Annotated in this window: 64 protein-coding genes and 1 pseudogene (1 of these 65 running past the window's edge); 47 read left to right on the top strand and 18 right to left on the bottom strand. The window is 34.5% G+C overall.

Annotation, left to right across the window (positions count from 1 at the left end; translation table 11 throughout):
* Together rsmA and LF845_RS01400 are read left to right on the top strand one after the other, a co-directional pair.
* Positions 1-451, top strand: partial view of a 16S rRNA (adenine(1518)-N(6)/adenine(1519)-N(6))-dimethyltransferase RsmA gene (gene rsmA, locus LF845_RS01405; RefSeq protein ID WP_242819200.1) — the 3' portion only. Its footprint begins 362 nt before the window's first position; 451 of the gene's 813 nt are visible here — the last part of the coding sequence; its start codon lies off the left edge, out of view; it ends in the stop codon at positions 449-451.
* Positions 429-1,028, top strand: a complete 600-nt coding sequence (locus LF845_RS01400; RefSeq protein WP_242819199.1) for a 3'-5' exonuclease — start codon at positions 429-431, stop codon at positions 1,026-1,028. The genes rsmA and LF845_RS01400 overlap by 23 nt, the downstream gene beginning before the upstream one ends.
* A gap of 44 nt (positions 1,029-1,072) precedes the next feature.
* Here the strand turns inward: LF845_RS01400 and LF845_RS01395 are convergent, their stop codons facing one another.
* Positions 1,073-2,629 carry a sodium:solute symporter family transporter gene (locus LF845_RS01395; RefSeq protein ID WP_242819198.1) on the bottom strand — a complete coding sequence of 519 codons (1,557 nt, stop codon included), beginning with the start codon at positions 2,627-2,629 and terminating at the stop codon, positions 1,073-1,075.
* 12 nt (positions 2,630-2,641) lie between these two features.
* Positions 2,642-2,938: a DUF485 domain-containing protein gene (locus LF845_RS01390; protein ID WP_242819197.1), complete on the bottom strand. Its 297-nt coding sequence runs from the start codon at positions 2,936-2,938 to the stop codon at positions 2,642-2,644.
* A gap of 617 nt (positions 2,939-3,555) precedes the next feature.
* Between LF845_RS01390 and LF845_RS01385 the strand changes: the two genes are divergently transcribed.
* Positions 3,556-4,104: a hydrolase gene (locus tag LF845_RS01385; RefSeq protein ID WP_242819196.1), complete on the top strand. Its 549-nt coding sequence runs from the start codon at positions 3,556-3,558 to the stop codon at positions 4,102-4,104.
* 25 nt (positions 4,105-4,129) lie between these two features.
* On the opposite strand, the gene LF845_RS01380 is transcribed toward LF845_RS01385, so the two are convergent.
* The 9 genes from LF845_RS01380 to LF845_RS01340 are packed head-to-tail and all read right to left on the bottom strand — an operon-like array spanning position 4,130 to position 12,751.
* Positions 4,130-4,381 carry a hypothetical protein gene (locus LF845_RS01380; RefSeq protein WP_242819195.1) on the bottom strand — a complete coding sequence of 84 codons (252 nt, stop codon included), beginning with the start codon at positions 4,379-4,381 and terminating at the stop codon, positions 4,130-4,132.
* A 53-nt stretch (positions 4,382-4,434) separates the two neighbouring features.
* Complete coding sequence (locus LF845_RS01375; RefSeq protein WP_242819194.1) at positions 4,435-5,127, bottom strand: rhodanese-like domain-containing protein; 693 nt, start codon at positions 5,125-5,127, stop codon at positions 4,435-4,437.
* The gene (locus tag LF845_RS01370) at positions 5,120-5,488 is read right to left on the bottom strand and encodes a DUF3783 domain-containing protein (protein ID WP_242819193.1); all 369 of its coding nucleotides are present in this window, start codon (positions 5,486-5,488) and stop codon (positions 5,120-5,122) included. Before LF845_RS01370 ends, LF845_RS01375 begins: the two co-directional genes overlap by 8 nt.
* Positions 5,489-5,497: 9 nt before the next feature.
* A complete protein-coding gene (locus tag LF845_RS01365; protein ID WP_242819192.1) occupies positions 5,498-6,235 on the bottom strand; it encodes a nitrilase-related carbon-nitrogen hydrolase in 738 nt (245 codons plus the stop codon).
* On the bottom strand, positions 6,235-6,714 hold the full coding sequence (locus LF845_RS01360) for a bifunctional nuclease family protein (RefSeq protein WP_242819356.1): 480 nt from the start codon (positions 6,712-6,714) through the stop codon (positions 6,235-6,237). The genes LF845_RS01365 and LF845_RS01360 overlap by 1 nt, the downstream gene beginning before the upstream one ends.
* A gap of 23 nt (positions 6,715-6,737) precedes the next feature.
* Entirely contained in the window at positions 6,738-8,033 is a 1,296-nt protein-coding gene (gene miaB, locus LF845_RS01355; protein WP_242819191.1) for a tRNA (N6-isopentenyl adenosine(37)-C2)-methylthiotransferase MiaB, read from the bottom strand.
* Position 8,034: 1 nt separating this feature from the next.
* Positions 8,035-8,757 carry a tetratricopeptide repeat protein gene (locus LF845_RS01350; RefSeq protein WP_242819190.1) on the bottom strand — a complete coding sequence of 241 codons (723 nt, stop codon included), beginning with the start codon at positions 8,755-8,757 and terminating at the stop codon, positions 8,035-8,037.
* A 2-nt stretch (positions 8,758-8,759) separates the two neighbouring features.
* On the bottom strand, positions 8,760-9,938 hold the full coding sequence (locus tag LF845_RS01345; RefSeq protein ID WP_242819189.1) for a tetratricopeptide repeat protein: 1,179 nt from the start codon (positions 9,936-9,938) through the stop codon (positions 8,760-8,762).
* Positions 9,923-12,751, bottom strand: a complete 2,829-nt coding sequence (locus LF845_RS01340) for an anaerobic glycerol-3-phosphate dehydrogenase subunit C (RefSeq protein ID WP_242819188.1) — start codon at positions 12,749-12,751, stop codon at positions 9,923-9,925. The genes LF845_RS01345 and LF845_RS01340 overlap by 16 nt, the downstream gene beginning before the upstream one ends.
* Before the next feature lie 146 nt (positions 12,752-12,897).
* On the opposite strand from LF845_RS01340, the gene LF845_RS01335 reads away from it, so the two are divergent.
* Positions 12,898-13,884, top strand: coding sequence for an ABC transporter substrate-binding protein (locus LF845_RS01335; RefSeq protein ID WP_242819187.1), 987 nt, complete (start codon positions 12,898-12,900; stop codon positions 13,882-13,884).
* Positions 13,885-17,160, top strand: a complete 3,276-nt coding sequence (locus tag LF845_RS11990; protein ID WP_242819186.1) for a hybrid sensor histidine kinase/response regulator — start codon at positions 13,885-13,887, stop codon at positions 17,158-17,160.
* On the opposite strand, the gene LF845_RS01325 is transcribed toward LF845_RS11990, so the two are convergent.
* On the bottom strand, positions 17,161-17,406 hold the full coding sequence (locus LF845_RS01325; protein ID WP_242819185.1) for a c-type cytochrome: 246 nt from the start codon (positions 17,404-17,406) through the stop codon (positions 17,161-17,163).
* 100 nt (positions 17,407-17,506) lie between these two features.
* On the opposite strand from LF845_RS01325, the gene LF845_RS01320 reads away from it, so the two are divergent.
* The 27 genes from LF845_RS01320 (at position 17,507) to LF845_RS01190 (ending at position 42,323) form a co-directional block, all read left to right on the top strand.
* Positions 17,507-18,175 carry an LOG family protein gene (locus LF845_RS01320; RefSeq protein WP_242819184.1) on the top strand — a complete coding sequence of 223 codons (669 nt, stop codon included), beginning with the start codon at positions 17,507-17,509 and terminating at the stop codon, positions 18,173-18,175.
* A gap of 1 nt (position 18,176) precedes the next feature.
* Positions 18,177-18,851: a histidinol phosphate phosphatase domain-containing protein gene (locus tag LF845_RS01315; protein ID WP_242819183.1), complete on the top strand. Its 675-nt coding sequence runs from the start codon at positions 18,177-18,179 to the stop codon at positions 18,849-18,851.
* On the top strand, positions 18,848-19,402 hold the full coding sequence (locus LF845_RS01310; RefSeq protein WP_242819182.1) for a YfgM family protein: 555 nt from the start codon (positions 18,848-18,850) through the stop codon (positions 19,400-19,402). Before LF845_RS01315 ends, LF845_RS01310 begins: the two co-directional genes overlap by 4 nt.
* A 3-nt stretch (positions 19,403-19,405) precedes the next feature.
* Positions 19,406-21,145: an indolepyruvate ferredoxin oxidoreductase subunit alpha gene (iorA, locus tag LF845_RS01305; protein WP_242819181.1), complete on the top strand. Its 1,740-nt coding sequence runs from the start codon at positions 19,406-19,408 to the stop codon at positions 21,143-21,145.
* Positions 21,142-21,711 carry an indolepyruvate oxidoreductase subunit beta gene (locus LF845_RS01300; protein WP_242819180.1) on the top strand — a complete coding sequence of 190 codons (570 nt, stop codon included), beginning with the start codon at positions 21,142-21,144 and terminating at the stop codon, positions 21,709-21,711. Before iorA ends, LF845_RS01300 begins: the two co-directional genes overlap by 4 nt.
* Before the next feature lie 116 nt (positions 21,712-21,827).
* Positions 21,828-22,301, top strand: coding sequence for a ribosome maturation factor RimP (locus LF845_RS01295; RefSeq protein ID WP_242819179.1), 474 nt, complete (start codon positions 21,828-21,830; stop codon positions 22,299-22,301).
* Positions 22,302-22,309: 8 nt separating this feature from the next.
* Positions 22,310-23,638: a transcription termination factor NusA gene (nusA, locus tag LF845_RS01290; RefSeq protein ID WP_242819178.1), complete on the top strand. Its 1,329-nt coding sequence runs from the start codon at positions 22,310-22,312 to the stop codon at positions 23,636-23,638.
* Positions 23,601-24,050: a YlxR family protein gene (locus LF845_RS01285; RefSeq protein ID WP_242819177.1), complete on the top strand. Its 450-nt coding sequence runs from the start codon at positions 23,601-23,603 to the stop codon at positions 24,048-24,050. Before nusA ends, LF845_RS01285 begins: the two co-directional genes overlap by 38 nt.
* A 14-nt stretch (positions 24,051-24,064) precedes the next feature.
* Positions 24,065-26,899 carry a translation initiation factor IF-2 gene (gene infB / locus LF845_RS01280; RefSeq protein WP_242819176.1) on the top strand — a complete coding sequence of 945 codons (2,835 nt, stop codon included), beginning with the start codon at positions 24,065-24,067 and terminating at the stop codon, positions 26,897-26,899.
* Positions 26,900-26,904: 5 nt separating this feature from the next.
* Positions 26,905-27,186, top strand: a complete 282-nt coding sequence (locus LF845_RS01275) for a DUF503 domain-containing protein (RefSeq protein WP_242819175.1) — start codon at positions 26,905-26,907, stop codon at positions 27,184-27,186.
* Complete coding sequence (gene rbfA, locus LF845_RS01270) at positions 27,187-27,540, top strand: 30S ribosome-binding factor RbfA (RefSeq protein ID WP_242819174.1); 354 nt, start codon at positions 27,187-27,189, stop codon at positions 27,538-27,540.
* Positions 27,537-28,430, top strand: coding sequence for a tRNA pseudouridine(55) synthase TruB (gene truB, locus LF845_RS01265; protein WP_242819173.1), 894 nt, complete (start codon positions 27,537-27,539; stop codon positions 28,428-28,430). The genes rbfA and truB overlap by 4 nt, the downstream gene beginning before the upstream one ends.
* A gap of 78 nt (positions 28,431-28,508) precedes the next feature.
* Entirely contained in the window at positions 28,509-28,778 is a 270-nt protein-coding gene (rpsO, locus tag LF845_RS01260) for a 30S ribosomal protein S15 (protein WP_242819172.1), read from the top strand.
* 8 nt (positions 28,779-28,786) lie between these two features.
* Positions 28,787-30,895, top strand: coding sequence for a polyribonucleotide nucleotidyltransferase (gene pnp / locus LF845_RS01255; protein WP_242819171.1), 2,109 nt, complete (start codon positions 28,787-28,789; stop codon positions 30,893-30,895).
* Positions 30,896-30,915: 20 nt separating this feature from the next.
* The gene (locus tag LF845_RS01250) at positions 30,916-32,118 is read left to right on the top strand and encodes a M16 family metallopeptidase (RefSeq protein ID WP_242819170.1); all 1,203 of its coding nucleotides are present in this window, start codon (positions 30,916-30,918) and stop codon (positions 32,116-32,118) included.
* Positions 32,103-32,537, top strand: a complete 435-nt coding sequence (gene dut, locus LF845_RS01245; RefSeq protein WP_242819169.1) for a dUTP diphosphatase — start codon at positions 32,103-32,105, stop codon at positions 32,535-32,537. Before LF845_RS01250 ends, dut begins: the two co-directional genes overlap by 16 nt.
* A gap of 3 nt (positions 32,538-32,540) precedes the next feature.
* Positions 32,541-33,125: a tRNA (adenosine(37)-N6)-threonylcarbamoyltransferase complex dimerization subunit type 1 TsaB gene (gene tsaB / locus LF845_RS01240; RefSeq protein ID WP_242819168.1), complete on the top strand. Its 585-nt coding sequence runs from the start codon at positions 32,541-32,543 to the stop codon at positions 33,123-33,125.
* Entirely contained in the window at positions 33,100-33,537 is a 438-nt protein-coding gene (gene rimI, locus LF845_RS01235; RefSeq protein WP_242819167.1) for a ribosomal protein S18-alanine N-acetyltransferase, read from the top strand. The genes tsaB and rimI overlap by 26 nt, the downstream gene beginning before the upstream one ends.
* The gene (locus LF845_RS01230; RefSeq protein ID WP_242819166.1) at positions 33,530-33,748 is read left to right on the top strand and encodes a DUF465 domain-containing protein; all 219 of its coding nucleotides are present in this window, start codon (positions 33,530-33,532) and stop codon (positions 33,746-33,748) included. The genes rimI and LF845_RS01230 overlap by 8 nt, the downstream gene beginning before the upstream one ends.
* 30 nt (positions 33,749-33,778) lie before the next feature.
* On the top strand, positions 33,779-34,933 hold the full coding sequence (gene metK / locus LF845_RS01225) for a methionine adenosyltransferase (RefSeq protein ID WP_242819165.1): 1,155 nt from the start codon (positions 33,779-33,781) through the stop codon (positions 34,931-34,933).
* Between the two features lie 6 nt (positions 34,934-34,939).
* A complete protein-coding gene (locus LF845_RS01220; protein ID WP_242819164.1) occupies positions 34,940-36,307 on the top strand; it encodes a dihydrolipoyl dehydrogenase family protein in 1,368 nt (455 codons plus the stop codon).
* Positions 36,308-36,309: 2 nt separating this feature from the next.
* Positions 36,310-36,810, top strand: coding sequence for a 2-amino-4-hydroxy-6-hydroxymethyldihydropteridine diphosphokinase (gene folK, locus LF845_RS01215; RefSeq protein ID WP_242819163.1), 501 nt, complete (start codon positions 36,310-36,312; stop codon positions 36,808-36,810).
* Entirely contained in the window at positions 36,801-37,496 is a 696-nt protein-coding gene (locus LF845_RS01210) for a cytidylate kinase-like family protein (protein WP_242819162.1), read from the top strand. The genes folK and LF845_RS01210 overlap by 10 nt, the downstream gene beginning before the upstream one ends.
* A gap of 87 nt (positions 37,497-37,583) precedes the next feature.
* Complete coding sequence (hisS, locus tag LF845_RS01205) at positions 37,584-38,840, top strand: histidine--tRNA ligase (RefSeq protein WP_242819161.1); 1,257 nt, start codon at positions 37,584-37,586, stop codon at positions 38,838-38,840.
* A gap of 12 nt (positions 38,841-38,852) precedes the next feature.
* On the top strand, positions 38,853-40,643 hold the full coding sequence (gene aspS, locus LF845_RS01200; protein ID WP_341352886.1) for an aspartate--tRNA ligase: 1,791 nt from the start codon (positions 38,853-38,855) through the stop codon (positions 40,641-40,643).
* A gap of 64 nt (positions 40,644-40,707) precedes the next feature.
* On the top strand, positions 40,708-41,529 hold the full coding sequence (locus tag LF845_RS01195) for a LysM peptidoglycan-binding domain-containing protein (RefSeq protein ID WP_242819160.1): 822 nt from the start codon (positions 40,708-40,710) through the stop codon (positions 41,527-41,529).
* Positions 41,530-41,585: 56 nt separating this feature from the next.
* Entirely contained in the window at positions 41,586-42,323 is a 738-nt protein-coding gene (locus LF845_RS01190) for an SDR family NAD(P)-dependent oxidoreductase (protein ID WP_242819159.1), read from the top strand.
* A gap of 40 nt (positions 42,324-42,363) precedes the next feature.
* Here the strand turns inward: LF845_RS01190 and LF845_RS01185 are convergent, their stop codons facing one another.
* Positions 42,364-44,325, bottom strand: a complete 1,962-nt coding sequence (locus tag LF845_RS01185) for a monovalent cation:proton antiporter family protein (RefSeq protein ID WP_242819158.1) — start codon at positions 44,323-44,325, stop codon at positions 42,364-42,366.
* A 109-nt stretch (positions 44,326-44,434) separates the two neighbouring features.
* On the opposite strand from LF845_RS01185, the gene LF845_RS01180 reads away from it, so the two are divergent.
* From LF845_RS01180 to LF845_RS01170, 3 genes are read left to right on the top strand one after another with little or no spacing between them, the layout of a single operon-like run.
* The gene (locus tag LF845_RS01180) at positions 44,435-45,028 is read left to right on the top strand and encodes a pyridoxal 5'-phosphate synthase (RefSeq protein WP_242819157.1); all 594 of its coding nucleotides are present in this window, start codon (positions 44,435-44,437) and stop codon (positions 45,026-45,028) included.
* Between the two features lie 12 nt (positions 45,029-45,040).
* Positions 45,041-46,858 (top strand): menaquinone biosynthesis decarboxylase, encoded by a 1,818-nt coding sequence (locus tag LF845_RS01175; protein ID WP_242819156.1) that lies wholly within the window; start codon positions 45,041-45,043, stop codon positions 46,856-46,858.
* 10 nt (positions 46,859-46,868) lie between these two features.
* A complete protein-coding gene (locus tag LF845_RS01170; protein ID WP_242819155.1) occupies positions 46,869-47,495 on the top strand; it encodes a LysE family translocator in 627 nt (208 codons plus the stop codon).
* Between the two features lie 2 nt (positions 47,496-47,497).
* Here LF845_RS01170 and LF845_RS01165 read toward each other — a convergent pair whose 3' ends face one another.
* Genes LF845_RS01165 through LF845_RS01150 form a run of 4 tightly spaced genes read right to left on the bottom strand, consistent with a single transcriptional unit; the run spans position 47,498 to position 50,585 of the window.
* Positions 47,498-47,926, bottom strand: a complete 429-nt coding sequence (locus LF845_RS01165; RefSeq protein WP_242819154.1) for a peroxiredoxin family protein — start codon at positions 47,924-47,926, stop codon at positions 47,498-47,500.
* A gap of 1 nt (position 47,927) precedes the next feature.
* Entirely contained in the window at positions 47,928-48,128 is a 201-nt protein-coding gene (gene thiS, locus LF845_RS01160; RefSeq protein WP_242819153.1) for a sulfur carrier protein ThiS, read from the bottom strand.
* Positions 48,125-48,925 (bottom strand): sulfur carrier protein ThiS adenylyltransferase ThiF, encoded by an 801-nt coding sequence (gene thiF, locus LF845_RS01155; protein WP_242819152.1) that lies wholly within the window; start codon positions 48,923-48,925, stop codon positions 48,125-48,127. The genes thiS and thiF overlap by 4 nt, the downstream gene beginning before the upstream one ends.
* Positions 48,894-50,585 (bottom strand): ComEC/Rec2 family competence protein, encoded by a 1,692-nt coding sequence (locus tag LF845_RS01150; protein WP_242819151.1) that lies wholly within the window; start codon positions 50,583-50,585, stop codon positions 48,894-48,896. Before LF845_RS01150 ends, thiF begins: the two co-directional genes overlap by 32 nt.
* Before the next feature lie 178 nt (positions 50,586-50,763).
* Here LF845_RS01150 and LF845_RS01145 point away from each other — a divergent pair, with 178 nt between their 5' ends.
* A complete protein-coding gene (locus LF845_RS01145; RefSeq protein WP_242819150.1) occupies positions 50,764-52,101 on the top strand; it encodes an FAD-dependent oxidoreductase in 1,338 nt (445 codons plus the stop codon).
* A gap of 30 nt (positions 52,102-52,131) precedes the next feature.
* Here the strand turns inward: LF845_RS01145 and LF845_RS11820 are convergent, their stop codons facing one another.
* Positions 52,132-52,260: a phage integrase N-terminal SAM-like domain-containing protein gene (locus LF845_RS11820; RefSeq protein WP_278252121.1), complete on the bottom strand. Its 129-nt coding sequence runs from the start codon at positions 52,258-52,260 to the stop codon at positions 52,132-52,134.
* Between the two features lie 183 nt (positions 52,261-52,443).
* Between LF845_RS11820 and LF845_RS01140 the strand changes: the two genes are divergently transcribed.
* From LF845_RS01140 to LF845_RS01090, 11 genes and pseudogenes are all read left to right on the top strand, one after another.
* Positions 52,444-52,896: a DUF2059 domain-containing protein gene (locus tag LF845_RS01140; RefSeq protein WP_242819149.1), complete on the top strand. Its 453-nt coding sequence runs from the start codon at positions 52,444-52,446 to the stop codon at positions 52,894-52,896.
* Positions 52,897-53,086: 190 nt separating this feature from the next.
* Positions 53,087-53,419, top strand: coding sequence for a Qac family quaternary ammonium compound efflux SMR transporter (locus LF845_RS01135; protein WP_084212198.1), 333 nt, complete (start codon positions 53,087-53,089; stop codon positions 53,417-53,419).
* Positions 53,420-53,555: 136 nt separating this feature from the next.
* The gene (locus LF845_RS01130; protein ID WP_242819148.1) at positions 53,556-53,825 is read left to right on the top strand and encodes a hypothetical protein; all 270 of its coding nucleotides are present in this window, start codon (positions 53,556-53,558) and stop codon (positions 53,823-53,825) included.
* 242 nt (positions 53,826-54,067) lie between these two features.
* Positions 54,068-54,229: a hypothetical protein gene (locus LF845_RS01125; protein ID WP_242819147.1), complete on the top strand. Its 162-nt coding sequence runs from the start codon at positions 54,068-54,070 to the stop codon at positions 54,227-54,229.
* A pseudogene (locus tag LF845_RS11985) lies at positions 54,214-54,552 on the top strand (type II toxin-antitoxin system PemK/MazF family toxin). The gene LF845_RS01125 and the pseudogene LF845_RS11985 overlap by 16 nt, the downstream one beginning before the upstream one ends.
* Before the next feature lie 257 nt (positions 54,553-54,809).
* A complete protein-coding gene (locus tag LF845_RS01115) occupies positions 54,810-55,004 on the top strand; it encodes a DUF5320 domain-containing protein (protein ID WP_242819145.1) in 195 nt (64 codons plus the stop codon).
* Positions 55,005-55,013: 9 nt separating this feature from the next.
* Positions 55,014-55,850: a nucleotide-binding protein gene (locus tag LF845_RS01110; protein ID WP_242819144.1), complete on the top strand. Its 837-nt coding sequence runs from the start codon at positions 55,014-55,016 to the stop codon at positions 55,848-55,850.
* Positions 55,847-56,719 carry an ATP-binding protein gene (locus LF845_RS01105; RefSeq protein ID WP_242819143.1) on the top strand — a complete coding sequence of 291 codons (873 nt, stop codon included), beginning with the start codon at positions 55,847-55,849 and terminating at the stop codon, positions 56,717-56,719. The genes LF845_RS01110 and LF845_RS01105 overlap by 4 nt, the downstream gene beginning before the upstream one ends.
* On the top strand, positions 56,716-57,057 hold the full coding sequence (locus tag LF845_RS01100; RefSeq protein WP_242819142.1) for a NifB/NifX family molybdenum-iron cluster-binding protein: 342 nt from the start codon (positions 56,716-56,718) through the stop codon (positions 57,055-57,057). Before LF845_RS01105 ends, LF845_RS01100 begins: the two co-directional genes overlap by 4 nt.
* Before the next feature lie 14 nt (positions 57,058-57,071).
* Positions 57,072-57,422 (top strand): NifB/NifX family molybdenum-iron cluster-binding protein, encoded by a 351-nt coding sequence (locus LF845_RS01095; RefSeq protein WP_242819141.1) that lies wholly within the window; start codon positions 57,072-57,074, stop codon positions 57,420-57,422.
* Between the two features lie 54 nt (positions 57,423-57,476).
* Positions 57,477-57,671: hypothetical protein (locus LF845_RS01090; RefSeq protein WP_242819140.1), on the top strand; the 195-nt coding region annotated here is incomplete at its 3' end.

Genomic DNA, 57,671 nt, shown 5'->3' with positions numbered 1-57,671 from the left:
CACAAAAATTGTAGAGCATACGGTTAATTTTCATAACAGTATCGACCTTATGGTTTTTATGTTTCAGAAAGAGGTAGCTGAAAGGATAATTTCTCTGCCGAAAAATAAGACATACTCTTCACTATCTGTTTTTTGCCAATACTATTTTGATATATTTAAGGTAAAGCACTTATCAGGGAAAAACTTTTGGCCTACCACGAAGGTAGAATCAACAGTATTAAAATTTTTACCTAAAAAAAGACATTTTAAAGATGAAGATGACGAAAAAGATTTTCTCAAATTTATAAAGAGTTGTTTTGTCCTAAAAAGAAAGACTCTTAAGAATAATCTCAAACATATAGAAAATATCGAGGATAAAATAAAAGAGTTTTTTGGCAGTGACAGTGTGAGAGCAGAAGAGTTAAAATTGGAAGATTTTATACGATTTTATGAGTATCTTAGGTCTAAATAAATCATTAAAAGAATATACGTTTACCGTTGTGGATACCGAAACTACGGGACTGAGCCCATACAAGGGGGCAGAGCTTCTTGAGATAAGTGCCGTCAAGATAAATAGTGATTTTAACCTCGATTTGAATAACCACTTTACAACACTGATAAAGCCAGAAAAGCCGATTCCAAGTAAGACAATAGAAATCAATGGCATTGATGAAAAAATGGTAGAGAATGCACCTTTAATTGATGAGGTATTGCCAAAATTTGCTGAGTTTGCTGAAAATACGGTTTTTATTGCACACAATGCAAAGTTTGATTTTACTTTTATCAATTATTATATGAAAAAGCATTGTGTTGACTGCAAACTTGTATGCATCCTTGATACGGTAAGCATTACAAAGAAATTTTATCCAAATATCGGCAGATATAACCTTGATTCTTTAATTAGGTATTTTGATATCAATGTGGAAATTGAAAATTCTTACAGACACAGAGCATTATTTGATGCCGTAAATACTTCGGTGGTTTTTTTAAAAGCTATTGAAAAAATGAAATTTTTAGGATTAGATTTGACATTATCTAATTTACTTTAAAAAAAGAAGCCGCCTAAAAGGCGGCCATATATTTACCTTATATTTTAATGGTCACTTGCGTCTGAAATACCTACACCTAAGTAAGTCCTAATTTTAACCTGTTCATATTTTTCCTGTGCTGCTTTATCTGGTGCGATAACAGAGCCAATCCAAGCACCGATAAAAGCAAGTGGTAAGGAGATTATTGTTGGGAATTTATAGGGGAATATTGCTTCAGGGTTCCCAAGGATTGTCACCCAAACAGTAGGGCTTAAGACTATCAATATAGCAGAAGACAAACCACCAAACAAAATAGACATAACTGCACCGGTAGTGCTTAACTTTTTCCATACGATAGAAAGAAAAAGTGATGGGAAGTTAGCACTTGCAGCAATTGAAAAAGCAAGAGCAACTAAAAATGCTACGTTTTGCTTTTGAAAAGCAATACCAAGTGCAACAGATGCCACACCATAAATGAGGGTAGACATCCTTGCAGCCTTTAATTTCTCTGACTCAGTTACATTACCTTTTTTAAATGTGCTTACATATAAGTCATTCCCAAGTGCCGCTGAAGCAGCCAAAGTAAGACCTGCAACAACTGCGAGAATTGTGGCAAATGCAACTGCTGCGATAAATCCTAAAAATGGAGTCCCGCCAAGCAACTGTGAAAGCATAGGTGCAGCCATATTACCACCACTACCAATTTTCATAATTGCGCTTTTACCAACCAATACTGCAGCACCAAAACCAACTATTGGAATGATAAGGTAGAAGTAACCGATAAATGTTGTGGCGTATACAACTGATTTTCTTGCTTCTTTAGCATTAGGAACTGTAAAGAATCTCATCAATATATGCGGAAGTCCAAGAAGTCCAAGCATAAGTGCAAGACCTAATGATAAGGCTTCAACTGGACCTTTTACCAAACCACCCGGGTTTAACATTTCAACACCGTAAGTTTCCTGAACTGCACCGTATAGGTTACCTGGGTTGAAATTAAACTTAGCTAAAACTAACAGTGTCAGAATTGTAACACCAAAAAGAAGAAGACAAGCTTTGATTATTTGTACCCATGTTGTAGCAAGCATACCACCATATAATACGTAAAGTAACATTACTGTTCCAACAATAATTTCTGCCCAAACATAAGGTATACCAAACATAAGCTCTATAAGCTTCCCTGAGCCAACCATCTGAGCGATAGTGTAGCAAAGAAGGACTAACAATCCTCCAATTGCCGAAGCTGTTCTGATAGGTCCTTGATTTAGTCGATATGCAACTACATCTGCAAAGCTATATTTTCCAAGGTTTCTAAGAGGCTCAGCTATTAAAAACATAAGCGCAGGCCAACCTACAAGCCAACCTACAGCATAAATCATCCCGTCATAACCCTTTAGGGCAACAAGACCGGAAACGCCAAGAAAAGATGCCGCTGACATGTAATCTCCTGCAAGAGCAAGACCGTTTTGGAACCCTGTAATGCCACCGCCGGCAGTATAATAATTGCTGGCAGATTGTTTTTGTTTTCTGGCAACTAAAAAAGTCACGAATAATGTAAGGATAACAACCGCGACAAAGGAGCCTATTGCCACTAAATTAGGTTCACCAAATTTATATTCCATTTCATCCCCCGATTAAAGTTCTTTCTTAATTTCTTCTACTTCTTTGTCGTAAACATTGTTTGCCCATAGTACATAGACATAAGTCAAAATCCATGCGGCAAATATTACACCAATCCCCATAATAATTCCGACGTTGGTATAAACGCCCACCTTTTTAGTAACAAAGTCTTTGTTTAGTGCAATCATGAATATGTAGCCGTAATAGACAACAAATAGTACTGCAAGCATAAAAAAACTAAATGTCCAACGTTTTTTAATAAGTTTTTTAAATCTTTCGGAATTTAAGACTTTTTGATAATTTTCACTCATAATATACTCCTTTGAAGTTTTAATAATTATTAAGTAAATGTTACCGACCATTTTAAAACACTTTTATTTTTTATGTAAAATAAAATCTCATATTATTTAAGAATAGTCAATATATTTTTGAAAATAATTGTTATCAGTATGTTATGCACAACTTAATTTCACTATTATTTAATCAAATATTAAAATATAAAGTTTAATAAATGGTAAAACAGTATCTTTTTGTATTTTATAACTGTTTAAAAAATATATGTATTATTTAAAATTGTATTTTATATAAAGAAAGGAATGTTATAAGAAAAAACAAATTTTTATGGATTTATGTTAAATTGTATCTTGGGTGAATAAATTGATTAAAAAGTGTTTAGGTTCTTGTCGAAATTAAAAATATGTTTTATTGAATTAATTGATTAAATAGTTAATTAATAATCTACACTATGTATAAACTTGCTTTTTGTATATCGTATTATAAATTTTACATTTTATTTTCACATAGCAGTAATATAATTTTTTATTAGTAAAAGGTTTTATTTTTTATGAGATGATTTCTAAAAAAAAAAATACTTTTTAAAATCAATAAAATTTGTTAAGATAAAATAATAGCCTATATGGAGGGTTTTATGTTTACTATAAATGTTAATAATACTGCATTTTTACTTATTGATGTTCAAGAAAAGTTAGTCAAAGCAATGGATGAAAAAGTTTACGGGAAAAAATTAAAAAATATGGAAATACTTCTCAAATCAGCGAAAATATTAAATATGCCGGTGTTGTTCACTGAGCAATATGTCAAAGGGTTAGGGCGCACCGTAAATGAGCTTAGTCATTATCTTGAAGGAGCATTATATTTTGAAAAAATTACCTTTTCATGCTGCGGAGAAGATACCTTTATGGATAAATTAAATAGTCTGAATGTGGAAAATGTGATTGTATTTGGCATGGAAACACATGTATGTGTGCTGCAGACAGTTTTAGACCTATTAAATTATTATAATGTGTTTGTTGTAAAAGATGCGGTACAGTCAAGAAGTAAGGAAAATTGGTTGGCCGGGCTTGATTATATGTCTGATGCAGGGGCAATTATTACCACTACTGAAATTGTATTATTCATGCTGCTTAAAAAAGCAAAAACAGACGAGTTTAAGGCTATATCGTCTATGTTAAAATAAAAAGGGGGCTATAAGCCCCCGATTATTACTCTTCGATTTCCATTAATCTGTCGCCGAATGTTTCTTGCAGCCATTTTTCAGCAGCTTCATAACTGTCAAACTCCAAAGCAAGCTCTTGCTCAACCTCATCTTTATCATCGAGAATAGTTAATGTCACTACTCCGTCCTCATTGAGGGAAATTTCTCCTACCTTGTTAGGGTCGATGAGAATTGCAGCCTCATCGTTACAGTCGCAACTGCCGTTTTTGTCATGATTGTGATTGCATCCGCAGCCCATATTTTCTCCTTTTAGGGTTGTATTTTTCAATAAATCTAATATAAAAAAGTGATTTATTGTATATTTTCATTAAAAATTACTTTGCCGTTTTCAAAAGTAACACCGGCCTTAAGATATAAAATTTTCCCCTTTTCAAATCCTTTTTTATCTCTAAGAAAAAGATAGGCTTCATAGGCTTTTGTGGAAGTGTGACAGTAAAATATTATATTTTTGTCTTTAGGAAGTTTTTCGTAGCTCGTCCCCAATTTCCCAAAAGGCAAAGATATGGCACCCTTTAAATGTCCTTCACTGTACTCTTCGTCACTATTAAGGTCTATAAGCATTATGGCATTTTTATTTAATTTATAAAAATTTTTAAAAGTTTCTACATCAAGTGCATTTTCACTTTCATTTATTTGTTGTTTGATATTGTGGTAGGCATTCCAGGCTTCAATGCCTCCTCTGAAAAGGTATACATTTTTGTATCCCAAATCTATAGCCTTTTTTGCAGAATTTATAGATATGCTGCATTCTGGGTTTTTACAGTAAAATACAACAGGGTAAAGCTTATCAAGAGGGAGTTTGTCGATATTATTTTCGAATTCCAAATCCGGTATATTAATGGCTTTATCAATATGGTTTTCGTTATAAAGGTTAGGATTTCTGGAGTCTATTACCAACATACTGCCAAGAGTGATGTTTGTTATAAGCTCTTCAATATATATTTCTTTCGGCTCGGTGTTTTTCTTTTTAAAAAAATTAAACATTTTCCTTCTTTTGGTGCATTTCTTGATGCTCTTTGATTAAATGAGACGCAAGCTCCTTAAAAGTCCATTGTTTATTATGTTCGGTAACGATAGCAAAAATCGATTGTGGCAGTTTGAGGGTTTTAAATTTATTTATAAAGTCTATGATTATTTTATTATCCATATTCTCAAAAAGAATTACTCTGACCTTAATAGTATTCCCTTTTGTTTGAGACTCCACTTTTAAGTCTTGTATCTTTATATCAAGATGATTTTCAAAAATCCTGATTAGCTGAGGATACTCATTCTCTTCAGCCATCTTTTTTATTATGTCAAATTCAATATCACCAAAACCGGCAACATAAATATATTTATTTTCCATAGATATTCCTTACAATAGCTTTAAACATTTTGCAATGGGCATTGCCTGCCTAAAATCATTTATAACATCTTTTTTTAAAATAGTAGAATAAATTTTATCTGCATTTTCTTTAGCAGATACAAGCAGCTCACCTGTTGGGGATATTACCATCGAATTACCGCCGAAATATGTTCCCCATATATTTCCAACTGCATTACACACCACAACATAGCATTGATTTTCAATTGCCCTTGCTGTGGCAAGAGGTATCATTTGCTTGATTCTTGAGTGAGGCCATTGCATCGGTATAAAAACAACTTCTACACTATTCAAAAAATATTGCCTAAACAGCTCAGGGAATCTAAGGTCAAAGCATATGGCACATCCACACTTAAAGTTGTCAATTTCAAATATCTTTGTGTTGTTTCCACTTTTAAAATGTATGTGCTCATCCATCAGAGGGAAAAGATGAATCTTTTCATATATAAATTCAAGATTGTCCCCCTTTTTTACAAAAAAGGAGTTGTATATACTGTTATCCACCTGTCTTGCAATGGAGCCTATGTAGGTATTTGAGACTGGGAGCTTCTTCAATAGCTCAGGCTGAGATTTCACATGCTTTCTTACATGGTCATAATTAAAACCTGTGGTAAAGAGCTCAGGTAATATAATAAGTTGGTTTTTAATCCCTTTTGTAAGATTAATTACCTTTTCAATATTTGCTTCAGGCGACTCTTCCACATGTATCTGAAGTAGATTAACCTGCATTATACATTCCAATAAGTTGTAGCTTGGTCGGTAATGATATGCTCAAGAATCATTTTATCTGAGCCTTTTATGCAATCTTTATTAATACATTTTTTATTTTTTAATACGATGTCTTCAATAAATATGGGGGATTTTACCCTCAAACCCAAAGCAATAGCATCAGACGGCCTGCAGTCAATTTCTTTATATGAGCCACTGTTATTAATGACTATTTTAGCTTTGAAAATATTATCAGAATTATCATAAATGACTATTTTATCAACTTTTACATTGTTGATATTTTCTAAAATCAGCGAAAAAAAGTCATAGGTAAGGGGCCTAGGGCACTTTATTCCGCTAATCTCAGTATAAATAGCTTCAGCTTCAAATACACCTATATTAATCGGTATATAATAAGAGCCGTCCAATGATTCTAGTATCAGAACATATCTGTTGGCAAGAGGCTCTCTTAAAACACACTTTACTTTTACCTCGTACATTGACAAAAAACCTCCGATAAAAATTAGTTACATTTCCCAAATAATGAATTTTTTTTCGCTTCGGTAATTTCAACATTAACAATGTCACCAATTTCTAATTTATTACTACTTTTAAAATTTACAATCCTATTTTGTGGATTTCTTCCAGAATATGTTGATTTATCTTTTTTACTCAACCCTTCTACAAGCACTTCAGAGCTTTTTCCAACATATTCTTGTAATAATTTATTTGAAATTTTTTCCTGCTCTTGCAAGAGTAAGGTTAGTCTTTGGGATTTGACATCATCTGGGACATTATCTTCAAAGGAAAACGCCTTTGTTTTAGGCCTTGGGGAATATTTAAACGCAAAAATCGTTTCATACTCTATCTCTTTTATCGCTTTTATGGTGTCTTCAAAGTCACTATCAGTTTCACCCGGAAAGCCTACTATGAAATCTGAGGATAGGGTGAGATTTGGAATAGTTTCTTTTGCTTTTAAAACTTTCTCACGATATTCTCCGTATGAATATTTTCTGTTCATTTTAGATAATATTCTGTCAGAGCCCGCTTGAAGGGGAAGATGAAGATAAGGCATTACTTTATTGTTATTTTTCATCGCATCAATTAGTTCATCGGAAAAATCTTTAGGATGAGAAGTTACAAATCTTATCCGTTTCAGTCCATCAATATTATTAACCATATACAAAAGTTTGGGAAAATTAATGTTTTCGTCAAGGTTTTTTCCGTAAGAATTAACATTTTGCCCTAAGAGTGTTACCTCTTTTACTCTACTGTTTACTAGATATTTTATTTCGTCCAATATTTCTTCTACCTTTCTGCTCTTTTCTCTCCCTCTCACATATGGCACAATGCAGTAGCTGCAGAAATTATCACACCCTTTCATAATAGTTACAAATGAGCTGACAGATGTTGCTCTTGAAAATGTAGGTATAGAGATTTCACTATCGTTTGTGGCTGTATCACAAACCCGTTCCCCTTTTTGGACAAGGTCAATTATTTCGTATAACCTACCGATGGCATCTGTACCGAATACAAAACTTACATCCTTAAAATTTTCCAAAAATTTCTCACCTTCTTGTTGGGCAACGCATCCGCAGACACCAATTTTTATACCTTTTACACTTTTAAGTCTTCCTATTTCACTTTGTACTTTTATTTGAGGTTTTTCTCTTACACTGCAGGTATTTATGATTGCAAATTCAGCTTCTTCCGGATTGTCACTTTGATCAAATCCCATATCTTTAAAAATTGAAGCTATCCTTTCTGAATCGTAAGTGTTCATTTGACAGCCAAAAGTTCTGATGTAGACTTTACTCATTTCATCTCCCTAAATAATTTTTCAATACTTGTATGTATTTTTCAGCAGTTTTGTAATTTGTATTTTTTTTGTCAACATTGTTTAGCCAGTAAATTGCATCCAAAATTTCTGTTTCGCTCGGATTTTGTTTTTTTAAAATAGAAGTGTATCTTGATGTCCCAATCTTGAAAGCGAAGTCACTTTTTAGACTTAACAGCTTTTCATCATTTGTATTAAGCTTGTTGAGCAGCTCAAAGGCAGCGATGTAATCATTTTTTTCAGCTAACTTTAGTGCCCTTTGATAATATACTGAAGGTTCTACACTCTGAATCCTTGTAATATCTTTTTCTATCTTCTTTTGAAGTGTAAGAGCTTCTTTTTTATTATGGGCACTTTCTGGAATGGATAACGTAAGCTCATAAGCTTTGGAAATAAGTATTTTAGCCTTTTCGTAATCTTCTACGAAAAATGCTTTTTTACTCTCAGTATAGTATTTCTCAGCCTTTTCAAGCTTTTCATTATTTGAAACAATCTTATATAGTTTGGCCTTTAAAATTAAGACCTTTTTATTAAAATGATTGACTTCTACAGCTTCCTTAATCTTTTCATAGGCCTGATTTATATTCCCTTCCTTGTAAAGCTTTTCAGCTTCGTAATAAAGCTTATAGCTTTCATCAAACTTCAGGTAAAGAAACAAAGCAGCAAAAATTCCAATGATTAGCGATATACCTATAATCTTTTTCATAATTAATTATTGAATTTAGACTTATTTTTAACTTTATCAAGGTATTCTTTGGATTTTTCTAAATTGCCTAATTTTTCGTAAGATGCTGCTATTAAAATATATTCATCATCCGTTTGTCCAGGCCTTAAAAGTTGTATCACATCATCATATTTCCCTTTTTTGAACAAAGCTTTTGCCGTATCTAACCTATTTTTACAAAGTTTAAGTTTGTTTATGACATCGTTGTCATAAAATCCGTTTATAATTGAGTAACTGATATCATTACATATTAAGCTAATCTCTTCTTCGTTAAGGGTGTATAAAAAGTCAGTATACTTTGAAATATTGCCATTTTTTATAAAACATGCAGTTTGAAGTTTGAGTAAATCATTTTTATTATCAACGCATTTTGTTAAAAGGTCGCAGTCGTAATTTTTATTTAATTTTTCGTAAGATTTTATAAGTCTACAATAGTTTGTCTTTGAAATATTATAACTTTTTGTGTTATAGTCAAAACTTGATATAAAGCCTTCATAATTTTCTATTTCATAAAGTCTACTCAATGCGAGATTGACGAGATCGTTATTTTTATAAGTTTTGTATATGCTCCAGAAATTATCATAATTGTTATGCTTAAAGAAATATTTTGCCAGATAATCCTTATCTTTATCTGAAATTTCATTTAATGGTAATTTATGGAATATGTTAGATGCAGTTTCTGGATTGTCTGCAGTTTTGTAGAATAGGGTTAGCATATCATTGGTGTTCAATTTTAATGTAATCACATTTTTAATAAAATCTTCGGTTGGGCTACATTTTGAATTTATTACTATGCTTGCAAGCTCTACATCATTTTGTGATTCGTTAACTGCTTTATTGCAATCTGAATAGGTAAGTAAAAAGACCTTGTCTTTTTTTATAAGATTTTTGTCAAATCTTTTATCATCTGTTTTTTCTACCTCTTCTATTAATTTTAGGGACTTTTCATAATTTTTTTCAAAAAGGTAACATCGATAAAGTATATATTTAGCGTAAGAATTTTTTTCTTTGTCTTGTGAAGATGCTAAAAAATCTTCAAGGGTTTCAGCGGCAACATCATAAAGCCCGTCTTCAAATGCGTTGAGTCCTACCAGATAATCTTCCGGTGCAGCATAGCCTATAGATACAAAAATCGTTAATATTACAATTAATCTGCCAAACACTCTGCCAATACCTCAATAGGATGTATGATTTTCTTCGTGCTCAAATGCTCCATCTGCATTCGGCAGGTTGGACAATCTGTGGCGCCGACCTTTTTTGCACTGGCGTTGAGTTTATTTATCATATTTGAGCCAATCTCAACGCTTAAATCGTAGTTTTTAGCTGAAATTCCCCAGCTTCCGGCCATACCGCAACAGTGACTCTTTAAATCTTCGACACCATCAGGATTTATCTTTTTAAGCATTGCAACGGATGAGCCTGAGTCATTTTGGACTTTAAGGTGGCACGGCATATGGTAAGATACAGAAATATCGTTTTTGACTATATTTAGTTTATCAAAATGCATATTGACGAGGCTACTGATATGAATGGTCTTTTCTGAAATCTTGTTTATTATGTCATTATTTAAAAGATATTTCCATTCCTGCTTTAGTGAAAGACCGCATGATGAGCAGGTTACAACTATGTAATCCACACTGTCAATTAATTTCTCCCAATTTTCAAGATTTTGCTCTATCTTGTTTTTTGCCTGTTTAGCCATCCCTTTGGAGAGCATAGGAAGTCCGCAACAATTTTGTTCAGGCAAAAACACTTTGTATCCAATTTTTTCCAACACCTTTATGGCAGCTTCCCCTATCTGTGGCTTAATATAGCCTGCATAGCAGCCGGAGAAAAACATGACACTTTTTTCAGAATTTCCAATGGTTTTATCAAACCTTTCAAAAAGTGATTTGGTTTCAAAAGCTATAAACTCTCTTTCGGCAGTTACACCAGTAAATATTTCCCCAACCTTTCTAAGCATCTTTAATTTCATTGGTTTGCCAAGAAGTTTGGAAAACTTTCTCGTTACTCTAGCGGCAAGCTCAGCGCTAACGATAAGTCTGTTTTCAAGAGTGGCTCCAAATTTTTCTACATATTTGCTTCTTGCTTCGATAGCCATTTTAGGAATATTGACGTTAGATGGGCACTCTTTGTAGCAACTGCCGCAATTTACACATCTGTCAATAACGTATTGAAAAGATTTTTCGTATAGACTTTTTTCAGCAATAGCACCGCTAATAAGCGCCCTTAGAATATTAGCCTTCGCTTTTGGGGCTGCAGCCTCATCCCTTGTAAATTTATAAATTGGGCACATTCTTGTGGCTGTAGTTACTGTAGTACATTTTGAACAACCATGACACTTTTCTACTTCATCCAAAAAGTTTTCAGGCCAGTCTAATAGCTTGTCGAATATTTCAACACTGCGATAATCACTGCCATATCTTAAAAACTTTTTTACTTGATTTGGGTCGTGATATGTTTTTATTTCTGGGTTAAGAATATTATATTCATCCATTAGGTGCTTGATTTCAGCAAATAGCGGGTAGATATCTTTATACTGCTTTTGTATATAACAGCTTCGTATCCTTCCATCCCCATGCTCTCCTGAAACTGTCCCCCCAAGGGAGAAAATTAGCTCGAAAAATTCATCGGCAACTTTTTTCAGCAAGTCGACATCATGAGGATCTTTTAAATCCATAAGTGGTCTTGTGTGCATTAATCCTTTTGCAATATGACCGTAAACTACGAAATTTAGCTTATTTTGAGCAAGTATTTTGTAAACCCCTTCAAAGTAGTCAACTAATTTATCTATTGGGACTGCTGCGTCTTCAATAAGGGCAAGAATCTTTTTTCTCCCTTTAAGCTTGTAAAGAATAGGTACAGCAGCCTTTCTGATTGCCCAAAATTTTTCTTTTTCTTCTTCACTAACAGCAATATGAGCATTCTCAGTAAGATTATTTTCAAACAATATTCCCCTTGCTTTTTTAGCCAGACTCTCTGTTTCTTCAAGACTAAAAGAATCAAATTCTATTAATAAAACATTGTCGATGCCGTCAGGTATTTTATCCCTTAATTTTTCGTCATTTTCTTTTGCCAATTGCAAAAGTGATTTGTCCATTATTTCAATTCCACTTACACCAAGTGGCAAGACTTTTTGAACGGCTTTTGCAGAAGATATTATATCATCAAAGTATGCTACTACCAAAGAATCGTATTTAGGTTTTTCTTTTAAGGAAAATTTTAATTTTGTTACTACTGCAAGTGTACCTTCTGAGCCCCCTAACAGCTTTCCTAAGAAAAGTTTTTCATTCTGTATCATTCCTCTTAGGTTATAACCTGCAACATTATATTTTACATGAGGGTAGGAGTTTTCTATTTTATTGGCAAAGTGGGTATATATTTCAAATATTGATTTAAAAGGTTCATCCAGATTTTCGTATGGTGTATTGTATATTTCTGATAGAGAATATTTTTTCCCATTACTTAATATAAAATCTGCATCGATTATATAGTCGGATACGTTACCATATTTCACAGAGTGAGCCCCGCTGGCATTTGTTCCAAACATGCCTCCAAATGTAGCGTATTCACCGCTTGACGGGTCAGGAGGGAAAAATAGACCCTTGCCTTTTAATAATTCTTCCAACTCTCCAAATCTATAACCTGGTTCACACTCAAAATATTTCTTTTCAAAGTCTATTTTTATTAATTTGTTCATATATTTGGAAAAGTCGAGCACTATACCTTTGCCTATAGCTGAGCCGCAAAGCCCACTTCCTGCACCTCTGCTGTGTACAGAGAGCCCATATTTTTTTGCAAAATTTATGACTTTGGTTACATCAGAATCATTCTTAGGATATGCCACACAGGCAGGTTCGACCTTGAAGATACTGCCGTCGGTGGCAAGCATATTCCTTCTTAATTTATCAGTATATATGTCACCTTCAAATATTTCTGATAATTCTTCGAAAATGTTATCTGTTAGCTGCGGCATAGTTTTCACCTTTTTTATTGAATTGTTTTAAGTTAGAACAAAAATAGTAATCTTTTGTTATAGGGTCAATACAAAAATATATTTATTTTTGTTTATGTGCATTTATATTTTGTTGAAAACAATAAAAATTACTGTAGAATAATAATATGAAAACCTTATATCAAGTTTTTTTTATAATTATATTAACTGCCAGTATGTTATTAGGTTATTCCTTTTCATCGACATTTAAAATCCCTCTAAAAGTCGGGGCAATTCTTTATTCAGAAGAGTTTCTCACCGGTGTTGAAGGTTTAGAATCTGGTCTTAAAGATTTGGGTTATGGAGATGAAAAAGAGGTTTATTTTGATGTTAAAGTTATAAATGGTGACCTTGGAAAGATACCGGCAATAATGGAAGAATTTAACAATGAAGGGGTAAAAGTTTTGTTTGTCACTACTACACCGATAGCTAAAAAAGTAATGGCGATTAACGACAAATACAAGTTTCAAGTTGTGTTTAATGAGGTTGCTGACCCCGTGTTGTCCGGTCTTGTTAATACATTGGATAAACCCGGGAGAAATTTTACCGGCGTATCACATGCTGCATTTCGTATGACGCCAAAGAGGATTCAGGTCGCCACTGAATTTTTCAATAAAACTAAAACCATTTATTATCTTTCAGGCAGTGTGGAGAAAGGGCTTGAGGGTTTTGATAAGCAGATGCATGAAACGGAGCGTTTGCTTAATATTAAGATTAAAGTTGTAGATTTTAACAGTAAAGCCTATAATGAGTTTGTTGAGTATATTTCCAATTCTGACAATTCTGAAAGTATTATAGTTTTTGGAATAAGTCCTGAGCTTGTAAGAAATTTCAATAGTTTGAGAGATATTTCTTATAGGGCTTCAATCCCTCTTATACCTATGGATGCAAGTCTTGTGGCAAGAGGTGCGGCCTTTACTTATGCTCCCGAGTTTTATTCTATCGGCAGGCAAAGTGCATATATTATGGATATGATTTTTAAAGGTGCAAATGCTTCGGATATCCCGGTAAAATTGCCGGATAAAATAGGAATTTATATAAATAAGACTGCACTGAAATATTTTCAAAATAAATATGACAGATACTATTTATACTATGCTGAAAGGTGTTTTTAAGTGAATAAAATATTTAAAGAACTTTTCTTTAGGTATATGTTTATTGCGACTATACTGATAGTGTGTGCATTTATAGGTGTCATAATTGTTTTAAAGTATAATTATGAAAAAGAGCTCGAGAAAAATTCTTATGAGCGGCTTAATAATTTAAACAATCAACTTACCCTTTTACCCGGCTCAGTTTATGAAATGCTTCGTCACTCTCTTGTTATAGATATAAACTCTGGTGATGATTTTAGAAATCTCAGAATGAATTTTTATGATGATGAGCTTTTAGCAAAAGTATATCTGATTAAAGGGGGAAAATTTATTTTTGGGCTTTCCAAATACGATATAATAAAGGAGCTTGAGGGTGATATAAATGATGACTTGCGCAATGTGGTGACGTTTGAGGATGGAGAGTTAACGTTAGTAAAAGAGTTTTTTGTAGATGACTACAATATAATCTACTATATGCCGATTTTAAAAATATTACAGACTTATGCTAGCTTTATCCCTTTTGAATATAGCCTTGGAGTTTTTGATAAAAACGGTAAAGTCCTTTTTTTCTCTGATTACTCTTCTATGTTTGGCATGAGTACGATAAAAGGGTTTAAAAAGAATGATTTGGCTTATACTTATACTTCTCTTAGAGTAAAATTAGAAAACAGCCTGACAAATTCGAGTGATATATACTTTGCCACTTATGGTAACAGTAAATTGTTTGAAAATTTGTATGTAGGAATATTTGTCCACAATAAGGTTATTGAAACATATTTGTTAAAGAGTATTTTTTATCTGAGCCTGTTAGGTATTTTTCTTTTTTTGATAGCTGTGGTATTTATTTATTTTTATTCAAGAAGATTTTCAAAACCATTAGAAAGGTTAGCCAATATTGTGGGTGGGTTTCCAGATTCATTTACTGATTATTCTTTGCATTTTTTCCCTGACAATGAGGTTAGATTGTTGGCCTCAAAGTTTAAAGATGTGGCTGCAAATGTAAAACGAAACATTTCTAAAAATGATGAGCTTTTAAAAAAACTTGAAACACAAAGCAATCTTCTGTTTAAAATGCTTGATTTTCTTCCAAGTGATATCGTCCTTATAGAAAGGGAATATTTTAAAATTAAATATATTAATAAGAATTTTCTGAAAAATACGGACAGCAGATTAACCAATGTTACAGGTGAGCAGTTTTTTAGCTTATTTTGTAATTCAGAGAAAAAAGATAAATTGGTTAAACTGTTTAGTGAGATAGAAGAGCCCCGATTTTTTTACAGTATAGATGTAAATGCCGAATTTGGCATCAAGCATGTGTCAAAATGTGTGAATTTGGATGTCGTCCCCGTTGGGTTGGAATTTATAATGTTAATCATACAAGATGTGCAGAGGGAGATGGAGGCTGTAGAAGTCATCAAAGCTCAAAAAATGTTAATTGAAAGTTATTTTGATGCTATACCGGAGATGGCATTTATTAAAGATAAAAATCTCAGATATGTGGATGTCAACAAATCTTTTGTTGAATTTACAGGATTTAAACGTGACTTTGTAAAAGGGTTAAGAGAAACTGATATTTATCCTCTTGAGTTTGCCGAATACATAATTCAAAAAGAAAGGTGGATATTAGAAAACAGAAAGCCTTTGAAGTATGAAATAGAGTTAAGTAAAGGTAATAAAAAGAGGATTGTAGAAGTTTATAAGACTCCGCTTATCAATGAGTATGGTGAAGTTGAATTTATAGTGGGGATAGCAAGGGATATAACCGAATATAAAAATTTTACAAATGAGATTGAAAAACAGAAAAATATTTTGAGCAATGTAATCGACAGCCTTAGAGAAGGGATAATAGTATTGGATGAAAATAAAAATATAATTTATGCTAATGAGTTTTTGAAAAGTTTAATATTTTGTGGGGACAGTTTTTTTAAACTTGAGTATTTGGAAGATTTGATGAGGTTTATGCCAGATGAGTCTATGACGGAGTTTACAGATAAACTGGATACTTTGATAAATGATGATAATATATCAAAGGTTTATGGCAGGATTAATATATTTAATATGAAACATGAGTATAAAGACCTCTTTTATGTAGGTCTTGCTGTTAAGTTTAATTTTACAAGTGAAAGGATGTTTGTGTTAACTTTCAGGGATGAAACAGAAATGAACCTGATTTTGAATAAACTTGCTGTCTCTGAGAGGTCAGAATCTATAACTAAGATTATTGGAGGGCTTACCCACGATTTTAAAAATATGTTAAGTGCTATTTATAATTATTTGATGATTTACACTTTAGAGTTTCAACTTGATGAAGTTCAGAAAGGTTATATTGAAAATGTATTTAGGGTGCTTAATAAGGCAAGGTATCTTTCAGAGGAGCTTCTTGGTATTACAAAAGGTGGAACTAAAAAGGAAGGTATATCTAATATAAAAGATGTCGCCGAAGAGGTTGGGCTTTTTGTTTTTTCAGGGACAGAAATTGTATTTGAAAACAATATTCATGACAATATTTGGAATGTTTTGATTGATGCAAATCAGTTATCTCAAATACTTCATAATATATTTTTAAATGCCGTCCAGGCAATAGATGGCGCAGGGAAGGTATCGGTTAATGCCCAAAATATGGATGTGGAGAATGATAATGAACTTCAACCCGGGAAATATGTAAAATTGATCATTGAAGATACAGGTAAAGGTATTGAAAAAGATATATTGGAAAAGATTTTTGAGCCGTATTTTACTACAAAGGAGAAAGGGTCGGGTTTGGGACTATTTATTATTAAGTCTTTGATTGAGAAAGCTTCAGGGAAGATAACTATTGAATCTGAAGTAGGTAAAGGGACAAAGGTAGAGATATATTTAAAATCTTCAGGGGTTTCAGATTCTGCAAAAAGAGGTCATGAGGTTGTTGTAAATAAAACATCCTCTAAAAAGCATAATGTTATAATTGTAGATGACCAGATTGATATTCTTGACTCTTTGAAAGGCCTTTTGGAAATATTTGGGTGCAATGTGAAAGCTGCAAAGGATTCGGATGAGGCGATTGTTTTTCTTGATAAATCTCGAGAAAATGGTGAAAAAGTGGATTTGATAATTACTGACTTGACCATTCCTGGAGGAAAAGGTGGGCTTGATTTATTGGACAGGGTGAAGAAAATCGACAAAAATATACCTATTGTCTTGATGAGTGGCCACGCCGATAGTAGCGAAATTAAAAAATATTTGTCTTACGGATTTAAATCTATACTTTCCAAGCCCTTTGATGTGGAAGAAATTAATAAAATTTTAGAGAGCATATAATCATTCTCCTGCATTTTTAACGAGATAATCCACTATCTTTTTAGATTCGGATGAGGAAATATTTGCTCCGTAAGACTTCATCTTTTTGACTGTTTTTTTCCATGTGCTTTTATCATACTTTTTGTTTAAAATTATCCCTTCGCCATGGCACTGCGTACATTTTGTGTAAAAAAGCTCTTCGTCTGAAGTAGCGTAACTTATGGTTACGACAAGTAATAGTGAAGTTATAAAGATTATTTTTTTCATGTTATCCTCCTGATTTTTTTCAGTATAGTGAATCAGTATTTCTTGTAAATATAAAAAAAATAATTTAATATCCAAATTCTGACTCAAGGAGGCAGATTTTATGAAAAGTGAGAATAATGTTGTAAATCAGTATTTGATTGATGAATTTAAGGTTGGTGATACGTGGAGGATGTTTAAGATTTTATCTGAATTTGTAGAAGGTTTTGAAAGCTTAGCCCATGTTGAGCCTGCAGTAAGTATCTTCGGGTCAGCCAGGGCGAAAGAAGACCATAAAGATTATAAAAAAGCAAGACAGCTCGGGCGGATGCTTGCCGAAAGTGGTATTACTGTTTTGACAGGGGGTGGCCCTGGAATTATGGAGGCTGCAAATAGAGGGGCGGCTGAAGGGGGCGGTCAATCGATTGGACTAAACATTGAGCTTCCTTTTGAACAAAAGCCAAATCCTTATGCAAAAAAGGTAGTAACGTTTAATTATTTTTTTGTAAGAAAAGTGATGTTGGTAAAATATGCCAGCGCTTTTGTAATTTTCCCCGGCGGGTTTGGCACGCTTGATGAATTTTTTGAAGCGCTAACTCTTATTCAGACCAGAAAGATAAAATATTTTCCTTTGATACTTGTTGATAGTCAATATTGGAGCGGGTTGATTGAATGGATAAAAAATACTATGCTTGAAAATGGTTTTATTGCTCCTGACGATTTATCTTTGATAAAAATTGTGGATGAGACAGATGAGATTATGTCGTGCATCAAACAGTTTTTGAAGGTGTAGCATGAAAAATTTAAAATTTTACGATTTGCATACGCATACTACATTTAGCGATGGAGTGTTGATCCCAGCCGAATCTGCAAGAAGGGCTGAAGTTTTAGGTTACTCTGGAATTGCAATTACCGACCATGCTGATGATTCAAACTTTAAGTTTATAATTGAAAAACAGAAAGAATTCCAAAAAAGTTTTAATAAAGTGTCTGATTTTAAGGTGATTATTGGAGTTGAATTTACTCATGTTAAGCCTGTTTTACTTGAAAAAGTTATTCCTGAAGCAAGGAAATTTGGGGCAGATATTGTTGTCGTCCACGGTGAAACAATTGTGGAGCCGGTAAAAGAGGGTACAAACAGGGCAGCTATTGAGGCTTGTGCTGATATACTTGCACATCCAGGGCTTATAACGGAAGATGAAGTCAAACTTGCTGCAGCAAATGGTGTGGCGTTGGAAATTACCACCCGTAAAGGGCATTCTTACACCAATGGCCATGTTTTTAATCTTGCCAAAAAATTTGGTGCAAATCTGGTATTAAATAATGATTTTCATGCACCGGGGGATAATTTAAGTGTAGATATGTTGGTTAAAGTATTAAAGGGTATTGGCATAAATAATAATGAGATTTTATCTATTTTTGAAAATAATAAAAAAATTTTTAATAAAGGATTAGGAGGATTAAGATGACAAGGAAAAATAACCAAATGAGTGAAGAAGCACCTATTGATAAGGTTGAAAGTTTTTTAAACAAAAATTTTAAAGTTATTATTTCAAGCATTGCAGGAGTAATTGCTTTGATTCTTGTGGTCTATATGGTCTATAAGAATATCCAGAGCAGTAAAATTGCAAAACTTGACAATCTCGGAAACTATGAAGTTTCTATAGCTCAGCAGAATGTTAGTGAAGATATTTTGGAATCCTATGGAAAGTCAGCGGAAAGCTTTTCTGATCAAAAAGATTATATATATTTAAGAATTGCTCAAATATATATTAGTAAGGGTAATATTGATAAGGCAAAAAGTTATCTTTCAAAAGTTAACGGCAATCTGAAGGAGCTTTCCGACAGTCTTATGTATGACCTTGGTGATGCAAATGTTGCTTCAAAGTACAATGAGGATTCAAGACTGCATATAATTTGGGATTATAGAAAAGCTTTAGCGGGTGGGGATGTTAAAAGCTTTTTGGATAAGTATCCAAACTCAAATTTGGCGGAGTTAATAAAAAATTGGGAGTCTTAAAATATGAGAAAGGTTTTATCCGGAAATGAGGCGATAGCCCGAGGTGCATATGAAGCGGGAGTAAAAGTTGTCAGCTCTTATCCCGGCACCCCGAGCAGTGAAATTACTGATTTTGTAAAAAGATATGGGGAGATTTACTGTGAGTGGGCAGTAAATGAAAAGGTAGCTTTAGAGGTTGCCATAGGTGCTTCCCTGGCCGGTAGACGCTCAATGACATGTATGAAACATGTGGGTTTGAATGTGGCCGCTGACCCATTGATGACGTTAAGTTATACGGGTGTAAATGGTGGCCTTGTGATTCTTGTGGCGGATGACCCCAATATGTTTAGCTCTCAAAATGAGCAAGACAGCCGAAATTATGCAAGGTTTGCAAAAGTACCTTTATTGGAGCCTTCAGATAGTAATGAGGCAAAAGAATTTGTTAAAAAAGCGTTTGAAATATCTGAGAAATTTTGTACACCTGTAATTGTAAGGTCAGTAACAAGGCTTTCTCACAGTATGTCAGCAGTTGATTTGGGAGAAAGGGTTGAAGTTACATCCAAAGGGCTTGAAAACAACATCCCTAAGTGGGTAATGGTACCTGCAAATGGAAGAGTTAGACACGTATTCGTTGAAGAAAGATTGAAAGAGCTACAAACATACAACAGTGAATCTGATTTGGTTGTAGAAGAAATAATTAGCAATGAAATTGGTATTATAACTTCAGGTATCCCTTACCAATATGTAAAAGAGGCATTGCCTGAGGCATCTGTGCTTAAACTTGGTATGGTTTGGCCATTGCCTTTAGATAAAATAGTTGATTTCTCTAAAAAGGTAAAAAAACTTTATGTGGTTGAAGAGCTTGACCCAATAATCGAGACTGAGTTATTGGCAAAAGGGTTAAAACTAAAAAAAATAAAAAGACCACTTACCGGTGAGTTATCAGTTGATGCTGTTAAAAAACTTTTTGGTATAAAAGTAAATAAATACAAAACAACGGTTAAAGAGCTTCCTAACAGACCACCGAATATGTGCCCTGGCTGTTCGCATAGAGGTATGTTTTATGCGATAAGTAAGTTGAAACTTTTTGCTGCAGGTGACATAGGTTGTTACACTTTAGGGCTTTTACCACCTTTGTCAGCAATAAACTCTACTGTTTGCATGGGTGCAAGTATTTCTATGGCACACGGTATAGATAGAGCAAGCGATGGCGAGTATGCCAAGAAGAGTGTTGCAGTAATTGGAGATTCTACATTTTTTCACACAGGTATTAACGGGTTGCTTAACTCTGTTTACAACAAGGGGTGTTCTACCGTTGTTATACTTGACAACAGAACAACAGGGATGACAGGTCATCAGCCTAATCCAGGTACAGGTATAACGATAAGAGGAGAAGAAAGCCCGAGAATTAATTTTGAGCTTTTGTGCAGAGCGTTTGGTATTAAAAATGTAGTAACTGTTGATCCGTTTGATGTAGACGAATGTATAAGAGTGTTAAAAGAGGAAACTTCGAAAGAAGAGTTAAGTGTGATTATTACTAATAGACCGTGTATTTTTGCCGACAGGACAGTAATTACAAATCCATACTTTATAGATGCTGACAAATGTACCGGTTGCACTGCATGCACAAGGCTAGGGTGTCCTGCAATTACTTGGGATAAAAAGAAAAAGATAGCTATGATTGATGAATCTCTCTGTACGGGATGTGGGCTTTGCCCAAAAGTCTGTAGATTTAATGCAATTTTTCAAAGGGGTGTTAAATGAGTTTTAATATACTAATGTTTGGTGTAGGAGGCCAAGGGACTGTGTTGTCCAGTGATATTGTTTGTGAGGTTGCGATTGAGAGTGGTTATGATGCCAAGAAAAGTGAAATTCACGGTATGGCTCAACGTGGCGGGAGTGTAGTCAGTCATGTGAGGATAGCTAAGAAAGTTTATTCTCCCGTTATTTCATTTGGCGAAGCAGATATTATGGTATCTTTTGAGTATATGGAGTTTTTGAGGTATATGGAGTATGTTAACAGCGAAACACTTCTTATTTTGAATACAAACAAGATTTTTCCTCCTGGTGTTTTATCAGGTAAGGAAGAATACCCTGAAAAGGTTATCAAACAGAAATTAAAGTTATTTAAAGGTGTAAGCCAGATTGACGCTTTGAAGATAGCTCAAGAGTCTGGAAATGTAAAAGTTGCCGGTATGGCTGTAGTAGGTGCTTTGGCAAAAACGCTCCCTTTTGAAAAAAAGGTCTGGAAAAATATTATTGAGAGTAAAGTACCTCCGAAAACAGTTGAAAGTAATATTAAAGCTTTTGAGTTAGGTTTTACATTATAAGGCTGAATAAATAACTTGAAATAAAAAGTTCTTGAATTATAATTTTATGTATGATAAAAGAAAAATAAGTGGGTATTTTCCCACTTATTTTTTTGTATAGGGTTTGTCAAACAATCATGAGCATAGTCCACAAAAAAATTGAACACACAGTTAGGGATTATTTAAAGAATAATTTACCTTTCGATGGTGTTGAAATATTTGATGTTACTTATAGAAGGGAAAGAGCCGGTAATGTCTTAAGGGTCATTATTGATGGTGAAAATGTAGGGCTTGAAGAGTGCGCTAAAGTGAGTAATTTTGTGTACGAATGGCTGGATAACGAGGATTTGATAGAGGGTAAATACTCTCTTGAGGTTTCTACACCGGGCATTGACAGGCCCCTTAGAAATCAAAAAGATTTTTTAAGGTATAAAGGGAAGGTTTGCAAAATTACCTTAATTAACCCTGTGGGAGAGAATAGAAAGAATTTTAAGGGTAAAATTATGGAAGTGAATGAGGACAAGATTATTATATATGTTGAACATGAAAGTAAACATTTTGACATAGATATAAAAAATATAAAAAAAGCTAAATTAGAAATAGATTTTTAGGAGGCAAGATGATCAGAGAATTTGCTAAAGTGGCTGATGAGCTTGGAAGAGAAAAGGGGCTAAGCCGCAGTATGTTAAGTGAAGTATTAAGAGAAGCGATTGTTACTGCTGTACATAAAAAAATTGGAAAATATGGTGAACCTGAGGTGACTGTTGACATAGAAAAAGGGACTATAAAAATTTTAATTCCGAAAGAGGTTTCCGAAGAGATAGACAGTAAGTGGCATGAGATAAGTATAGAAGAAGCTAAAAAATATAAAGAAAATCCTCAGCTTGGGGATATTGTAATGGTTCCTACTACACTTGAAGCTCTTGGCAGGCAGGCAGCAATTGCAGCTAAAAATAAACTATTAGAAAAGATAAGAGATGCCGAAAGACAGGTAATTTATGAGCAGTTTCAAAATAAAGTTGGTGAAATATTAAATGGTACAGTACTGAAGACTGAGCGCGATAATTTAGTTGTCAATATTGGTAAAGCTGAAGCTATCTTACCTAAAAGGGAAAGTATCCCTGCCGATTTCTTTGGGAGAGGCGATTATGTAAGAGCTTTATTACTTGAAATCAGAGTCGTTAAAGGTTGGCCTCAGTTGATATTGTCCAGGACTCACCCTGAATTTCTTAAAAAACTTTTTGAAATGGAAATCCCTGAAGTTTATGAAGGTATTATAGATGTAAAAGGTGTTGCTCGCGAACCGGGTGACAGGGCGAAAGTTGCTGTTTATTCAACCAATTCAAACATTGATCCCGTAGGGGCATGTATTGGGCTTAAGGGGGTCAGGATTAATTCAATAAGCCAGGAGTTGAGAGGGGAAAAGATAGATGTGATAGAGTGGTCACCAGACCCGGTAAAATATGTATGTAACGCCATTTCACCTGCTCAGGTATTATTGACAAATATTTTTGAAGATGAAGAGACTATTGAGGTTGTAGTACCGGATGACGAACTTTCACTTGCTATCGGTAAGAAAGGGCAAAATGTTAAGTTAGCTGCCATGCTTACCGGTTGGAGATTAGATGTACTGAAAGAAAGTGAATACAACGAAATAAGAAAAGTAAGACTTATAGAGCAGGAGCAAGAGTTTAAGGAATTTGATGAACTTTATAATCTGGAGCATATTGACGTTTTGACTGACGAAATGGTGAGAAGACTTGTCGATGCCGGTATTGATGATGTTGAAAAGCTTTCTACATCCAACTTGGAAGAAGTGGCTGCCGCTCTTGAAATAAGTGACGAGGAAGCAATAAATATAATAAACAGTGCCATCGATTATTTAACTTCAAAACTTGCAGAGCTTCAAGATGATGACTTCACAGAAGAGTCAGAAGAAGAAGAGTAAAAATATCAGAACGTGTATTGTTTGTAAGTGTAAATTTGAAAAAAAAGAATTGTTAAGATTTGTAAGAGAGAATAAAATAGCAAAGGTAGATTTAGAGCATAATATGCCAGGGAGAGGATTTTACATCTGTTATGAGGATTTATTGAGAGTTAAAGGTTCCGCACTCAAAAAAATAACAGGTGTTGAAAAAGATATTCTTTTAAGTTACCTTTATGAAGAGATAGAAAATGTTATTTTTAATCATTTGAGTAGTTTGAACAAGAAATTAAAGGATAAATGTGTTGAGTTATTTTTAAAGGACAGAGATGGTTTTTTGACTTACTTGAGAGATATGGAAAATAAAAATATAAATGTTAAAAATATTGACATAATGCTTAGTAGATTGAATAAGATTAAGCAGTTAAACTTTTAAGGAGTGCTTTTGGTATGAGTAAATTTAAGTTACAGGAAGTTATCGAAAAGGCAGGATTAAGTTTTGAAGATGCGTTGGAAAAATTAAAAGAGATAAATATAGATGTTTCATCCCCTGATGATATGGTGAATGAAAAAGCTGTAAGTCACCTAGGGGTTGACCCTAAGATTCTTAGTGTAGACAAAAGACAGGAGCTTTTGAAAAAAGCTCTTGAGAGGCATAAAAGACACTCAAGGCCAAAAGAAGTAGTAATTAAAAAGAGTGATGATGACAGTTCGAAAAGAATTTCCAAGGAAGAGCTTTTGCGAAAGAAGAGAGAGCTTGAAAAATCTTTGAAAAAAGTGGATGAGGAAAGAGAAAAAATTGCCAAGGTAAAGCAGGAAGAGTTAAACAAAGAGAAAGAGGCAGAAGAAACAAAAGTGGAGCAAGAAAAAGTACAGACTGTCGAAGTATCAAAAGCTGCTCCCGAATCTGCTACTTTAGCTACTGAAGTTGCTGCACCTGTGAAGGATGAAGATAAAAAAGAAACTCAAAAACCATCTCAGAGTGAAAAAACTGAAGATAAACCAAAGCCTGTTCATAGAGAGAAAAAAGATGGTAGGGATTTTAATAGAAGACCAAGAGAACATTCTGACTCAAGAAGGGATACAAGAACCCCTGAAACAAAGCAGTTTAAAGATAAAAAAGTAGAGCAAAAGCCAAGAAGAGAGGATGATTCGAGGGGTAAAGCCGCATTTAAAAAGCAAGATGATATTGATAAACCGTCTGAGACTTTTGAAAAACTAAAAAGAGTCGATATAGACAAGAAAAAAGAAACTCCTAAAGAGGATATTGAGCCCAAAAAGGTTAAGGCTAAGAAAGGTGTTAAAAAAGAGAAAAATTTGGTTAAAGACATTTTAGAGGGGTTTGATGAGCTTGAGCTTGAGGAAGCAATAGTTAAAGGTGAAATAAAAGATGAGATTATTATAGATGAAGAGGTAATTGTAGAAAAAACTGAAGATATTGCTCAGAAAAATAAAGGTAAAAGACAACAGAAACCTAAGAAAAAAGATAGAGCAAAAGAGAGTAAAAAGCAGGAACCTGTAAAGATTACAAAAGTTGAAATAGGTGAAACTATCACTGTAAATGAGTTAGCAGGCTTGCTAGGGATAAAGGCCGTTGAGCTTGTTAAAAAACTTTTTGCTATGGGTGTAATGGCTTCGGTAAATCAGGCAATTGATGCGGAAACTGCTCAGCTATTAGGTGCAGAATATGATATAGAAGTGGTGGTTAAAACAATTACAGAAGATGATTTGTTGCCGAAGTATGAAGATAATCCAGAGAAGATGAAGCCAAGACCTCCTATTGTTACAGTTATGGGGCACGTTGACCACGGTAAGACATCTTTACTTGATGCAATCAGAAAGACAAGGGTTGCAGAGGGTGAAGCCGGAGGTATTACCCAGCATATAGGTGCTTATGAAGTTGATTTAAATGGCAGAAGCATAACGTTTCTTGATACTCCCGGTCATGAGGCTTTTACTACATTAAGGGCAAGGGGTGCAAATGTTACAGATATTGTAATTCTTGTTGTTGCGGCTGATGACGGGGTTATGCCTCAAACAAAAGAGGCAATAGACCATTCTAAGGCTGCAGGGGTAAGATTGGTTGTAGCAGTTAATAAAATTGACAAACCTAATGCAAATCCCGAGAAGGTTAAAACTCAGCTTGCAGAATATGGAATAATTCCTGAAGAATGGGGCGGTGAAAACCAGTTTCAGGAAATTTCAGCTAAAAATAGAATTGGAATTGAAGATTTGCTTGAAAGAGTCCTCCTTGAGGCAGATATGTTGGAGCTTAAGGCTGATTATGACAGGTTAGCTGAAGGTATAATTATTGAATCCAAGCTTGATAAACAGCGAGGCCCGGTGGGTACTGTCTTGGTTAGAAAAGGCACTTTGAAAAATGGAGATTTTTTTGTAGTAGGCCCAACATTTGGTAAGGTTAGAGCTATGTTTAACTCAGTTGGAAGGAGTGTGAAGACTGCCGGCCCATCTGTACCTGTAGAAGTAATGGGATTTTCTTCTGTTCCTGAATCAGGCCAAACCTTTATTGTTGTGCCAAATGAAAAGGTAGCAAGACAGGTTGCAGAGATTAGAATGGCAAAAATGAAAGAGGCTGAGCTGAGGGAGAAGAGCAAGGTAAGTCTTAACGATCTGTTTGATAGAATCAAAGAAGGTGAAATTCAGGAGCTTAACATTGTCATAAAGGCTGATGTACAAGGGTCTGTGGAAGCTCTAAAGACAAGTTTAATTAAGTTATCAAACCAGGAAGTTAAGGTAAATATTATTCATGATGGTGTTGGCGGTATAAATGAATCGGATGTCCTTTTGGCTGCTGCTTCAAATGCAGTTATTATTGGATTTAACGTAAGGCCTGACAATAATGCAAGAGCAGTTGCCGAGCGTGAAAATGTGGAAATTAACCTATATTCGGTTATTTATGAAGCGATAGATAACATTAAAAGTGCTATTGAAGGTATGCTCTCCCCAGAGGTTAATGAAAGTGTAATAGGTAGAGTTGAGGTAAGACAAGTATTTTCAGTGCCTAAAATAGGAAAAATCGCCGGTGCATATGTATTGGAAGGTAAAATTACAAGAAACGCGAAAGTTAGGGTTATTCGTGACAATATAGTTGTTTATGATGGTACAGTTGGTTCTTTGAAACGTTTTCAGGATGATGCAAAGGAAGTTGTTGCCGGTTATGAGTGTGGTGTGGGTATTGACAGGTTTAATGACATCAAAGAGGGCGACATATTCGAAGTTTATGAAATGGTAGAAAGAAAGAGGGAGCTTAAAGAGCTTAAATGATATAAATGATTATAGGTGTATTGAATATTTTGCTCGAAATCCCTTCTGCATTTTCTTTAAAGGAGAAAAGGAGGGTTTTAAATAGTCTCAAGACAAAGCTAAAGAGCAAATTCAATATTTCTGTTGCTGAAATTGGAGAGAAGGATATTTGGAATAGGGCAGAAATAGGTGTTGCTTTGATAAGTGATGACACCTCTTTTTGCAATGAGCAGTTAGGCAAGGTTGTAGATTTTGTGGACAATCAACATGACGTGGTTGTGTTGGAGATAAATCAGGAGATTTTATAAATGCAAAATAGTGGCAGTTTTAGAGATAAAAGAGTTGGTGAGCTTCTTAAACATGAAATCATGAATATAATATTCAAGGAGCTTAAAGATCCGAGAGTGGTTAATGTTTCGATTACAGATATTGTTGTGGCGAAAGATTTTAGTGTTGCTAAGGTGTATGTGAGGACGCTTCTTGATGGTGATAAGGATGGTTGTGTTATTGGTCTTAACAATAGTGCCAATTTTATCAGAGGGAAGTTAATGAAAGTTTTAAGGCTTAAAAAGGTACCTCATCTTGAGTTTTTTTATGATGACACCCTTGATAATGCACTGAAGATTGAGTCCCTCATTAGGGAAGTATCCAAAGATAAATGAATGGAATTGTAAACGTCAACAAAGAGAGTGGTTGCTCATCCTTTAGCGTAGTTGAATCTTTGAAAAAAATACTTAAAACAAAGAAATGCGGTCATATCGGGACGCTGGATCCGATTGCTGAAGGTGTGCTACCTGTATGTGTTAATCAGGCAACTAAACTGTCAGATTATCTGATGGCAAAGGATAAAGAGTATATTGCATCAGTCAGGTTAGGGATCAAAACGGATACAATGGATATTACGGGTAAGATTTTGCATGAGTCAAATGAAGTCCCTGACTTGCAAGCCATCAAAGAAGTCCTGGAACTGATTATAGGTGAGAGGGAATATAAGATTCCTGCTTTTTCTGCTGTTAAAATTTCAGGTCAAAGAGCATACAAATTAGCAAGGAAAGGGCTTATTGATGATGCAGGTACGAGGATAATGACAGTGTACGAAGCAGAAATTTTAAATTATAGTTATCCTGAAATTATAATAAGGTTTTTTTGTGAAAAAGGTACGTATATCAGGAGCCTTATAGATTTTTTAGGTGATAGTCTTGGTTCTTACGGGACAATGCAGAATCTCATAAGGACAAGAAACGGTGTCTTTGATATTAAAAGCTCTTTTAAATTATACGAGATAGTTGAAATGGTTAAGAAAGATGATTTTAGTTTTGTTATCCCTATGGAAAAAGTTATAGACTGGCCAAATTGTGTGCTTAAAGATGAGTATGTGGAAAGATTTTTAAATGGAGTTCAGATACAGAAAAATGGTTACATTAAATTGCCTATTGAAGAGGAATCCGATTTCTTTTGGATAACAGATAGACTTAAAAATGTATTAGGCTTTGCAAAAAAAAATGAAGGGAAAGATATACCGCTTAAAGTTGTAAAAATATTCAAAGATTAAAAGTTAAATAAAGTTAAAAAAAACTTGTAAAGTAATAAAAATGATAATATAGTATACGTTTGAAATTGGAGGTGTTTAATGGCATTAGAAAAAGCGTTGAAAAACGAAATTATTGAGAAGTTTAAGACATGTGAAGGGGATACTGGTTCTCCTGAAGTTCAGGTAGCGCTATTAACCGAAAGGATAAAGCAACTTACTGAACATTTTGCAACACACAAAAAGGACTTTCACTCAAGAAAAGGTCTTCTTATGTTGGTAGGTAAAAGAAGGAAGCTTCTTGATTACCTCAAAAAGAAGGACTACAACAGGTACAAAACTCTTATCGATACTTTAGGGTTAAGGAAATAGGGTAAGTAATGAAAAAAGACGTGAAAGAATTTGAAGTAAGGCTCGATGATAGTATCGAGCCTATTATTTTCGAGACAGGGTTCAAAGCAAAGCAGACCAATGCCAGTATTTGGGCTAGACAAGGTGATACTATTGTCTTGGTTACTGCTGTTGCAAGCAAAAAATCTCCCGAAAAAATAGACTTTTTCCCGCTAACTGTGAATTATGTTGAAAAGTTTTATGCTGTGGGTAAGATTCCTGGCGGATTTATCAAAAGGGAAAGTCGACCTTCGGATAGAGAAACATTGGTATCAAGGCTTATAGACAGGCCTTTGAGACCTTTATTCCCTGAAGGTTTTAGAAATGAAACACAGGTTATAGCAACTGTAGTTTCAAGTGACTCAAAACATTCTCCTGATATCCTTGCACTTAATGCTGCAAGTGCCGCACTTATGATATCTGATATACCTTTTAATGGACCGGTGTGTGGAGTTAGGGTAGGCAAAAAGGATGGGAATTTAATTATAAATCCTTCTGCTGACACTTACGACAATCTTGATATGAATATTGTTCTTGCAGGGACTAAAGATGCCATTGTTATGGTTGAAGCCGGAATGAACAATGTTAGTGAGGAAGAAGTTGTTGAGGCTTTAGAGTTTGGGCATGAGTATATAAAGAAAATTGTTGCTGTTCAGGAGAAAATGGCTGCTGAGATTGGCAAACCAAAAATGGAATATAAAGACTTTACGGTTCCTGATAATATATATCAAAAAGTCCATAGTGAGCTTGCTGAAAAGTTAAAAGAAGCGGTTCTGATTCCGGGAAAGCAGGAAAAGTATGCTGCTATTGATAACGTTAAAGAGGAATACTTCACCAAGCTTAAGGAAGATTTGGGCGATGAATTTGCTGAACTTGAAAGTGCATATAAGGAAGCTTATGGTCTTGTAGAGAAAGATGTTTTTAGAGATATTACGTTAAATTCTGGACACAGAGTTGATGGTAGAGGATATACTGAAGTAAGACCTATAGATATAGAAATTAACCTTCTTCCAAAGGCTCATGGCTCAGCCCTTTTTACAAGGGGTGAGACTCAGGCTCTTGTTACTACTACACTTGGCACAAAAATGGACAGTCAGATGCTTGATGATATAGAAGGTGAAGGGAGCAAGAGATTTATGCTCCATTATAATTTCCCACCTTTTTGTGTCGGCGAGGTTGGATTTTTGAGAGCTCCGGGTAGAAGAGAGATTGGGCACGGTGCCTTGGCTGAAAGGGCACTTTCATTTATGATTCCCGATGAAAAGGATTTCCCGTACACTATAAGGGTAGTGTCAGAAATATTAGAGTCTAACGGTTCATCCTCAATGGCGACTGTATGTGGTGGTTCACTTTCTCTTATGGATGCCGGTGTTCCTGTCAAGGATGCTGTTGCTGGAATCGCAATGGGCTTGATTTATGAAAAAGATAAGTATGTTGTATTGAGTGATATAATGGGGATAGAAGACCATCTTGGCGATATGGATTTTAAAGTCGCAGGTACTAAAGACGGTATTACTGCTTTGCAGATGGATATCAAGATAGAAGGTCTATCGAGAGATATCCTTGAAAAAGCTTTGGCACAGGCAAAAGAGGGCAGACTTCATATCCTTTCTAAAATGAATGAAATTATCGATGCTCCGAGGGGTGATTTATCTCCTAACGCTCCGCGTTTTGAAGTTATGAGTATCAAACCTGATAAGGTTGGTCTCGTAATCGGGCCTGGAGGAAAAACAATAAAGGCTATTATTGAAGAAACGGGTGTTTCTATAGATATAATGGATGACGGTATCCTTAATATTTTTGGAAGCAACAAAGAGGCTATTGAAAAGGCCAAAGACAAGATAGCTGCTCTTGTTCAGGAATTGGAAGCAGGGAAGACATACAAGGCAAAGGTTAAAAAAATAGCCGATTTTGGCGCTTTTGTTGAGTTGATTCCAGGCGTTGAAGCACTTCTTCATGTTTCAGAATATGCTCTTGAAAGGACTAAAAACATTGGTGACCATTTAAAAGTAGGTGACTTGGTTGAAGTTAAGTACCTTGGAAAAGATGAAAAAGGGCGATTGAAAATTTCTAGAAAAGAATTGTTAAAAGGTGTCTGAAAAGGCACCTTTTCTTTTTTATGGATAGATTTGTATATAACGAATATCCCATACCTGTTATTTGCGACAGAGATAAAAATTCCGAATTAATTATCCTTGGTGTTGTATTTTTAAACGGAAGTTCAGATGAAAATCCTTTTAACAATGGTATTACTCATTTAATTGAACATATGGTTTTTAAAGGGACAAAAAAATATTCTGCAAAGGATATCTCATTTAAAGTTGAATCATTGGGTGGTTATATTAATGCTTTTACCACTAAAGAGTATACTTGTTTTTATGTTAAAATGATTAATAATAACTTTAATAAACTTGTTGATATTTTTCTTGATGTTTGTTTCAATGCGGATTTTAGTGAAGATGAGTTTTACAAGGAAAAAGATGTAATTTACTCTGAAATAGTTTCAATTAAAGATAACCCGCAAGAATATTTTTCCGAAATATCAGAAAGCTATCTATTTTCAAATGCAGGATATTGTCTGCCTATAGCTGGAAGCCTTGAAACCCTTGAAAATATAAAATTTGAGACATTGACGGGCTACTGGAATGAATATTTTGGCAAATATGGTTACTTTGGTGTGATTTCGGGTAACTTTGATGATAAAAAACTAAATTTTTTGGCATCAAAGATTCCTGAAAAGCAGTTTGTAACTAAAAAGTACGAAAAAGAAAGTATTAAAATTTTTGAAAAAGAATTTGATTTACGGTATGAACAAACCTACTTGTCATATTTCTTGAACCTTGAGGATATTTACTCGAAAGATAAATATGCGTATCATCTTATCAGTCATATGCTATGCGAATCTATGTCATCAAGATTATTTCAGAAATTGCGAGAAGATTTAGGTTTGTGTTATAATATAAATAGCGATGTGACTTTATATAAAATTGGGGGCTATTTGAGTATTGATGCCGAAATTGACGGTAGAAAATATGAAAAATTTAATAAAAATCTTGTTAAAGAGCTAGAGCTGATTTATAAAAAAGGTTTTAAAGAGAAAGAACTAAGGGCTGCAAAAAATCAGATTCTTCTAAGTTTAAGATCTGGTTATGAAAGTCTTTCAAACAGGTTTGAGATAAACACAAAGCAGTTTATTAACGAGAGCAGGCTTATTGCACCAAGAGAAATTGAAGGGAAGATACAAGGTTACAGTTTGCAAGATTTAAATTTTATATACAAAAAAATATATGATTACGGGATAACTAAATGCAGGACATTGTAGTTAAGGTAAAAAGCTTAGATAGTTTGTTTATACCGGAATATGCAACAGATGGCGCTGCCGGTGCTGATTTAAAGTCGGCTGAGGATGGTGTGATTAAGCCGGGTGAAGTAAAATTAGTCAAAACAGGATTATTTTTAGAGATCCCAGAGGGGTATGAAGGTCAGGTAAGGCCCAGGAGCGGATTGGCTCTAAAGTTTGGCGTAACAGTTTTAAATTCACCCGGAACAATCGATAGTGATTACAGAGGTGAAGTTGGTGTAATATTGGTTAACCACAGCAATAAAGATTTTAGCTATAAAAAAGGGGATAGAATAGCACAGTTGGTATTTTCAAAAGTGACAAAAGCTAAATTTGAGAGTGTAGAGCAAGTAAATTCCACATCAAGAGGTGCTGGTGGATTTGGGCACACCGGGGTATAGATTGTGAATTATATTTATATTGATACATCTGGGAAACGCTTAGTACTTGGTTATTATGAAAATTTTACCTTAAGAGGTAGTGTTATCATCCCATCTTTTAAGGATATTAACGAAAAATTAGTTGAAAACTTCGACTTTATGCTGAATAATATTAATATAGATTTGCACAAAGTGGATAGTTTTTTAGTAAATATCGGTCCGGGCTCTTTTACAGGGGTGAGGATAGGTGTCTCTTTTTTACAGGGTGTTTGCATGGGGCTTGGTAAGCCCTGTTTTGGGATAACTGCTTTTGATGTGGCGGCTTTGAGCCTTGACAGACAACATGTAACTATTGCGATAAAGCTTATTGGTAAGCATTATGGCGTTAAAGAGTTTGACTTTATAAATGGGAAATATAGTGAATGTATGAATGTAACAAAAGATGAACTGAAAAGCTTTAGTGAACTTCATATTATTGATGAAGGTTTAAACCCTTTGGAAGGGATGAGTTCATCTAAGTTTACTGAGTTTATTACAGAAGCTATCCCATTTTATATGAGAAAATCTGAAGCGGAGATAAATTTTGATAAGGGTTGCAACCTTAACTGATTTAGAAGAGATAGTAAAAATCGAGAATGAAAATTATGACACCCCTTGGAGTTATGAATCTTTTTTAAATGAACTATATTCAGATAAGAGCACCATATATGTATATGAATTAGAAGGTGAAATAGCGGGATATGTGGTGTTGTATATATTAATTGATGAAATAGATATTGCAAATATTTCTGTTAAAAAAGAGTATCAGGGTTGTAAGATTGGCAGTAGGCTTATGGAATTTGTTTTAAATAAATATATAGGATATATGTTTTATCTGGAAGTCAGAGAAGATAATATGAAAGCTATTTCTCTTTATGAAAAGTTTGGATTTAAAAGTTACTCCATGAGAAAAGATTATTATGGACGAGGAATAAATGCAATTTTAATGAAATTAAATAACTTAGGGGTGAATTATGCTTAAAGTTAACGAGGAATTAGTTCAGAAGCTCTTGAAAGAGAATGAAGAATTTAAAGAATTGTATCACGAACACATATCTTTGGAACAGGACTTGGAAGCATTGTACAGCCTGAAATATTTTCCCCCCGAAGTTGAGGTAAGAATTAAAGAGATAAAAAAGAGAAAATTAAAATGTAAAGATAGAATGGAGCAGATTGCTGCTGAGTTAGATTAAAAAATAAATTTTAAATACAAGGAGTGAAAAGTGAGTGAAAGAAAATTTGTATTTACTTCTGAATCGGTTACCGAAGGTCATCCGGATAAAGTTGCCGATCAGATTAGTGATGCTATTTTAGATGCAATGTTAAAAGATGACCCTTATTCAAGGGTTGCTTGTGAAACAATGGTCACAACGGGGTTAGCCATAGTCGCAGGGGAAGTTACTACAAGGACTTATGTAGATATTCCGGAGTTAGTGAGAGAGACGGTAAAAGAGATTGGTTACACGAGAGCTAAGTATGGTTTTGATTACGAGACTTGCGGTGTAATTACAACCATTGACAAGCAGTCCCCTGATATCGCTATGGGTGTTGATACCGGTGGAGCCGGAGATCAGGGTTTAATGTTTGGTTTTGCGTGTGATGAAACAGAAGAGCTAATGCCTTTGCCTATAATGCTTGCCCATAAAATATGTATGAAACTTGCCGAAGTAAGAAAAAAAGATATATTGCCTTATCTAAGGCCTGACGGAAAATCTCAGGTAACAATTGAGTATGAAGGGAACAAACCTTTGAGAGTAGACACAGTGGTTGTTTCAACTCAACATTCTCCTGACGTTAAGTTGAAAGACCTTAAGGAAGATGTGATTGAAAAGGTTATAAAAGAGGTGATTCCTTCACATTTGTTAGATGCAGAAAATATAACATACCATATAAATCCTACAGGACGTTTTGTAATAGGCGGCCCTATGGGGGATTGCGGTCTTACCGGAAGAAAAATAATTGTTGATACCTACGGTGGAAGTGGAAGGCATGGAGGTGGATGTTTCAGCGGAAAAGACCCTTCGAAGGTTGATAGAAGTGCAGCCTATGCTGCAAGATGGGTGGCAAAAAATATTGTAGCTTCTGGTGTAGCTAAAAGGTGTGAGATTCAGCTTGCATACGCTATAGGTGTTGCTCGTCCGGTATCTATCTTAGTAAATACCTTTGATACTGGTATAATCCCTGAGGCTGAAATTGAGAAAATTGTAAAGCAACTGTTTGACCTTACACCAAAAGGTATTATGGAAGCACTTGACTTAAGAAGGCCTATTTACAAACAAACTGCTGCATATGGACATTTCGGTAGAGAAATTTTCCCTTGGGAAAAGACCAATAAAGCTGACGAGATAAAGAGTTTAGCCGGGAAATTGGGTGCATAATATAAAATGGCTCAGAAAAATATTGTAATTATAGGTGCTGGCCCTGCGGGGGTCAGCACTGCTCTTTCGTTGTCAGGGAAAGGTTATGATGTTTACCTTGTTGATGAAAAGCCGGGTGGCAATTATTCATATTCAGGCAGCGTTGTTTCAAATGCCTTCCTTTACCAAAGCTATCTTTTTCATAGTTTTAAAGAAAGGGTATTGCCTATTTTGAACATAAAAAATGAGAAAGATTATGACATAGACTTTAAGAAGGTTAAAAAGAATATAGATACAATCAGAAATAAGCTCATAAAGTCCTATAAAGAAGATTTGGAAGAAGCTAATGTTAACTTAATTGAAGGGAAAGCACTTTTTACTGGAGAAAATAAGGTAGAGCTTGACTTTAATGGGGCGAAAAAAGAGTTAAAATTTCACAAAGCAGTAATAGCTACAGGGTCTATTGAAAAAACGTTAAAGAATATTAATTGCAGTAAGATGTATTATGCCTCAAACATATTTAATCTTGAAGAGATACCGAAATCTATTGCAATTTTAGGTGGTGGATTCATTGGTTGTGAATATGCCACATTTTTCAAACGGCTTGGTTGTGAAGTGAAAATTATAGAAAAGGATAACCGACTTTTGAAAAGCTTTGATGAGCAAATTGTAAAACGTCTGGAAGACTCTTTCAAAAAAGATGGTATAAAGATTTTTTATAATAAAAATGTACAGAATATTGAGAAGATTGGGAATAAAACGATTTTATTTACAGAAGGGGATGAAAAGATTGAGTCTGAGGCAGTTTTTGTGGCTATTGGACGAAAACCTAATCTTGATAAACTAAACCTTGAAACTACAGGGGTAAAATGTGAAGATGGCAGGCCTGTTTTGGACTCAGAACTTAGGACAACCAATAGAGATATTTACATTGTAGGGGATGCTACAGGTGGCGATATGCTTGTTAATTGGGCACACCTTTCATCAGAAATTGTATCTTCAAGTATTTTAAACCGACCTATATATAAAAAAACAAATATTTTACCTAAAGTTGCCTATTTAGATCCTGAGATTGCCTCAGTAGGTTATACGGATGAGGAAGCAACTAAAGTAGGATTTGACCCTGCATCTCTAAAGTACTCATACAGCAATCTTGAGAAATCATTAATTATGGGGTATAGCAAAGGTTTTGCAAAGATTATATATGATAAGAATCTCAAACGTGTCCTTGGAGCACACATTATCGGTAAAGGTGCAGCGGAGCTAATTTCCATGTTTACTATGATAATACAGGCTGAGATAAAGATAGATCAAATTTCTGAATTTATTTTCAATCATCCTACTTTTGCGGAAGTTTTAGCGGAAATAGGCAGTAAGGCAAAGTCAAAAAACTAATAATGAATCAGAAAAGGGTTATATTAAATTTAGGGTCAAATTTAGGTAATAAGGCTTCAAATTTATCAATAGCCTTAAAATATATATCAAAAATTTCCATAATCGAGAATGTTTCAAGAGTTTATGCATCAAAATCTATGTTGTTGGATAATCAGGATAGGTATTTTAATGTTTCTGCTACTGTATCTACCACACTTTCACCTTTAGATATGTTAAAAGCCCTGCAATCTATTGAAAAGAAGATGGGGAAAGAGAAATTAGGATTTTGGAGAGAAAGGTTAATTGATATAGATATAGTAGATTTCAATAATGAAATATTAAAGGGGGAAAATCTTGAAATTCCCCATTATGACCTTGAAAATAGAAGCTTTTTTCTTATTCCACTAAAGGAAATATTTCCGGGTTATATTCACCCGGTTACTAAAAGTAAAATTGTTGATATAATTAAAAATATTAAATGTGATTATGATATTACAGCTGTCGGAGAGTTAAAATGGCGATAATTACAATTTCAAAAGAGTTTGGGTGTGCAGGAGACTATGTTGCTGAAAGGGTTGCTGAAAAGCTAAATTATAAGATTATTAATAAAGAGATTATTGAGTATGTTTCGATTCTTACCGATACTGATAGGGAAATCGTTAAAAGTTATGATGAGGAGCGGCATTCCAACTTTAAGGCAACATTGTCTAAGTATGTAGATTTTTCGATATTTAAGGATGTTTTCAGTTTGAAAGATGAAGAATTAAAGTATTGCAGATTAAAACTTGACGATGATGAAGGGCTTTTTCAAGAAAATATAAAGCAGGATTTATCTTTTGACAGCGAAAAATATCAAAACACGGTTGAAAAAATAATTCATAAGTTGGCTCAGAAGGATAATGTGGTAATTGTAGGCAGGGGGGGACAGTTTATTTTAAAAGGTTACGCTAATGCAATTCATATAAGACTTTATGCGGATAAAAAATCAAAAATCAAATGGGTCTCCCATAGGGAAAAGATTGATGAAAAGACTGCGGAGCAGAAAATTCAAGAGATTGAGAAAAAACGATATAATTACATTATGCATTATTACAATGAAGATGTAACAGATTTAAATCATTATCATTTGGCAATAAATCTAAGCAAATCAGATATAGATGAGGTGAGCAGAATGATAGTCGCAATTGTAAAGGACAGATTTGCTGTATAGTATTTTAAATGTTTCAATTGACAGTTATTTTAAAGTGTATTAATTGGTAAGCTGTTGTGATTTTGAAAATGTTAACTTGGAGGAATTTTGTTTAGAAAAGTTAAGGGTTTTAGGGATATTTTTGGAGTTGAAGTTAAATATTGGGAGTTGGTTGAGAGTATCGCTAAAGATACTTTTAGAAGTTTTGGTTTCAACGAATTTAAACTGCCGATATTGGAGAAAGTTGAAGTCTTTGACAGGGGTATAGGAGCTTCAACAGATATAGTTGAAAAAGAGATGTTTGTATTTAAAGATAGAAATGACGAGATACTTGCATTAAGACCGGAAGGGACAGCTTCTTTGGTGCGTGCTTTTATAGAGAATAACCTACAAAATCCTCCGGGAGTGAAAAAGTATTACTATTATGGTCCAATGTTTAGGAGGGAAAGACCTCAAAAAGGCAGGTTTAGACAATTTTATCAGCTTGGTGTTGAGGTTTTTGGAAGCTTTTCCCCTTTAACTGATGCTGATGTTATAAATCTCCTTTATACACTTTTTCTTAAGTGTGGGATACAGGATTTTCTTACCCTTGAAATAAACAGTGTAGGCTGCCCGGAATGCAGGCCTTTTTACAGGGACAATCTTATCTCTTTTTTGAAAGATAAAAAGGATGAGCTTTGTGTTGACTGCAAAAGAAGACTTGATACCAATCCGTTAAGGGTATTAGATTGTAAAGTAGATACTTGCAAAAGTATTACAGAAAATGCTCCCTTGATGATAGATTACCTATGCGACTCATGTGACGAACATTTTAGCGAAACAAAAAAGTATTTGGATAACATTGGGATTAAATACGTTGTCAATCCTAAAATAGTCAGAGGGCTTGACTATTATGTGAGGACGGCATTTGAAATGACTACTACTTCACTTGGGGCAAGCAGTGCAGTGGGCGCCGGAGGTAGATATGACGGTCTTATAAAAACTCTTGGCGGGCCGGATATTCCTGGCATTGGGTTTGCGATAGGGGTTGATAGACTTGTAAATATTATGATGCAAAAAGATTTTGACATAAGTGAATCTATTGACGCTTATTGCATCATTTTTGATAGGGAGAGATTAAAGGATATACTCCCTGTAATTAATAATCTTAGGAAAAATAGTATATCGGTTGAGTTTGACTATGAGGTTGCATCTGTCAAATCTCAGGTTAAAAAGGCTGATAAGTTAAATGCATCATATGCTTTATTTTTCGGTGAAGATGAATTAAATAAAGGTGTTGTTACCGTAAAGAATATGAAAACTTCAACTCAGTGTGAAGTTAAAATAGAAAATCTGGCAGAATTCATAAAAGGTGAATTGGCATAAAGGAGGAAGACCGTGCTTACACAAATGGGTGATTGGAGAAGAACGCATAGTTGCGGTGAGTTGTGTGGTAAAGATGTTGGTAAAGAAGTTATTTTGATGGGTTGGGTTCAAAGAAGAAGAGACCACGGTGGTGTAATATTTATTGACCTTAGGGATAAGGAAGGTATTACACAAGTTGTTTTAAATCCTGAAATAAACAGTGAAGTTCATAGTTTAGGGGAGAATATAAGAAGTGAGTATGTTATTGCTGTTAAAGGTGTTGTAGAGCACAGACCTGAAGGAACAGTAAATGAAAAGCTCAAAACTGGGGAGGTAGAAATAATTGTTTCTGAGCTTAAAATATTAAATAAGTCTCTTCCTCTTCCATTTATGATAGAGGACACTGTGAATATCGGTGAGGATATCAGATTAAAATACAGGTATCTTGACCTAAGAAGACCTACTTTAAAAAACAATATCATTACAAGACACAACCTTACAAGAACAATTAGAGAGTATCTGTACAATAAGGGCTTTTTGGATATTGAAACTCCATTTTTGACAAAAAGTACACCTGAGGGTGCGAGAGACTATTTAGTCCCAAGTAGAGTTAATCCAGGTAAATTTTATGCATTACCTCAATCCCCACAGATGTTTAAACAGCTTTTGATGGTTTCCGGTTTTGAAAGGTATTTCCAAATTGTAAGATGTTTTAGGGATGAAGACTTAAGGGCTGACAGGCAACCGGAGTTTACGCAGCTTGATATGGAGATGTCATTTATTGACAAAGAAGACTTGATGAAGCTGATTGAAGGGCTTTTTGTAGAAATTTTTGATAAAGTCGTAGGTATTAAGATTCAAACCCCTTTTCCTGTAATGAGCTATGCTGAGGCAATGGAGAAATACGGTCACGATGCTCCAGATACAAGATTTGAGTTATACTTGAAAACGATTACTGAGCTTTTTGAAAACACTGAGTTTAAAGTATTTAGAGATGTCATAAAATCAGGTGGTGTTGTAAAGGCAATAAATGCAAAAGGTGCCGGTAGTTTTTCAAGAAAAGATATTGATGACCTTACAAGCTTTGTTACTTCACTTGGTGCAAAAGGGCTTGCATATATTAAAATAACCGAAGATGGTATGAGTTCACCTATTTTGAAATTTTTAGGTGAAGAGACTGTGAATAAGATAATTGAAATAATGGACGGTAAGCCAAATGATCTTATCTTCTTTGGTGCAGGTGACAAAAAAACAGTAAACTTGTATATGTCAAAATTAAGATTAGAGCTTGGAAAAAGACTTGGTCTTATAGATAGGGAAAAATATTCTTTTGTGTGGGTTGTTGATTTTCCTCTCCTTGAATGGGATGAAGAAGAGAAAAGATATGCTGCAGTGCACCACCCTTTCACTGCACCACTTGATGAAGATTTAGAGTTGTTTGATACAGACCCGGGTAAAATCAGGGCTAAGGCTTATGACCTTGTGTTAAATGGTTCTGAAATCGGTGGAGGGAGTATAAGGATACATCGTAGTGACATCCAACAAAAAATGTTTGATACATTAGGGCTGACGAAAGAGGAGTGTGAGCAAAAATTTGGATTTTTCATAGATGCTCTGAAATATGGTACGCCTCCTCATGGTGGGATTGCTTTTGGAGTGGATAGGATAGCATCTATTATTTGTAAAGCTGATTCTATTAGGGATGTAATAGCATTTCCAAAGACTCAAAAAGCAACTGACATGATGTCTGATGCACCAAATTATGTTGATGAAAAACAGCTCAAAGAGTTGTATATTAAGCTTGATATTATAGAAAAAGAATAAATATTAACAGTTTGACAAGTATTAATATGTGTGGTATGTTTTAAATAATATTAAGGAGGTTATTATGAAGAGAGTGATAAAATTTACGTTAGCTGTTTCAGTTGCTGCAGTAATGGTTTCATGTGCTAAGCCACCAATGAAGGCTTATGATGATGCACAGGCTGCTTTAAAAGGTGCTCAAGGGTATAATGCTGAGAAGTGTGCACCTGCAGAATATGCTGAGGCTAATAAAGCATTTAAAAATGCTGAAGAAAAAATGGAAGAAGCTAAAAACTATACATTTAAAGGTAAATATTATGATGAAGCTGAAGCAAGCTTAGCTGAAGCTAAGGCTAAGGCGGCTGAAGCTGAGAAAGTTGCAAAAGAAAGAAAGGCTGAAAATGATAAGGTAGCCGTGAAGCTTGAAGAGTATGGTAAAGAGATTGATGCAATTCAAGGGGATGCTGTAAAATATTCTTCAGTTACTTATACTCAGCTTAAAGAAAAGTATGCAAAAGCAAAAGCTTATGTAGATGAGTGTAAGCCTGAGGAAGCAAAAGCTTTGATGGCTGAAATTGAGGCATTGTTAAGGCAAAACAAAGAAGCTATCTCTGCTGCTAAGGCTGAAGAAGTTAAAAAGGCTATGGAAGAGGCTAAAAAGAATGAGCCTACAATGTATACAGTTGCAAAAGGTGACAGCCTGTGGAAGATATCAGATAAAAAATATATGAATCCTTTTATGTGGCCACTTATTTATTGGGCTAACAAAGATACAATAAAAGACCCTGATTTGATATTCCCTGGCCAGATTTTTAAAGTAAGAAATGACTATACTGGGACTGAAAAGGATGATGCTATTAAGTTTTCCAAAAATAGAGGCCCTTGGTCACTCTTTGATGGTAAATAAATAACAGCCGGCTTACGCCGGCTTTTTTTGTATCTATTTTCAGGTTGGAGGGAAAAATGAAAGTTTTTGTTACAGGCAGCACTTCTGGTTTTGGAGAGGCTATAGCATATAAATTTATTAATAATGGCCATGATGTGGTTATTTCCGGGAGAAGAAAAGAGCGGTTGAGTGAGATTTCCAAAAAGAGCGGTTGTTTGTTTGAGCTGTTGGATGTGACAAAAAAAGAAGATGTCTTTAAAGTGTTTGAAAAGCACAATGACATAGATATTTTGGTTAATAATGCGGGTCTTGCTTTAGGGCTTGAGCCTGCTCATGAAACAAATATTGAAGACTGGGAAAGAATGATAGATACAAATATAAAAGGTGTTGTTTACTGCACAAGGGCAATATTGCCTTTTATGGTAAAAAGGAACAAGGGGCATATTATTAATATCGGCTCAGTAGCAGGTAGCTGGCCATATCCAGGGGGTAATGTTTATGGCAGCACAAAGGCTTTTGTCGCACAATTTTCAAGAAATTTAAGAAATGACTTATTTGGGACAAAGGTCAGATGTACAAACATTGAGCCAGGCATGGCAAATACCGAGTTTTCTACAGTCAGATTTAAAGGGGACAAAAATAGGGCTGATAAAGTTTACGAAAATACAAAGCCTTTGACTTCAGAAGATATCGCTGAAGCGGTGTATTGGTGTGCCACACTTCCGGAGCATGTTAATATCAACTCTATAGAGCTTATGAGTGTTTATCAGACATGGAATGCGTTTAGAATTTACAGGGATGAAAATATAGACTGACTTTAAGTTCACCAACTTTAATAGTTTTCTTTCTTATAGTTTAATCTACTACGAATATTTTTTTGAAATCGCTTATCTGTTTGCTGTTTCCAATTATTGCTATATTGTCACCTGCTGAGAAGATAAAGTCCTTGTCAGGGTTTGAAATTAGTGCCCCTTTTCTCAAAACTCCAATTATTGAAACACCTGTCAGGTTGCGAATATTAAGCTCACTGATTGATTTACCGGAGAGGGAGCTATTGTCAGGGATTTTAAACCATGTTAAATCAAATAATTTTGAAGCAAGCTGAAGGTTTGCCAGCTCATCGTAATTATCTTTATTTTCATAAAGTGAAGAATATAAATCTCTTCTTACCAAGTCAGTAAATTTTTGAATCTCAGACCTTGGAATATCATAGTGTATAAGTGCCTGCCTTGCAATTTCAAGGCTTGCTTCAAATTCAGGCTGGACAGCTTCATAAATTCCAAGCTCATTTAAAAGTTTTAAATGTTCGATACTGCTTGCTCTTGCAACAGTGTGAAGAGATTGATTAAGTTTTTTCACTTGTTCAACAATTGTTTTACTTATGATAATATTTGGGACGGTAATAAGCATCAAGTTTGCACTTTCAACCTTTGCAGCTTTTAATATAACTTCCTGTGAAGCATCACCGTAAATAACAGGATAATTTTTATTTTTGGCGCTTTCATATTTCCGATAATCCATTTCTATAAGGATAAAATCTATTTCAAATTTTGATAAAATTTCTGCAATATAGTTTCCAAGCCTTCCTGCTCCGGCAATAATAATGTGTTCAGAAATTTCATCATTAGGTATACTTATAGTGTGCAGAGGCTCTTTTTTGCTTGATTTTCTTCTCCACGCATATAAAGGAGCGGTAAAGTTAGATATGACAGGTGTTAACACCATGGTAATAATAGCTGTATTTAGAATCAGGTAATATAAATCTTGTGATATTGAGTTTGTACTGATACCTACTCTTGCAAGCACAAATGAAAATTCACCTACCTGAAAAAGACCAAGCCCAAGTGCAAAAGGGACTACATTGTGATATTTAAATATAAGTGCAAGACTTGAGAATATTGTGCCCTTGATTATGGAAATAAGTACAGCTGCTGCTATTACCATTTTCCAATGCTTAATAAGAAAGCTCGGGTCAAAAAGCATACCTACCGACACAAAAAACAACAAAACAAAAAGGTCACGCAAAGGGATAATATCATTTAAGGCCTGATGTCCATAATCGGATTCACTCAAAACCATTCCTGCAACAAATGCTCCAAAGGCATAAGAAAGCCCGAAAATGTATGAAATATAGCCGATACCAAGCCCCATAGCGGTAATAGAAAGCAAAAACAATTCTCTTGAATTCCAGCTTGCAACATATTTAATGATTTTAGGAACAATCTTTGTCCCCAGAAAAAACATAAATACTAAAAACACTGCTGCTTTAATCCCTGCATACCCTAAAATACTTAAAGCATTTTGTGGATTATTGAGCTGAGGAAGTATGATAAGCATCGGCACCACTCCCAAATCTTGCACCAGAAGCATGCCAATCATTACTCTACTTGAGAGTGTCCCAAGCCTTTCCTGTCTCATTAATGTTTTTAACACGACCATTGTACTTGAAACAGAAATTGTCGCTCCAAACCAGATTGAGTTTACTTTATCAAATCCGAAAAACTGTCCCAATAAGTAGCCAAAAAGTGTAGTTAAGCCAACCTGAATAGGTGTACCGATGAGCGCTATCTTTTTTACAGGTTTTAATTCTTTTAAAGAAAATTCTATCCCGAGCGCAAAAAGTAGAAGTGCGACACCGATTTCAGCAAGAAGCTCGATGTTGTGCGTATCGGTTATAGTGAGCCAAGCAGTTGAGGGGCCAATAATAATTCCTGCAAGGATATAACCTAAAATAAGTGGCTGTCTGAGCTGTTGTGCGATTACTCCGCCGATTAACCCTACAATAAGTATTATCGATATGTCGGTTACTATGCCCAATTTGTTATCTCCGATTTATTTATAAATTTTTTTGTCAAACAAAGTTATTGCTACAAACCTTTCTTTTTTTTATTATAGCAAAATAACTTAAAAAACTCTATGAGGAAAAATGAGTATTTTGCAAAATTTACCTGGTAGCCCTTTTACCCAATTTGAAAATTGGTTTTTGGAAGCTGTAGCAAATAATATACTTGAGCCAAACAGCTTTACTCTTGCAACTGTAGGAAAGGATTTAAGACCATCTCAAAGAATCGTCTTACTTAAAAGCTATGATGAGCAAGGTTTTTTATTTTTTACAAATACTGATACTAAGAAAGTCAGACAGATTAATGAAAATAGCTTTGTTGCAGCTCACTTTGCATGGCTTAAGCTTGAGAGGCAGGTCAGAGTTGAGGGAATTGTAAAGAGTATTTCTACGACAGAGCTCATAAAAACCTTTTTTAAAAGAGATTCGGGGTTAAAAAAAGGGGATTGGATTTCGGTCAAAAGCGATATTGTTACTTTCAGAAGGATAGTTGAGTCAAAATTTGATAATCTACGATTTAATTTAAATGGGTTTAAAAACATTTTTATGCAGGACATAAGGTGTTATGTTATTGAGCCTGTATATTTTGAATTTTGGCAAGGGTGTGTTGACAAATTTTATGAAAGTGTCGAGTATGTTTTTGATGGAGAAAATTGGAATTTAAAGATAAATGATTGATGGAGAAAATATATGAATAGCTATGAAGTTATTGAAAAATTAAGAGAGCATGATCTCCTGAAAGTAATAGACAGTGAAGTGGATATTTATCTTGAGGCTGCTCACCTTGCATATATTGAGGTGAAAAAAGAGGATAGCAAGGCTCTTCTTTTTACAAATGTAGTGGATAGGAAAAGTGGTAAAAAATTTATTGAGCCTGTCTTGATGAATGTTTTTTGTAACTATAAGGCAGTTGAGCTTTTTATAGGTGATGTTGATAAAATTGCTGAAAGTATTGAAAAATTAATAAAAATGAAAACGCCTCTAAAGTTTACCGACAAAATATCTATGCTTAACGACCTTTTTGCTCTTAAATCTGTTTTTCCAAAAAGATTAAATAAAAAAGGGGAATGTCAGGAAATAGTAAAGTTGGGAAAAGATGCTAAGTTGAGCGATTTACCTATTTTAACTACTTGGGAAAAAGATGGTGGCCCGTTTATAACGATGGGGCAGGTTTATACAAAAAGTCTTGACGGGAAAATGAACAATCTCGGTATGTATCGCCTACAGGTGTATGATGATTATACCTTGGGGATGCATTGGCAGATTCATAAGGATAGTAATCATTTTTTTCATGAATATAAAAAGGCAGGTAAAAAGATGCCTGTATCAATTGCAATAGGGGGTGACCCTTTGTATATTTGGTGCGGTCAAGCTCCTCTTCCCATTGGTGTATTTGAGCTTATGCTTTATGGTTTTATAAAAAAGAAAAGTGCAAGACTTGTAAAATCAGTCACAAACGATATTTATGTGCCTTATGACGTGGATTATGTAATTGAGGGGTTTGTTGATCCATCTAAATTGAGAGTAGAAGGCCCTTTTGGTGATCATACCGGATACTATACTCTTGAAGAGGAGTATCCATTTTTGGAGGTGTCTGCGATTACTCAAAGGAAAAATCCCGTATTTGCTGCTACAGTGGTAGGAAAGCCCCCTTTGGAAGATAAATATATGGGCTATGCTACTGAAAGAATCTTTTTGCCCCTATTAAAGACGACTACGCCGGATTTAATAGACTATTATATGCCTGAAAATGGAGTTTTTCATAATTTAATCATTGCAAAGATAAAGACACTTTATCCAGGTCATGCTCAGCAGGTGATGCATGCTTTTTGGGGGGTAGGGCAGATGAGCTTTGTAAAGCATGCAATTTTTGTGGGTGAAAATGCTCCGGATTTACGAAGCAAGGAGATTATTCCTTATATCTTAAATAGGTTTAAAATTAAAAATATGCTTATTTCAAAAGGTGTTGTTGATGCTCTTGACCACAGCTCAGATGAGTTTGCTGTTGGCGGAAAATTAGGTGTTGATTGTACGGGAGAAGAAATCAGTGATGATAAGATTGAAATAATAAACGATGAGATTTTATTGAACAAGATTAAAGGGATTGTAAAAGATGTGGTTGATTTGCGGCAATATTATACTGATACAAAAAATCCTCTGTGTATCATTGCAGTTAAAAAAGCACGAAAGATGCAGCACCTTTTTGAAGATTTAAAAGGAGTGTTTAAATATATTAAAATCCTTATAATTGTTGATAGCGATATCAATGACATAGATAATCCGTATATGTTGTTGTGGCGGGTTGTCAATAATATTGACAGTAACAGGGATATTTTTGTTTATGAAAATACGGTTGGTATTGACGGCACAAACAAGGGTAAGATTGATAATTTTCCGAGAAGATGGCCTGATGATGTGCTTTGTACAGAAAGTGTCCTTGACAGCCTTAAAAATCGAGGTTTGACTGATATTGATGATAATTTTATAAAAAAGTGGGGACTTTTATAGGGGCTAATCAATGTTAGGGATTTATAATTTTGAGACTTTTATTATTGCGAGCATTTTGCTCAACATGACGCCCGGGGTAGATACGTTTTATATTCTAAAGTATAGTGCTTCTCAAGGGAAGAAAGCAGGTTTTTGGGCAGCTTTTGGTATATTGTCAGGGATATTGTTTCATACATTTATGGCATCTGTTGGGCTTTCTGCATTGATAGTTAAATCTGCAACTGTTTATTCTTTTGTTAAAATTATAGGCTCCTTATATTTAATATATTTAGGGATTAGGATGTTATTGGAAAAAGGAAAAATTAGAGAAGAAACAGAAAATATAAGGTCTGAAGACACATTGAAAATATTTAGGCAGGGATTTTTGACCAATGCATTAAATCCAAAAGTTGCAATTTTTTTTCTTGCATTTTTACCCCAGTTTGTAGCTCAAGATAGTCAGTCACACATCTTAAGTTTTATGGTGTTGGGTTTGACCTTTGTCTGCACAAGTTTGCTTTGGTGCATAGTCTTGGTATCTTCTTCTGCTAAGCTCAGCTGTAAGTTTAAAAGCAGTCGCAAAACATCCTTTTATTTCAATAAATTAGCAGGTTTAGTTTTTGTTATCTTCGGTCTAAAACTTTCTTTAGAAAAGTAATATTATTCCTGCATCATTTTAAATATATCATTTACGCTTTTTCTGCCAGGAGAGATATCATGCAAATCCCCATTTTTATCAATAATTACAGTTACAGGGACATAGTGTATATTAAAATGTTTTTTTATATCATCTGCGGCTATATACGTTTCAAATTGATAATTTACCGTTTTTAGAAAATTTCCTACGGTAGATTTCAGTAAGTCAGTAGACAGAGCGATTACCTTGATATTTTTTTTAGTAAATTTTTCATATTCACTATTTATATCTTTTAATTCTTTTATACAGAAAGGGCAGTAAGTCGCCCAAAACACAAGCACAGTGTAATCTTCCCCTTTTGCAACTTCTGATAAGCTTTTTAAGTCAAATGTTTTAATATCAGCATAAGATATTGATGAAATAAAAAATAAAAAGATAAAAATAAATCTCAAATTATCCTCCGCCGACAAAACGGACGACCTCCACTTTGTCGTTTTCTTTAATAAATGTATTGTCAAAGTTGTCTTTTTCTACAATGTTTCCATTAATCTCAACTACTACCACTTTACTATGGATTTTTAGATTTTGCAATAGTTCAGTAACAGTTATATTTTTTTCCAATTCTGTATCTTTTCCGTTTAATATTATTTTCATAATTCCCCCAAAATGTAGTTTACTGCCAGGTTTGCCTGAATATTTGCTGCAACGGCTACTCGTGTTGCCATAAGCCCTTGGCCGGGCTTTGCCTCATTTTCAAAATCACCCACAATATATATCTTTTTACCAAGCTTTTTTACTTTAAAAAGTGATGTATCGTAAAGCCCTGCAACACCGGAAGCACCGATTATACATTTGTCTTCAAACAGCATTGATGCTGTGGATATAAGCATTGCTTTGTTTTCCGCCTTATCAAATGCTTCAATTATGACATCTACGTCGCTGAAAAGTTTCTCTACGTTATTTTTATCTACATAAATGTTAATTGCTTCATAATGGATATATGGATTTATCTTTTTCAGAGTATCAACCATCGCATCGGTTTTAAACATCCCAATTTGGTCAATAAAATATTGCTGCCTGTTAAGATTAGAAGGCTCCACAATGTCAAAGTCAATGAGCTTGATATATCCTACTCCCATTCTTGCAAGATTTATTGCAATATTTGAGCCTAAGCCACCAAGCCCTGCAATGGCGACTTTTCCTTCTTTTAGTTTTTTATGCACACCGGGGGTATGCCTTGCTGCCATTAGATATTCAAGCTCTTCACTATTTGGTATTTCCCCTTTTTTTATGAAAAAGACAGAATCACCTTCATTGAGAGTGACATTTTCGTTTACAATATGACCGTTGTAAATGACAACATCTGCATCAGGCTTAAATGTATTTTTCAATTCTTCAATTGTTGTTTGTTTTTCTAAATTAATTTCCTTTTCGTTTAGGAAAATTTTCATCTATCAATGCTCCTGTCCCAGTAAAAATAAGCTCTTTTTTGTTTTTTAGCGTAAAAATATTATCTTTTTCCAAGTCCGTATCATATACAATGTAAATTTTGTCTTGTCTATAAGTTATCCCCTTGAAATAGTTTTTGTTTGTGAAGTATTCAAATAGACAATTATTGCCTTTGTTATTTATGCAAATATTTGTAAGAAGTTCACTTTTTTCATTGGTTGTGATAAAAATATTTTTACCATCATATATTCTAATGTGCCCTTGCTTAAATTTTAAACTGATATTTTTATCAAGCAGATATGGGATAAGTTTGTATCTGTAATCTGAATAAAACCCCTGGTAATAAATCTCATTTGAAGTCATATCGATTACGGCTTTACTTCTTATAAAGTTTGGAAAGTAGATATTTTTATCAGGAGTATAATAAGGTATCAAAGCCAAAATAGGAATAATGGCAAGTAGTATTTTTTTTCTTGTTATTAGAGAAATAAGTATTGTTAAGAGCATCGCAACAAATATAACAAAAGGGATTTTATTTGAGGTAAAGAAGTAGGTTTCGTATTTTATTAAAAAGTCAAGCATCTGATTTAAAATGTTTTCATTTACAATAAGCGGCCTTATAAAAATATTTTCATATAGTAGCGTAAAAACGCCGCATACAATATGCAGATAGATTATCGGAAAAACTACTATCGTATTTATAACAGCCAAAAAATTATACATTTTGAAAAAGTAGAGCACAAAAGGTAGAGTAAAAATTGTTGCAGCTATTGAAGTTATAAAAATGTTAAATAAAAAATGTTTTTCCTCCTCAATAATAAATGCGATTCCTAAAATGGCGGAAAATGACAATATAAATGATAAATTAAAAATAGTGGGAGGGGAGATAAGTGTAAAAATAGAGCCTATAAGTATAACAAAATTTTTGAAATCGACTTTTATATTCATAATGTAGGTTATAGTTAAGATTGCAAAAAATATTACAGAGCGTATGACAGGTATTTTAAAGCCTGTCAGTATCGTGAAGAATAGTAAGATGATAGATACAATCAAGAGCTTCGGTTTTAAAGGTATTTTTGGTATTAGAGTTATCAGGACTACTGCAATTATTCCTATATGAAGCCCGGAAATAGCAAGATAGTGATTTAGCCCGAGATAGGTAAATTTATCCTTTGTAGCTCCGTTTATCTTACTTTTATCTCCGAGAATCAATCCTTGAATTAAAGTTAGCTTTTCCCCTGATTTTAGATATAGTCTTTCGCTTAAATTCTTTCTGAATGAGATTATTGAAGACACAACTGGAATTTTTAAAGTCAAGAGCGGCTTAATGTTAATAGAATATTGATTTATAGACTCTTTTTTGCCGATTATGATGTCGCCTATATCAAAATTTTCATATGATTTGAAATTTTTTGTGATTGAGTAATATGTTGTAGCCTTTTTACCATAGCTTTTTTTATCAAGAATTATCGCTGCAAAGTTGCTAATTAAAAATATCCCACATAACAAAAATAGTAAAATCTGCCTTAGCCTTTTTTCAAAAAATAATATTATCAATATGATACTTAGCAGATACGCAATTATTAAGGAAAATTTGGAGAGCAGCCCCACGCAGATAGATGCAAACATCAAGTAATAAATTTTTGGTAGCCTAATTTTCATAATCAATAATATCAAGGAGGTTAATTTAGAGCAATAAATTTTGCTGAAGAGAAATTGAATATTGTTATATTTGACAGGTTGCCGGACAATAAACGGGTAAATATTCAAAAAAGTCATTGACTATATATCTGCAAATACATATATTCATATATTGCTATATGAATGAAGGAGGAAGATTATGAGAGTAGTAGTTATCGGTGGTGGACCTGCAGGGATACAGGCGACAAGGACACTTAAGGCGCATAATGAGCAGATTGACATCACAATGGTAAGACCCGAACCTTACAGTGTCATTTACTGTGCTTTGCCTTACGTAGTAGAAGATTTGGTAGAGAAGGAAAAGATTAGAAAGCAAGATAGCCTTGTGCTTGATGTAGGGGCAAAGCTTGTAAAGGATAAAGTGGTAAAAGTAGATTTTGATAAAAAATCTGTATTTACGGAAAATAATGGCAGCTTTGAATATGATAAACTTATTATTGCTACAGGTGCTTCACCATTTGTACCACCAATAAAAGGGAACCATTTGGAAAATATAGCGACAGTAAAGACCGAAAGCGATTTGGAGCAGATTCTCGGATGTATAAACAGCGGTGCCAAAAAGGCAGTGGTAGTCGGTGCCGGAAATATCGGAATTGAGATGGCTGTGGCACTTTTTAGAAAAGGTTTGCAGACTTATCTTGTAGAGATGCAAGATAGGGTATTGCCTAACCTTCTTGATAGGGATATGGCTAAGATGCCTGAAGAGGAGATTAGGGAGGTAGGCGTCAAGTTACTTCTTAATACGAAGGTAGAAAGTCTTGATGGCACAAAATATGTTGAAAAGGTAAATCTATCGAATGGCAGTAATATTGAGCTTGGTGAAAATGATTTGATAATCTTTTCTGTGGGCGTAAAGGCTAATGTGGAAATATTTAAAGATACTGCACTTAAAATTGATAATTTTGGGATAGTAGTAAATGAAAAGATGGAAACAAATATTAAAGATGTTTATGCAGCAGGTGATGTGGCATCTTTTGTTTCTTACATTGATAAAAAACCTATAGGTGGTAAGCTTGCAACAAATGCGGTGCCGATGGGTAAAATTTTAGCATATAATTTATTAGGAAGAGATTATGAGTATCAGGGATTTATTAATGGTGCTATTACTAAGGTTGAAAAATACAGAATGGGTGGTACAGGCTTCACTGAAGAGGTAGCAAAGCAGAGAGGATTTGATACAATCGTAGGATATGGAGAGACTACTACCAGATTCCCAATAATTCCTGGTGCAAAAAAGGTCAAAGTAAAACTTATTGCTGAGAAAAAGACATTAAGAATTTTAGGGGCTCAGGTTGTGGCTGGTGAAGGTGTGCCGGGCAGAATAGACACAGTTTCCCTAGCTATTCAAAACAACAATACAGCTATGGATTTGTTTAACTTTAGCTATTGTGCTCAACCATTTCAAAGCTTTTATCCGGCAAACAATGCAATTGTAATGGCTGCTGAGGATATTTTGAATAAGGCACTTAAAGACTAAATATTATCCCCGGGGCCACTCGGGGGTAATTTAACTTTTGTTATGGAATAAAATGTATTTTTTTATCCCCCCAATGTATGATTTTTCAGTTTGGTAGCTGTATTGTTTGAGTCTGATTTTATCCCTAACAATATCTAATAATTTTTTATCTTTTTTCATATATAACCTTTTTTTGTATGTAATAATATCACAAATATATACTGTATTATACATAAATACAATATTTAATCACAAAATGAGTCTATTTATTGCATATTTTTGGAATAATGTTGACATTTATTTCGCAATAGATTAATATTTGTAGATAAATAAATAGTTAGACGACGAAAGGCAGGAAGAGCAATGAGAAAAAATATCACCACATTATTCCTACTTGGCATGATGGCCCTGTTACCATGTGTAGTCATAGCTGGAGATCTGCCAGATACATATGGGAACCGCTTAGCTGCTGCGGAAAGATACCTACAGGTTGCATCAATGAAGGACATGATGCGAGATACAATTGTTGAGACGGCAAAGAATCTTCCGGAAAAAGTGAGAGGGGCTTACGTTTCCTTAATGAATAAGCATATCCGGGTAGAGATTTTAGAGCGTGCCGCTTTGGCAAGTATGGCAAAGCACTTTACCGTAGATGAGTTAAATGCCTTAGCGGATTTCTATGGCTCAAATGAGGGTCGGTCCGCTATGAAAAAATTTGGTGCTTACATGGGTGATGTAATGCCCGTCATACAGCAAGAAATGGGCAGGGCACAAATGGAAATCAAGGCAGATATTGAACGTCTGAGCAAACAATAGAAATGTCGTCTAACAAGGCAAATTCACTCGGACGCCAAAAAGCGCTGCTCGTTCCTCGCTCTGCTTTTTGCCGCCGGTGATTTGCGGCGTTAGATGCCCCATGTGCTCACAGCCTCTTCAAAAGAACAAGACTGCTCATTTTTAAAGGATTAGTTTAATCTTTCGAAAAATATATACATTGGAGAAAACTGTGAAAAACTGGTTATTCTTATCCGCTGCTATTATTTGTGAAGTAATTGCAACATCTAGTCTTAAGTCTAGTGAAGGTTTTACTAAAATCGCCCCATCGCTGCTTGTTATTATTGGCTATGGCGCTGCTTTCTATTTACTTTCACTTACTCTGAAATCAATCCCTGTTGGTATTGCATATGCAATTTGGTCAGGGCTTGGCATAGTTTTAGTAACTCTAGTCGCATGGTTCATGCACGGGCAAAAACTTGACCTTTGGGGGTATGTTGGCATGGGTTTAATCGTTGGTGGCGTTGTTGTTCTCAACTTGCTTTCAAAAACCAGTGCACATTAGTCCAGTATGCATCTAACAAGTTGCACCAGTCGGAAAACCTCCGCTCCGCGGCTTTGTATTCGCTTCGCTCATTGTTGCACAAAGCCACTACACTACGGTTTCCGCTGTGCAAGGCGTTAGCTTCCCTGAGAGAATTATGCGAAAAGTTAAACAAGAAGACGGATGGGAAGTGCATGAGATTCTTGATCCGAATCAGATTAAGAGGATCACAAAGTACTTCCATAAAAGAAAAAGAGCTCCTCGAATAGAGCTAAAAGATAAAATTTCACAACAGTTAGCGGGGTACGCGCTAATTGAAAAAGATCTTTGGAATGTTCTGGTATGGCTCGAAGAAATAGATGAATTGTATTTAGAAGAGCGTAGGAACTCTCCTCAAATTTCACCAGACCGAAAAACCTACTGTTAAAGTCAATTAAAAATCCCCACGTTATGGCCCTTAAAATACCCCAGTTAAACTTAAGTCTCTTTTACTCCTTATAAACTTTTACAGGGAATGATTATTTAATTTGCTTTGTAAGCTCTTGAAGTATATTTAGGTATGATAAATAGTATTACCATGAGGTGGAATATAGGTAAGGCAAAGATAGAATCACCTTGGGTGTTGAACTTATTGAAGAAATATATTTATTGATTAAAGCACACAAATTTATGAACCGAAGTCAGGCAATTCAGGAAGCAGTAAAAGATAAATTGCAAAGATTAAAGAAAGTAAGATTGGCTGAAGCTTGTTCCAAACTTGATGCATCATTTGAAAAGATGACTGCTGAAGAAGGGATTTCTGAGGATTTAACTGAATGGCCAGAATATTAAGAGGTGATATCTGCTGGGCAGATTTAAATCCGGTAAAGGGGCATTAACAGGCAGGGTTAAGTCCAGTTTTGATTTTGAGCCATGATATTTTTAATGAAAAATCAGGTACTGTAATAGCTGTGGCACTTACAAGCCAGCCTCAGCAAGCTGATTATCCGTTGACGCTGGAGTTGTAAAGTGGTGAATTGCCTAAACGCTCATGGGTAAAAATAAGCCAGATTAGGAATTTGTCAGTAGAACGAATTGGTAAAAAAAATAGTAAAGCAACAGATAAGGACCTAGAGTTAGTTATTGAAGGACTTAACGAAATAATTGGAGCATAAAACACCACCATTGAAATCAAACTATACTGCACTATTTAGTGATGTTAAATGTTCAAATTTCTCACTTAAGGGGGAATAATTATCATTATCTTTTTTTGGGGTTCCGCTTTAATGGGATATATTTAAAGTCTTACAGTTATTTACTTTATAATTAAAAATATAAATAAATATCTCTATCAAAAATATTTAAAAATAATCCTTGACATTTTAATATATATTCATAAGTTAATGAATATATATTAAAAAAGGAGGTAATTATGCCGGGATTTGACAGAAGAGGACCAAATGCTGAAGGCCCAAAAACAGGTAGAGGGTTAGGCAGATGCAGTGGAAACCATATAGACAGTGCAATTGGCAATCATGATAGACCAAGAAGAAGGCTACATCTGCATAATGGTAGCTGTGGCCATGAAGGCAAAGGTCGTGGCAGAGGCCGGTGCAGGCAAGACTAAGGTAAAAAGATGAAGATTTCTATAGTAAGCGGTAAAGGCGGCGCAGGTAAGACCACCTTTACCGTTTTATTTGCAAATTATTTGATTAATAAGGGGGTAAATGTCCTCATCAATGATTTGGATGTTGAAGAGCCAAATATAAATCTATTTCTAAATAAAAAGTTGGAATATGATAATATCTATACCTATGTTCCAAAGCATATCAAAGAAAATTGTACCTACTGTAAAGAATGTGCGGAAAAATGTTTGTTCAAAGCATTGGTGGTAGCAAAGGATTTTTGGATCGTTTTGCCTGAATTGTGCCATTCTTGCAAGCTTTGTGAATATGTTTGCAAGTATTCTGCCATTGAAGGTGACAAAAGGGTGATAGGCAAAATTGGTCAATCAGTTGATAAAGTGCCACATTTGTTGGAAGGCAGACTAAATATAGGTGAATCTTTGACAACAGCCTTGATAAAACAGGTCATGTGTAAATCTTCAAATATTAAAGATAATTACGATATCATACTTATGGATTCACCCCCCGGGACATCTTGCCCCGTCATTGAGACTTCAAAAGGAGCTGATAAAATAGTCGTAGTCGCGGAGGATACGCCTTTTGGATTTAGCGACTTTGTCGTTTTAAATGATATGTTAAAAGAGATAGGTAAGGATTATTACCTTATAATAAATAAATTTATTGATGGTGCAGAGTATTTGGATTTTGTCGCTAAAAATAATATAAAGATATTGGGCAAAATTCCATACGATATGAATCTGGCAAGAAGCTATTCAGGTGGTCATAATATGGGTGTGTCGATAGATTTTGATAGCATCTACAATACATTGTTAGAGGGATTACGTTGAAAGAGATAGTTGTAGTCAGCGGAAAAGGTGGAGCCGGAAAATCTACAATTACAGCAGGATTATCATATTTTTTGAAAAAAAATGATGTGCTGGTGGATGCGGATGTAGATGCACCTAATTTAAAAATATTGCTTGAGCCTGAGCCGGTAGAAGAGAAAGATTTTTATTCTGGGAAACAGTTTAAGATAGAGCAAGATTTTTGTATCAGGTGTGGAAGATGCTATCATGAATGCAGTTTTGAAGCTATTGAAATTATAAAATTTGACTATGTAATTGATGATATTGCCTGTGAAGGGTGTGGACTGTGTCAATTTATATGCCCTACAAATGCAATTTCTGTTGCGGACAAACTTACTGGTAAAAAATATATTTCAAAGACTAAATATGGTTTTAAGATGGTGCATGCCTTGCTAAATCCAGCAGAGGAAAATTCAGGTAAACTGGTTGCTGATATTAAAAAGGTTGCCAAACAGTTAGCCAAAGAGCAAAATGCTTCTACAATAATTGTGGACGGGCCGCCGGGGATAGGATGTAGTGCTATTTCGGCTGTTTCAGGAAGCGACATAGTACTTTTAGTAGCTGAATCAAGTATTTCAGGACTGCATGATATGGAAAGATTGATTGAGCTTTCCCAAAATTTTAAAGTAAAAAGATTGGGATTTATAAATAAATATGGGTTAAATCATGATATTGATGAAAAACTAGTCAATTTGTTTGAAAGCAAGGGGATAGAAATTGTAGGATATTTAAACTATTCTCAGGATGTGCCTCAGTATTTAAAAAAGAAGGTTAATCTTCCTGAGTATGTAGAAGGATATAAAAAAATATTTGAAAGTTTATACAAAAGGATTATGGAGGGAGTAGAATGAAAATATTAGTAACGGCTATGGATAAAAATGAAAATGGATTAATGGATGCAAGATTTGGTAGAGCTTTGTATTGGTATATCTTTGATACTAATACAAAAGAATCATATTTTATTGATAATACCCGTAGTGAAAATTTTGAGCATGGTGCAGGGATGCAGGCTGTGGCAAATGTCATAGATGAAGGCGTGGATGTAATAATAACAGGCTCAGTTGGGCCGAAAGCTTTTAATATTATTAAAACTAAAGGGATTAAAGTATACAGAGGTAATCCTGAAAAGAGTGTAATCGAAAATTTGAATGATTATGAAAATAATCTTTTAGAAGAGCAAATAAATTAAATAAGGGGTTTGATATGAAAATTGCATTACCATTGTTAAGTAAAGATTTAGTTAGTGACCATTTTGGGCACAGCAAGATGTTTTTGATAGCTGAAGTAGAAGGGGGTAAAATTACTGGTGTAAATTATTATGATGCCCCGGCACATGAATTTGGCTCTTTTCCTATGTGGCTTATTTCGATGAATGTAAATGTGCTTCTCTGCAAGGGGTTAGGGCATAAAGCGGTAGAAATTTTGAATTCCAGAAATGTTGAAGTTTTCCCTGGTGTGACAGAAAATAACCCGATTGATGCTATTAATGCCTATCTTGCTGGAAAGGTGGAAAAATCTGACGCTTTTTGCTCAGGCGGAGATAGTTGCCACTAAATTATTAATTTGAAATAATTTAAAATTAGCTTATAATGGCAGTAAGGGGATTTTATGAGATTTTTTATCTGTCTTACTGCCATTTTTATTATTGCACAACCGCTATTTGCCAATGAAAAACTTACCGAATATATTTCAAAAAAGTTTAATCTGCCTGCTCAGTATGTTGCTAATTCTTTAAAAAAGGCAAAAATAGATAATGCTGTACTTGAAAAGATAAATAACCCGGCAGAAGAAATGGATTGGGAA

The organism is Deferrivibrio essentukiensis (assembly GCF_020480685.1).
Lineage (GTDB): Bacteria > Chrysiogenota > Deferribacteres > Deferribacterales > Deferrivibrionaceae > Deferrivibrio > Deferrivibrio essentukiensis.
This window is presented reverse-complemented; position numbering and strand designations above follow the sequence as displayed.

Coding starts and splice junctions, on each gene's coding strand:
- LF845_RS01385 (WP_242819196.1), top strand. CDS start 3,556: ATGTTTACTATAAATGTTAATAATACTGCATTTTTACTTATTGATGTT.
- LF845_RS01140 (WP_242819149.1), top strand. CDS start 52,444: ATGAGAAAAAATATCACCACATTATTCCTACTTGGCATGATGGCCCTG.
- LF845_RS01115 (WP_242819145.1), top strand. CDS start 54,810: ATGCCGGGATTTGACAGAAGAGGACCAAATGCTGAAGGCCCAAAAACA.
- LF845_RS01125 (WP_242819147.1), top strand. CDS start 54,068: ATGAACCGAAGTCAGGCAATTCAGGAAGCAGTAAAAGATAAATTGCAA.
- LF845_RS01285 (WP_242819177.1), top strand. CDS start 23,601: ATGATGACTTCACAGAAGAGTCAGAAGAAGAAGAGTAAAAATATCAGA.
- miaB (WP_242819191.1), bottom strand. CDS start 8,033: ATGAGTAAAGTCTACATCAGAACTTTTGGCTGTCAAATGAACACTTAC.
- LF845_RS01350 (WP_242819190.1), bottom strand. CDS start 8,757: ATGAAAAAGATTATAGGTATATCGCTAATCATTGGAATTTTTGCTGCT.
- LF845_RS01390 (WP_242819197.1), bottom strand. CDS start 2,938: ATGAGTGAAAATTATCAAAAAGTCTTAAATTCCGAAAGATTTAAAAAA.
- LF845_RS01325 (WP_242819185.1), bottom strand. CDS start 17,406: ATGAAAAAAATAATCTTTATAACTTCACTATTACTTGTCGTAACCATA.
- folK (WP_242819163.1), top strand. CDS start 36,310: ATGAATCAGAAAAGGGTTATATTAAATTTAGGGTCAAATTTAGGTAAT.
- LF845_RS01170 (WP_242819155.1), top strand. CDS start 46,869: ATGTTAGGGATTTATAATTTTGAGACTTTTATTATTGCGAGCATTTTG.
- LF845_RS01315 (WP_242819183.1), top strand. CDS start 18,177: ATGAAAAATTTAAAATTTTACGATTTGCATACGCATACTACATTTAGC.
- dut (WP_242819169.1), top strand. CDS start 32,103: ATGCAGGACATTGTAGTTAAGGTAAAAAGCTTAGATAGTTTGTTTATA.
- truB (WP_242819173.1), top strand. CDS start 27,537: ATGAATGGAATTGTAAACGTCAACAAAGAGAGTGGTTGCTCATCCTTT.
- LF845_RS01220 (WP_242819164.1), top strand. CDS start 34,940: ATGGCTCAGAAAAATATTGTAATTATAGGTGCTGGCCCTGCGGGGGTC.
- LF845_RS01340 (WP_242819188.1), bottom strand. CDS start 12,751: ATGCCGCAGCTAACAGATAACATTTTCGAAGAATTATCAGAAATATTT.
- LF845_RS01275 (WP_242819175.1), top strand. CDS start 26,905: ATGATTATAGGTGTATTGAATATTTTGCTCGAAATCCCTTCTGCATTT.
- LF845_RS01145 (WP_242819150.1), top strand. CDS start 50,764: ATGAGAGTAGTAGTTATCGGTGGTGGACCTGCAGGGATACAGGCGACA.
- LF845_RS01190 (WP_242819159.1), top strand. CDS start 41,586: ATGAAAGTTTTTGTTACAGGCAGCACTTCTGGTTTTGGAGAGGCTATA.
- LF845_RS01210 (WP_242819162.1), top strand. CDS start 36,801: ATGGCGATAATTACAATTTCAAAAGAGTTTGGGTGTGCAGGAGACTAT.
- rpsO (WP_242819172.1), top strand. CDS start 28,509: ATGGCATTAGAAAAAGCGTTGAAAAACGAAATTATTGAGAAGTTTAAG.
- thiF (WP_242819152.1), bottom strand. CDS start 48,925: ATGAAAATTTTCCTAAACGAAAAGGAAATTAATTTAGAAAAACAAACA.
- LF845_RS01100 (WP_242819142.1), top strand. CDS start 56,716: ATGAAAATATTAGTAACGGCTATGGATAAAAATGAAAATGGATTAATG.
- LF845_RS01175 (WP_242819156.1), top strand. CDS start 45,041: ATGAATAGCTATGAAGTTATTGAAAAATTAAGAGAGCATGATCTCCTG.
- LF845_RS01375 (WP_242819194.1), bottom strand. CDS start 5,127: ATGTTTAATTTTTTTAAAAAGAAAAACACCGAGCCGAAAGAAATATAT.
- rbfA (WP_242819174.1), top strand. CDS start 27,187: ATGCAAAATAGTGGCAGTTTTAGAGATAAAAGAGTTGGTGAGCTTCTT.
- pnp (WP_242819171.1), top strand. CDS start 28,787: ATGAAAAAAGACGTGAAAGAATTTGAAGTAAGGCTCGATGATAGTATC.
- LF845_RS01365 (WP_242819192.1), bottom strand. CDS start 6,235: ATGCAGGTTAATCTACTTCAGATACATGTGGAAGAGTCGCCTGAAGCA.
- LF845_RS01250 (WP_242819170.1), top strand. CDS start 30,916: ATGGATAGATTTGTATATAACGAATATCCCATACCTGTTATTTGCGAC.
- infB (WP_242819176.1), top strand. CDS start 24,065: ATGAGTAAATTTAAGTTACAGGAAGTTATCGAAAAGGCAGGATTAAGT.
- LF845_RS01195 (WP_242819160.1), top strand. CDS start 40,708: ATGAAGAGAGTGATAAAATTTACGTTAGCTGTTTCAGTTGCTGCAGTA.
- LF845_RS01370 (WP_242819193.1), bottom strand. CDS start 5,488: ATGGAAAATAAATATATTTATGTTGCCGGTTTTGGTGATATTGAATTT.
- LF845_RS01110 (WP_242819144.1), top strand. CDS start 55,014: ATGAAGATTTCTATAGTAAGCGGTAAAGGCGGCGCAGGTAAGACCACC.
- LF845_RS01180 (WP_242819157.1), top strand. CDS start 44,435: ATGAGTATTTTGCAAAATTTACCTGGTAGCCCTTTTACCCAATTTGAA.
- iorA (WP_242819181.1), top strand. CDS start 19,406: ATGAGAAAGGTTTTATCCGGAAATGAGGCGATAGCCCGAGGTGCATAT.
- LF845_RS01400 (WP_242819199.1), top strand. CDS start 429: ATGAGTATCTTAGGTCTAAATAAATCATTAAAAGAATATACGTTTACC.
- thiS (WP_242819153.1), bottom strand. CDS start 48,128: ATGAAAATAATATTAAACGGAAAAGATACAGAATTGGAAAAAAATATA.
- LF845_RS01310 (WP_242819182.1), top strand. CDS start 18,848: ATGACAAGGAAAAATAACCAAATGAGTGAAGAAGCACCTATTGATAAG.
- LF845_RS01395 (WP_242819198.1), bottom strand. CDS start 2,629: ATGGAATATAAATTTGGTGAACCTAATTTAGTGGCAATAGGCTCCTTT.
- LF845_RS01230 (WP_242819166.1), top strand. CDS start 33,530: ATGCTTAAAGTTAACGAGGAATTAGTTCAGAAGCTCTTGAAAGAGAAT.
- LF845_RS11820 (WP_278252121.1), bottom strand. CDS start 52,260: ATGAAAAAAGATAAAAAATTATTAGATATTGTTAGGGATAAAATCAGA.
- nusA (WP_242819178.1), top strand. CDS start 22,310: ATGATCAGAGAATTTGCTAAAGTGGCTGATGAGCTTGGAAGAGAAAAG.
- LF845_RS01150 (WP_242819151.1), bottom strand. CDS start 50,585: ATGAAAATTAGGCTACCAAAAATTTATTACTTGATGTTTGCATCTATC.
- LF845_RS01095 (WP_242819141.1), top strand. CDS start 57,072: ATGAAAATTGCATTACCATTGTTAAGTAAAGATTTAGTTAGTGACCAT.
- LF845_RS01300 (WP_242819180.1), top strand. CDS start 21,142: ATGAGTTTTAATATACTAATGTTTGGTGTAGGAGGCCAAGGGACTGTG.
- LF845_RS01335 (WP_242819187.1), top strand. CDS start 12,898: ATGAAAACCTTATATCAAGTTTTTTTTATAATTATATTAACTGCCAGT.
- LF845_RS01360 (WP_242819356.1), bottom strand. CDS start 6,714: ATGTACGAGGTAAAAGTAAAGTGTGTTTTAAGAGAGCCTCTTGCCAAC.
- LF845_RS01320 (WP_242819184.1), top strand. CDS start 17,507: ATGAAAAGTGAGAATAATGTTGTAAATCAGTATTTGATTGATGAATTT.
- LF845_RS01295 (WP_242819179.1), top strand. CDS start 21,828: ATGAGCATAGTCCACAAAAAAATTGAACACACAGTTAGGGATTATTTA.
- LF845_RS01130 (WP_242819148.1), top strand. CDS start 53,556: ATGCGAAAAGTTAAACAAGAAGACGGATGGGAAGTGCATGAGATTCTT.
- LF845_RS01380 (WP_242819195.1), bottom strand. CDS start 4,381: ATGGGCTGCGGATGCAATCACAATCATGACAAAAACGGCAGTTGCGAC.